The sequence below is a fragment of the Stenotrophomonas sp. YJH_SMC_6 genome (genome assembly GCF_059371335.1).
Map to the genome: position 1 here is coordinate 1 of NZ_JCAFUM010000016.1, position 57,030 is coordinate 57,030.

The 57,030-nt window shown below is 66.3% G+C and carries 49 protein-coding genes (1 of these 49 only partly in view); 21 read left to right on the plus strand and 28 right to left on the minus strand.

Annotation, left to right across the window (positions count from 1 at the left end; all coding sequences use genetic code 11):
- Positions 1-389: 389 nt before the first annotated feature.
- Together AC5P9N_RS17800 and moeB are read right to left on the minus strand one after the other, a co-directional pair.
- A complete protein-coding gene (locus AC5P9N_RS17800) occupies positions 390-2,222 on the minus strand; it encodes a monovalent cation:proton antiporter-2 (CPA2) family protein (protein WP_164212569.1) in 1,833 nt (610 codons plus the stop codon).
- Positions 2,223-2,474: 252 nt separating this feature from the next.
- Positions 2,475-3,611 (minus strand): molybdopterin-synthase adenylyltransferase MoeB, encoded by a 1,137-nt coding sequence (gene moeB / locus AC5P9N_RS17805; RefSeq protein ID WP_164212568.1) that lies wholly within the window; start codon positions 3,609-3,611, stop codon positions 2,475-2,477.
- A gap of 88 nt (positions 3,612-3,699) precedes the next feature.
- On the opposite strand from moeB, the gene AC5P9N_RS17810 reads away from it, so the two are divergent.
- From AC5P9N_RS17810 to AC5P9N_RS17820, 3 genes are all read left to right on the plus strand, one after another.
- Positions 3,700-4,515 (plus strand): helix-turn-helix domain-containing protein, encoded by an 816-nt coding sequence (locus AC5P9N_RS17810; protein ID WP_099484498.1) that lies wholly within the window; start codon positions 3,700-3,702, stop codon positions 4,513-4,515.
- Positions 4,516-4,589: 74 nt separating this feature from the next.
- A complete protein-coding gene (locus tag AC5P9N_RS17815) occupies positions 4,590-5,225 on the plus strand; it encodes a LysE family translocator (RefSeq protein ID WP_099484497.1) in 636 nt (211 codons plus the stop codon).
- Between the two features lie 94 nt (positions 5,226-5,319).
- The gene (locus AC5P9N_RS17820; RefSeq protein WP_049460623.1) at positions 5,320-6,069 is read left to right on the plus strand and encodes a hypothetical protein; all 750 of its coding nucleotides are present in this window, start codon (positions 5,320-5,322) and stop codon (positions 6,067-6,069) included.
- 135 nt (positions 6,070-6,204) lie between these two features.
- On the opposite strand, the gene der is transcribed toward AC5P9N_RS17820, so the two are convergent.
- The 7 genes from der to ndk form a co-directional block, all read right to left on the minus strand.
- Complete coding sequence (gene der / locus AC5P9N_RS17825) at positions 6,205-7,602, minus strand: ribosome biogenesis GTPase Der (RefSeq protein WP_495223872.1); 1,398 nt, start codon at positions 7,600-7,602, stop codon at positions 6,205-6,207.
- A gap of 17 nt (positions 7,603-7,619) precedes the next feature.
- Complete coding sequence (gene bamB / locus AC5P9N_RS17830; protein WP_005409300.1) at positions 7,620-8,828, minus strand: outer membrane protein assembly factor BamB; 1,209 nt, start codon at positions 8,826-8,828, stop codon at positions 7,620-7,622.
- Complete coding sequence (locus tag AC5P9N_RS17835; RefSeq protein ID WP_005409299.1) at positions 8,828-9,466, minus strand: YfgM family protein; 639 nt, start codon at positions 9,464-9,466, stop codon at positions 8,828-8,830. The genes bamB and AC5P9N_RS17835 overlap by 1 nt, the downstream gene beginning before the upstream one ends.
- Positions 9,467-9,531: 65 nt before the next feature.
- A complete protein-coding gene (locus tag AC5P9N_RS17840; RefSeq protein ID WP_099484495.1) occupies positions 9,532-10,404 on the minus strand; it encodes a RodZ domain-containing protein in 873 nt (290 codons plus the stop codon).
- Positions 10,405-10,422: 18 nt separating this feature from the next.
- Positions 10,423-11,208, minus strand: coding sequence for a tetratricopeptide repeat protein (locus AC5P9N_RS17845; RefSeq protein ID WP_005409297.1), 786 nt, complete (start codon positions 11,206-11,208; stop codon positions 10,423-10,425).
- Entirely contained in the window at positions 11,195-12,400 is a 1,206-nt protein-coding gene (gene rlmN, locus AC5P9N_RS17850) for a dual-specificity RNA methyltransferase RlmN (protein ID WP_099484494.1), read from the minus strand. Before rlmN ends, AC5P9N_RS17845 begins: the two co-directional genes overlap by 14 nt.
- Before the next feature lie 10 nt (positions 12,401-12,410).
- On the minus strand, positions 12,411-12,836 hold the full coding sequence (ndk, locus tag AC5P9N_RS17855) for a nucleoside-diphosphate kinase (protein WP_005409295.1): 426 nt from the start codon (positions 12,834-12,836) through the stop codon (positions 12,411-12,413).
- A gap of 313 nt (positions 12,837-13,149) precedes the next feature.
- Here ndk and AC5P9N_RS17860 point away from each other — a divergent pair, with 313 nt between their 5' ends.
- From AC5P9N_RS17860 to AC5P9N_RS17870, 3 genes are all read left to right on the plus strand, one after another.
- Positions 13,150-13,803, plus strand: a complete 654-nt coding sequence (locus tag AC5P9N_RS17860) for a TetR/AcrR family transcriptional regulator (RefSeq protein WP_005409294.1) — start codon at positions 13,150-13,152, stop codon at positions 13,801-13,803.
- A 39-nt stretch (positions 13,804-13,842) separates the two neighbouring features.
- Entirely contained in the window at positions 13,843-16,215 is a 2,373-nt protein-coding gene (locus AC5P9N_RS17865) for a 3-hydroxyacyl-CoA dehydrogenase/enoyl-CoA hydratase family protein (protein WP_012479946.1), read from the plus strand.
- Positions 16,216-16,314: 99 nt separating this feature from the next.
- Positions 16,315-17,523, plus strand: coding sequence for an acetyl-CoA C-acyltransferase (locus tag AC5P9N_RS17870; protein ID WP_005409292.1), 1,209 nt, complete (start codon positions 16,315-16,317; stop codon positions 17,521-17,523).
- Between the two features lie 478 nt (positions 17,524-18,001).
- Here the strand turns inward: AC5P9N_RS17870 and galU are convergent, their stop codons facing one another.
- The 8 genes from galU to cmk form a co-directional block, all read right to left on the minus strand.
- Positions 18,002-18,880 (minus strand): UTP--glucose-1-phosphate uridylyltransferase GalU, encoded by an 879-nt coding sequence (galU, locus tag AC5P9N_RS17875; RefSeq protein ID WP_005409291.1) that lies wholly within the window; start codon positions 18,878-18,880, stop codon positions 18,002-18,004.
- Positions 18,877-20,790, minus strand: coding sequence for a polysaccharide biosynthesis protein (locus tag AC5P9N_RS17880; protein ID WP_005413043.1), 1,914 nt, complete (start codon positions 20,788-20,790; stop codon positions 18,877-18,879). Before AC5P9N_RS17880 ends, galU begins: the two co-directional genes overlap by 4 nt.
- Before the next feature lie 3 nt (positions 20,791-20,793).
- Positions 20,794-21,783, minus strand: a complete 990-nt coding sequence (locus AC5P9N_RS17885) for an MraY family glycosyltransferase (RefSeq protein ID WP_049397758.1) — start codon at positions 21,781-21,783, stop codon at positions 20,794-20,796.
- 3 nt (positions 21,784-21,786) lie between these two features.
- Positions 21,787-22,965 (minus strand): lipopolysaccharide assembly protein LapB, encoded by a 1,179-nt coding sequence (gene lapB / locus AC5P9N_RS17890; protein WP_049397759.1) that lies wholly within the window; start codon positions 22,963-22,965, stop codon positions 21,787-21,789.
- A 6-nt stretch (positions 22,966-22,971) separates the two neighbouring features.
- Positions 22,972-23,256 (minus strand): lipopolysaccharide assembly protein LapA domain-containing protein, encoded by a 285-nt coding sequence (locus tag AC5P9N_RS17895; protein ID WP_005409287.1) that lies wholly within the window; start codon positions 23,254-23,256, stop codon positions 22,972-22,974.
- A 76-nt stretch (positions 23,257-23,332) separates the two neighbouring features.
- Positions 23,333-23,638 (minus strand): integration host factor subunit beta, encoded by a 306-nt coding sequence (locus AC5P9N_RS17900; protein ID WP_049397760.1) that lies wholly within the window; start codon positions 23,636-23,638, stop codon positions 23,333-23,335.
- A gap of 88 nt (positions 23,639-23,726) precedes the next feature.
- On the minus strand, positions 23,727-25,412 hold the full coding sequence (gene rpsA, locus AC5P9N_RS17905) for a 30S ribosomal protein S1 (protein ID WP_005409285.1): 1,686 nt from the start codon (positions 25,410-25,412) through the stop codon (positions 23,727-23,729).
- 198 nt (positions 25,413-25,610) lie between these two features.
- On the minus strand, positions 25,611-26,288 hold the full coding sequence (cmk, locus tag AC5P9N_RS17910) for a (d)CMP kinase (RefSeq protein WP_005409284.1): 678 nt from the start codon (positions 26,286-26,288) through the stop codon (positions 25,611-25,613).
- A 197-nt stretch (positions 26,289-26,485) separates the two neighbouring features.
- Here cmk and ykgO point away from each other — a divergent pair, with 197 nt between their 5' ends.
- The 7 genes from ykgO (at position 26,486) to AC5P9N_RS17945 (ending at position 32,149) form a co-directional block, all read left to right on the plus strand.
- On the plus strand, positions 26,486-26,611 hold the full coding sequence (ykgO, locus tag AC5P9N_RS17915) for a type B 50S ribosomal protein L36 (protein WP_005409283.1): 126 nt from the start codon (positions 26,486-26,488) through the stop codon (positions 26,609-26,611).
- A gap of 146 nt (positions 26,612-26,757) precedes the next feature.
- Positions 26,758-27,087, plus strand: a complete 330-nt coding sequence (locus tag AC5P9N_RS17920) for a hypothetical protein (RefSeq protein WP_099484493.1) — start codon at positions 26,758-26,760, stop codon at positions 27,085-27,087.
- Between the two features lie 39 nt (positions 27,088-27,126).
- Complete coding sequence (locus AC5P9N_RS17925) at positions 27,127-28,164, plus strand: agmatine deiminase family protein (protein ID WP_049448335.1); 1,038 nt, start codon at positions 27,127-27,129, stop codon at positions 28,162-28,164.
- Between the two features lie 161 nt (positions 28,165-28,325).
- On the plus strand, positions 28,326-29,213 hold the full coding sequence (locus AC5P9N_RS17930) for a carbon-nitrogen hydrolase (RefSeq protein WP_049397762.1): 888 nt from the start codon (positions 28,326-28,328) through the stop codon (positions 29,211-29,213).
- Between the two features lie 14 nt (positions 29,214-29,227).
- Positions 29,228-29,758, plus strand: coding sequence for a GNAT family N-acetyltransferase (locus AC5P9N_RS17935; protein ID WP_005409279.1), 531 nt, complete (start codon positions 29,228-29,230; stop codon positions 29,756-29,758).
- A 4-nt stretch (positions 29,759-29,762) separates the two neighbouring features.
- A complete protein-coding gene (locus AC5P9N_RS17940) occupies positions 29,763-30,983 on the plus strand; it encodes a TraB/GumN family protein (RefSeq protein ID WP_005409278.1) in 1,221 nt (406 codons plus the stop codon).
- 164 nt (positions 30,984-31,147) lie between these two features.
- Positions 31,148-32,149 (plus strand): hypothetical protein, encoded by a 1,002-nt coding sequence (locus tag AC5P9N_RS17945; RefSeq protein ID WP_043035156.1) that lies wholly within the window; start codon positions 31,148-31,150, stop codon positions 32,147-32,149.
- A 63-nt stretch (positions 32,150-32,212) separates the two neighbouring features.
- Here the strand turns inward: AC5P9N_RS17945 and AC5P9N_RS17950 are convergent, their stop codons facing one another.
- The 3 genes from AC5P9N_RS17950 to AC5P9N_RS17960 are packed head-to-tail and all read right to left on the minus strand — an operon-like array spanning position 32,213 to position 39,965.
- Positions 32,213-35,299: an efflux RND transporter permease subunit gene (locus AC5P9N_RS17950; protein WP_164212566.1), complete on the minus strand. Its 3,087-nt coding sequence runs from the start codon at positions 35,297-35,299 to the stop codon at positions 32,213-32,215.
- The gene (locus AC5P9N_RS17955; RefSeq protein WP_164094204.1) at positions 35,296-38,817 is read right to left on the minus strand and encodes an efflux RND transporter permease subunit; all 3,522 of its coding nucleotides are present in this window, start codon (positions 38,815-38,817) and stop codon (positions 35,296-35,298) included. The genes AC5P9N_RS17950 and AC5P9N_RS17955 overlap by 4 nt, the downstream gene beginning before the upstream one ends.
- Positions 38,814-39,965 carry an efflux RND transporter periplasmic adaptor subunit gene (locus tag AC5P9N_RS17960; RefSeq protein ID WP_005413036.1) on the minus strand — a complete coding sequence of 384 codons (1,152 nt, stop codon included), beginning with the start codon at positions 39,963-39,965 and terminating at the stop codon, positions 38,814-38,816. The genes AC5P9N_RS17955 and AC5P9N_RS17960 overlap by 4 nt, the downstream gene beginning before the upstream one ends.
- 205 nt (positions 39,966-40,170) lie before the next feature.
- On the opposite strand from AC5P9N_RS17960, the gene AC5P9N_RS17965 reads away from it, so the two are divergent.
- Together AC5P9N_RS17965 and AC5P9N_RS17970 are read left to right on the plus strand one after the other, a co-directional pair.
- A complete protein-coding gene (locus AC5P9N_RS17965; RefSeq protein WP_005413034.1) occupies positions 40,171-40,560 on the plus strand; it encodes a c-type cytochrome in 390 nt (129 codons plus the stop codon).
- Between the two features lie 9 nt (positions 40,561-40,569).
- A complete protein-coding gene (locus AC5P9N_RS17970; protein ID WP_012479939.1) occupies positions 40,570-41,031 on the plus strand; it encodes a c-type cytochrome in 462 nt (153 codons plus the stop codon).
- Between the two features lie 181 nt (positions 41,032-41,212).
- On the opposite strand, the gene AC5P9N_RS17975 is transcribed toward AC5P9N_RS17970, so the two are convergent.
- Together AC5P9N_RS17975 and AC5P9N_RS17980 are read right to left on the minus strand one after the other, a co-directional pair.
- Complete coding sequence (locus tag AC5P9N_RS17975; protein WP_005409272.1) at positions 41,213-43,096, minus strand: ATP-binding cassette domain-containing protein; 1,884 nt, start codon at positions 43,094-43,096, stop codon at positions 41,213-41,215.
- Between the two features lie 150 nt (positions 43,097-43,246).
- The gene (locus AC5P9N_RS17980; RefSeq protein WP_111189185.1) at positions 43,247-44,122 is read right to left on the minus strand and encodes a LysR family transcriptional regulator; all 876 of its coding nucleotides are present in this window, start codon (positions 44,120-44,122) and stop codon (positions 43,247-43,249) included.
- 102 nt (positions 44,123-44,224) lie between these two features.
- Between AC5P9N_RS17980 and AC5P9N_RS17985 the strand changes: the two genes are divergently transcribed.
- Together AC5P9N_RS17985 and dbpA are read left to right on the plus strand one after the other, a co-directional pair.
- Positions 44,225-45,304, plus strand: a complete 1,080-nt coding sequence (locus AC5P9N_RS17985; protein WP_012479937.1) for a YeiH family protein — start codon at positions 44,225-44,227, stop codon at positions 45,302-45,304.
- A 152-nt stretch (positions 45,305-45,456) separates the two neighbouring features.
- On the plus strand, positions 45,457-46,833 hold the full coding sequence (gene dbpA / locus AC5P9N_RS17990) for an ATP-dependent RNA helicase DbpA (RefSeq protein ID WP_012479936.1): 1,377 nt from the start codon (positions 45,457-45,459) through the stop codon (positions 46,831-46,833).
- 174 nt (positions 46,834-47,007) lie between these two features.
- On the opposite strand, the gene AC5P9N_RS17995 is transcribed toward dbpA, so the two are convergent.
- From AC5P9N_RS17995 to AC5P9N_RS18010, 4 genes are all read right to left on the minus strand, one after another.
- A complete protein-coding gene (locus AC5P9N_RS17995) occupies positions 47,008-47,544 on the minus strand; it encodes an adenine phosphoribosyltransferase (RefSeq protein WP_005409268.1) in 537 nt (178 codons plus the stop codon).
- Between the two features lie 672 nt (positions 47,545-48,216).
- Entirely contained in the window at positions 48,217-49,782 is a 1,566-nt protein-coding gene (locus AC5P9N_RS18000; protein ID WP_099484490.1) for a protein adenylyltransferase SelO, read from the minus strand.
- 32 nt (positions 49,783-49,814) lie between these two features.
- On the minus strand, positions 49,815-50,504 hold the full coding sequence (locus AC5P9N_RS18005; RefSeq protein WP_099484489.1) for a glutathione S-transferase family protein: 690 nt from the start codon (positions 50,502-50,504) through the stop codon (positions 49,815-49,817).
- Positions 50,505-50,687: 183 nt separating this feature from the next.
- Positions 50,688-50,897, minus strand: a complete 210-nt coding sequence (locus AC5P9N_RS18010) for a cold-shock protein (RefSeq protein ID WP_004153307.1) — start codon at positions 50,895-50,897, stop codon at positions 50,688-50,690.
- Positions 50,898-51,198: 301 nt separating this feature from the next.
- Between AC5P9N_RS18010 and AC5P9N_RS18015 the strand changes: the two genes are divergently transcribed.
- The gene (locus AC5P9N_RS18015) at positions 51,199-51,687 is read left to right on the plus strand and encodes a YaiI/YqxD family protein (protein WP_024958678.1); all 489 of its coding nucleotides are present in this window, start codon (positions 51,199-51,201) and stop codon (positions 51,685-51,687) included.
- Between the two features lie 6 nt (positions 51,688-51,693).
- Here the strand turns inward: AC5P9N_RS18015 and AC5P9N_RS18020 are convergent, their stop codons facing one another.
- Positions 51,694-52,572, minus strand: coding sequence for a pseudouridine synthase (locus tag AC5P9N_RS18020; protein WP_099484488.1), 879 nt, complete (start codon positions 52,570-52,572; stop codon positions 51,694-51,696).
- A 125-nt stretch (positions 52,573-52,697) separates the two neighbouring features.
- Between AC5P9N_RS18020 and AC5P9N_RS18025 the strand changes: the two genes are divergently transcribed.
- The 3 genes from AC5P9N_RS18025 to AC5P9N_RS18035 all read left to right on the plus strand — a co-directional run bounded on the left by AC5P9N_RS18025 (position 52,698) and on the right by AC5P9N_RS18035 (position 56,588).
- Complete coding sequence (locus AC5P9N_RS18025; protein WP_005409263.1) at positions 52,698-53,246, plus strand: YaeQ family protein; 549 nt, start codon at positions 52,698-52,700, stop codon at positions 53,244-53,246.
- A complete protein-coding gene (locus AC5P9N_RS18030) occupies positions 53,243-54,427 on the plus strand; it encodes a BaiN/RdsA family NAD(P)/FAD-dependent oxidoreductase (RefSeq protein ID WP_005409262.1) in 1,185 nt (394 codons plus the stop codon). The genes AC5P9N_RS18025 and AC5P9N_RS18030 overlap by 4 nt, the downstream gene beginning before the upstream one ends.
- 91 nt (positions 54,428-54,518) lie before the next feature.
- On the plus strand, positions 54,519-56,588 hold the full coding sequence (locus AC5P9N_RS18035; RefSeq protein ID WP_005413024.1) for an EAL domain-containing response regulator: 2,070 nt from the start codon (positions 54,519-54,521) through the stop codon (positions 56,586-56,588).
- Positions 56,589-56,694: 106 nt separating this feature from the next.
- On the opposite strand, the gene fabV is transcribed toward AC5P9N_RS18035, so the two are convergent.
- A protein-coding gene (gene fabV / locus AC5P9N_RS18040) for an enoyl-ACP reductase FabV (protein ID WP_005413023.1) crosses the window boundary here: on the minus strand, positions 56,695-57,030 show its 3' portion. 924 nt of this gene lie beyond the right edge of the window; the window shows 336 of its 1,260 coding nt (coding positions 925-1,260); the start codon falls outside the window, past its right edge; its stop codon occupies positions 56,695-56,697.

Here is a 57,030-nt window from a genome sequence, read left to right on the forward strand (position 1 = left end):
CGGCCGCTGGCCGGCAACCCCATGACGTCGGAACGTTTCCGTATCTGCCGGCCAGCGGCCGGCACTACCAACCACCGGCTTCGGCAATTCCCCACACGGTAGTGCCGGCCGCTGGCCGGCAACCCCATGACGTCGGAACGATTCCGTACCTGCCGGCCAGCGGCCGGCACGACCAACCACCGGCTTCGGCAATTCCCACACGGTAGTGCCGGCCGCTGGCCGGCAACCTCATGACGTCGGAACGTTTCCGTATCTGCCGGCCAGCGGCCGGCACTACCAACCACCGGCTTCGGCAATTCCCCACACGGGTAGTGCCGGCCGCTGGCCGGCAACCTCATGACGTCGGAACGATTCCGTATCTGCCGGCCAGCGGCCGGCACTACCGGGCTTTACTCTTCCTCTTCCGGCACGTCCTGCGGGTTCAACGTCTTGCTTGCCCGCTTCGGCGCGGTGAACGGCGTCGGCGTCGGTACGCCCTGGCCGGAGTTGCCAAACACCATCTTGGCGCCGGCATTCAGACCACCACCGGCAATCTCCAGCTCGAAACGCTCGGCATCGCGGCGACGGATCTGCTCGGCAATCTCCACCGCATCGTCTTCATCCGCGCCCAGCTCCACCAGGGCGGCCTGGCCAAACAGCACCGCCGACTCAAACGTCTCGCGAATCTGGAAATCGACACCGGCATGGATCAGCCGCAGCGAATGCTCGCGGTCGAACGAGCGCACCATCAGCTTGGCCTGGGGGAACTCGTGTGCCACCAGTTCAACGATGCGGTCGGCGGCCTCGGCCTTGTCCACGCAGACCGCAATCGCACGTGCAGTCGCCGCGCCCGAGGCATGCAGCACGTCCAGTCGCGTACCGTCGCCGTAGTAGATCTTGAAGCCAAAGCGCGCCGCGCTCTGGATCATCTCCACATCGTTGTCGATGATGGTCACGTCCACGTCGCGCGCCAGCAGCGACTGGCTGGCGACCTGGCCGAAGCGGCCGAAGCCGATCAGCAGCACACTGCCGGACAGGCCCTCGGCCTCGTCCACGCCGTCCATGTTCACCGTCGGCTTCGGCGCGATGCGCTTGTAGACCAGCACTACCAGCGGGGTCAGCGCCATCGACAGCACCACCACGGCGGTGAAGTTGGCATTGATTTCCAGATTGATCACGCCGGCCGATGCGGCGGCAGAGAACAGCACGAACGCGAACTCGCCGCCCTGCGCCATCAGCACGCCACGATCCAGCGCCTGCGCATGGTCGCTGCCCATGATGCGCGCGACTACGTAGATGCACAGCGCCTTGGCTGCCATCAGCGCCAGCACCAGGCCGAGGATCAGCTGCCAGTTGCCGGCCACCACGCCCAGGTCCAGCGCCATGCCGACGCTGAGGAAGAACAGGCCCAGCAGGATGCCGCGGAACGGTTCGATATCCGCTTCGATCTGGTGGCGGAAGGTCGATTCGCTCAGCAGCACGCCGGCCAGGAACGCACCCATCGCCATCGACAGGCCGGACAGCTGCATCAGCAGCGCCGCACCCAGCACCACCAGCAGCGCGGCGGCGGTCATCACCTCGCGCGCCTTCGACTCGGCCAGCACGCGGAACAGTGGGTTGAGCAGGAAGCGGCCGACCAGCACCAGGCCAACGATGGCGCTGACGCCGATCGCCACCGACAGCCAACGCGAACCCTCGCCATCGGCGCTGCCCGCGCTCGGGCCCATCCAGGCCACCAGCGCCAGCAACGGCACGATCAGCAGGTCTTCGAACAGCAGGATGGAGACGATCTTCTGCCCCGACGGCAGCGCGATGTCACCACGCTCGGCCAGCAACTGCATCACCACTGCGGTGGAGGTGAGCACGAAGCCGGTGGCGCCGATGAAGGCCACCTGCCACGGCAGGCCGAACAGCTTGGCGATGCTGGTCAGCACCAGCGCACAGGTGACGATCTGCAGCGTGCCCAGCCCGAAGATCTCCTTGCGCAGGCTCCACAGGTGCGAGGGCCGCATTTCCAGGCCGATCACGAACAGGAACATCACCACGCCGAGCTCGGCGGTATGCAGGATGGCCTGCGGGTCGGAGAACCAGCCCAGCCCGAACGGTCCGATCGCCAGGCCGGCGGCGAAGTAGCCCAGCACCGAGCCCAGGCCGGCCCGGCGGAACAAGGGCACCATCACCACCGCCGCGCCCAGCAGGGCGACGACCTTGACCAGCTCGCTGGTCGCTGCTTCTACCGCCATGCGGTGTTTTCCCCAAGATCCAGAATCGGGTTCAACAATAGAGCAATGCCGATGACGGCAATAGCACGCATGTTGCGCCGGATTGTCTTGGAGATGGAACGATACCGGGCGTGACCCCCAGCATCATCCCGAAACCATGTATAGGCCTCAAATGGGTGCTAACCGTGCACCCGCCTTCGGTAGGTGCCAACCTTGGTTGGCACGAAAACGCCGACCAAGGTCGGCATCCACCAAGGCATTCCCCGGCCAACCTCACCCACCCCGACAAAACGCGGCGTAATCGATATACCCCGGGAATGGCACACCCGGCGCGCACACCGGGCACTGCGGGTCCGGCCGGATGCCGGTCTCGCGGAAGCGCATGCCCAGCGCATCGAAGCGCAGCAGGCGGCCGACCAGTGGTTCACCGATGCCCAGCAGCAGCTTCAGCACCTCGGTGGCCTGCAGCACACCAGCCAGCCCGGGCAGCACGCCCAGCACACCGGCCTCGGAGCAGTTCGGCGCGAACTCCGGCGGCGGCGGCTCGGGGAACAGGCAGCGGTAGCACGGCGCCACGCCACGCTGGCGGCCGGCGTCAAACACGCTTACCTGGCCATCAAAGCGCTCGATGGCGGCATACACCAGCGGCGTGGCGTGCTTGATGCAGGCGTCGTTGAGCAGGTAGCGCAGCGAAAAGTTGTCCGAGCCGTCCAGCACCACGTCCACGCCGTCCAGCAGCGCATCCACGTTTTCGGAGGTGACCCGCTCGGGCACCGCCTCGACCTCGATCGACGGGTTCAGCGCCAGCAACCGCTCGCGCGCCGAATCGACCTTGAACTGGCCCACGCTGGCTTCGGTATGCACGATCTGCCGGTGCAGGTTGCTGCGTTCCACGCGATCGTGGTCGGCGAAGCGCAGGTGCCCCACCCCGGCGGCAGCCAGGTAGAACCCCGCCGGCGCGCCCAGCCCACCCGCGCCCAGCACCAGCACGCGCGACTGCTGCAGCCGGCGCTGGCCGGCCTCGCCCACCTGCGGCAGCAGCAGGTGGCGCGAATAGCGGTCGTAGAAGTCGCGGTCGGCGGCGCTGGCCAGCGGCTGCACCAGCGGCAGCGACTGCTCGCGCCAGGCCACGGTGCCGCCGGTCACGGAAGCGACGTTTGTGTAGCCGGCCTGCAGCAGGAACTGCGCGGCATCGGCCGAGCGCTTGCCGCTCTGGCAGATCAGCAGGATCTCCTGGTCGTGCCGCGGCAGGTGTGCGGCCAGGTCGGCCTGCAGCTCGCCCTTGGCCACGCCGCGCGCGCCCTCGGCCATCCCGCCGGCCCGTTCGTGCGCTTCGCGCACATCGATCAGCACCGCGCCATGGGCCAGGCGCTCGCGTGCCTGCGCGGGGGAAAGCTCTTGGATGCTCATGGCGGCATTATCGCGCAGAGACCCTCGGCGCGCCCTGCCCCGAACATGGCACCATGCGGGCGTTGCCCCTGCATCCCGGAACCGCTGCATGCGCTCTGCCACCGAATTCTGGCGTGACCCGCGCATGCCCTTCGTCGAAAGCCGACGGGCGTGCGACAGCCGCGCCTGCCATCGCCCGCACAGCCATGACACCTTCTCGATCGGCGCCGTCGACGCCGGCAGCAGCGTGTTCACCGGCGCCGCGAAAGGGCCGCGTCTGCTGCAGCCCGGCAGTCTGGTCGGCGTGCCCGCAGGCCGCGTGCACGCCTGCAACCCCCTGCCCGGCCAGGTCTGGAGCTACCAGATGCTGCATCTGGACCCGCGCTGGATGGCCGAGGTCCGCGCCGAGTATGACGACCTGCCCGAACCCGACTGGCAGCAGGAACCGATCCGGATTTCCAACCATCGCCCGCGCTACCAGCAGTACTGCCAGCTCAACGAGACGCTGTTCTCCGACGATCCGGTCAGCGTCAAGGAAGCGGCCCTGATCGCGTTCGTCGGCGATCTGGATGAACACGATGGTGTAGCCGTCGCCGGCCCGCTTGAAGATGCCGCGTTACAGCAGCGCTTGCAGCCGGTGATGGACGTTCTGCGCCAGCGGCTCGAACACACCCCGGCCCTGCAGGAGCTGGCATCGCTGGCAGGCATGAGCCGCTACCAGCTGATCCGCGCCTTCCGACGGGCCACGGGCCTGACCCCGCACGCCTGGCAGATCGACCAGCGCATCCAGGAGGCCCGCCGGCGGCTGTGCGAAGGGCAGGCACTGGCCGTGGTCGCGCATGCGCTGGGTTTTGCCGACCAGAGCCATTTCCAGCGGGTCTTCAAGGCCCACGCCGGTGCAACCCCGGGCCAATACCGGCGCTGAGCCTGCAATAACGTTCAATACCATCGCGCGGGGCATCCGCAGACTGGCGCCCCAGCCAGCCGCCGCCGGACCCGATGGAACAGTTCCTGGTCATCGCCACCGTACATTTTCTCGCCCTGCTCTCACCCGGCCCCGACTTCTTCCTCGTTGCACGCACCGCGATCACCTCGGGCTGGCGCACCGCCAGTGGTGCCTGCGCAGGCATCGCCGTCGGCAATGACTTCTTCATCGTGGCCGCTTTCACCGGAACGGCCATGCTGCGCCCAGGCAGCGCAGGGTTCATTGCGGTGCAGTTGGCGGGCTGCGGGTTCCTGCTGTACCTCGGCACGCTGTTCCTGCGCCATGCGGGTTCGACGACGTTGCAGGCACCTGAAGCTGCCGCCGGATCGCCAGCGGGTGGGGCCCAGGGATGGTGGAGGGCGGCAGCGCTGGGTGCCCTGTCTGCGCTGCTGAACCCGAAGAATGCGCTGTTCTACGCAACGCTGGCGGCAATGCTCAACGGTCCGCAGCCCAGCGCCGCAACGAAGTTCTTCTATGGCGCGTGGATGTTCGGCATCGTCCTGCTATGGGATCTGCTGGTTGCCGCGCTGGTTGGCCACCCGTGGGTGCTGGGTCGATTCGCGCGTGCCCTGCCCTGGCTGGAACGGGCCGCAGGGCTCCTGATGATTGCGCTGGCGCTATGGATCGCCGTGTCGCTGTGGCTGGGCTGATGCCGGTAATTCGCGCCTGTCGCAATAGCGTTCAATACGGCGCGTCCAGCGCAGCCCACATTCGGCACTTTCTGTAGTTTGGTGGCAGGTTTTCGTGCAGCAGTTCTTCATCGTCGCGGTGCTGTACGGCTTCGCCCTGCTCCTGCCTGCGTCGAATCACGCGAAGATCCTGCGCACCGCGATGGGCGCGGGCGGGCACGCCGCCATGGCCGCATCGTTCGGTATCGCCATCGGTACGGGCATCATCTGCGCCACGGCCTTCGTTGCGGCGGGCATGCTGGGAAACCGCGGCCTGTGGACGCTGGCGATGCAGTGCGCGGGCTGCCTGCTGCTGCTGCGCCTGGCGGGCATGTGCCTGCGCGACGCCGGGCTGACCTCCCTCTCTCCGCTTTCCCTGCAGATGCCCCGGGGCCTGAAGGCCCGCTCCCGTTGGCCGCACGCCGAGGCTGGATGCCTGTTGGCGCTCGCCAGCATCAACAACTGGACGCTGCAGTTCGCGGTTGCAGCCCTGGTCAGCGGCCTCGTTGCCGACATGGATACAAAGGCCGCTTACGTGGCCTGCCTGGGCGGCGTCGCGCTGTCGCTCGGCCTGCTGATGGCGTGGCTCGGCAGCCATCCGCGCTGGGCACAGGGGTGTTGCCGATCGCTTCCGTGGCTGGAGCATGCCGCGGGCCTGGTGATCGGCGCGGTGTCGGTGGCGTACCTGGCAGGGGTACTGGGTACCACCCTGGTCTGGGCAAGCCTCACGGGACAGGCGCAGCTACCCGAATCGATGATCGCCGCGCCCCGCAGCGCCCCATGCGCGTTGCCGCATTGCCGCGCTCGTCGCAACAGTTCGCCATGATTGAGGACTGTAGACGTAGGGGTAGTACCGGCCGCTGGCCGGCAACCTCGTGAACACGCCAGGCATCGGGTTGCCGGCCAGCGGCCGGCACTACCACAGACAAAAAAGGCGGCCCTGCGGCCGCCTTCCCGTGAATCACTTGCCCTTGACGTGCTTCATCAAGCGCCGCTTGGCCTTGACCTGCCGCTCGGTGAGGACGTTCTTCTTGCCCTCGTACGGGTTGGTGCCCTCGCGGAAGATGAAGCTCACCGGCGTACCGATCAGCTTGAAGCGCTTGCGGAAGAAGTTCTCCAGGTAGCGCTTGTACGACTCCTGCAGTTCCTTCAGGCGGGTGCCGTGCACGATGAAGGTCGGCGGGTTGGAACCGGCCGGGTGCACGTAGCGCAGCTTGGAGACGTGGCCGCGGATGGTCGGCGGCGGATTGGTCTCGTACGCCACTTCCAGCGCCTTGTTCACTTCGCTGGTGGTGAAGGTCTTGTTCGCCGATTCGTGCGCGCGGTGCACCGCACGGAACAGCTCGCGCAGGCCCGAGCCGTGCTTGGCCGAAATGCGCACCGATTCGGCCCAGGGCACGAAGCCCAGCTTCAGCGACAGCATGGTTTCAGCCTGTTCGCGCTGGTACTCGGTCAGGCCATCCCACTTGTTGATGGCGATCACCAGCGCGCGGCCGGCGTCGAGCACGGCACCGAGCACGGTGGCGTCCTGGTCGGTCACGCCTTCGGTGGCGTCCAGCATCAGCACGGCGACCTGGCACTGCTCGATCGACTGCATGGTCTTGACCACCGAGAACTTCTCGACGACCTCGTCCACGCGCGAACGGCGGTGCAGGCCGGCGGTGTCGATCAGCCGGTACTCACGTCCGTCGCGCTCCAGGTCCACCGCGATCGAGTCGCGGGTGGTGCCCGGCACGTCGGAGGCGATCATGCGCTCCTCACCGAGGATGCGGTTGACCAGGGTCGACTTGCCCACGTTCGGACGTCCGACGAAGGCGATGCGGATACGGTTCGGATCGTTGTCCAGTTCTTCGCCGCTGCCTTCTTCCGGCAGGCGCTGGATCACTTCGTCAAGCAGGTCGTCCAGGCCCTGGCGATGCGCGGCCGAGACGGTCAGCATCTCGCCGAAGCCGTAACGGGCGAACTCCGAACGGACGCTGTCCTCGTCGGTGCCGTCGATCTTGTTGATCAGCAGCAGCGTCGGGCGCGACAGCTTGCGCAGCCAGGCCAGGATCTCGTCGTCCAGCGCCGAGGTGCCCTCGCGGGCGTCGACGACGAACAGGATCAGATCGGCTTCGGCCGCCGCAGCCCGGGCCTGGCGCGTGGTGGCACCCGCCAGGCCTTCGTCTTCCCCGGCAATACCGCCGGTATCCACGACGAGGAAATGGTTGTCCTCGTCGAGGCGGCAGACGCCGTAGTTGCGGTCACGGGTGACGCCGGGCTGGTCATGGACCAGCGCGTCGCGGGTGCGCGTAAGCGCATTGAAAATAGTCGACTTGCCGACATTCGGCCGTCCAACCAGGGCGACCAAAGGCAGCATCGCGATTACTCCAATTTTTAATTTGCCAACCGGAAGGCGGTCAGCTTGCCATCCACGTTCTGCACCAGCAGCACCCCGTCGACGACGACCGGCTGGGCCAGCAGGGCGTCACCGCCGCTCTTCGCCCGTGCCGCCATCGCACCATCGGAGGTCTTCAACCAGTGCACGTATCCCTTGTAGTCGCCGACGACCACGTAATCACCGTGCAGCGCCGGGCCGGTCAGCGAACGACGCGCCAGCTCGGTCTGCGACCACATGGCAGCGCCGGTCGCCTTGTCCAAGCCGAACACGCCACCCTTGTTGTCGGTGACGAACACATTGCCCGACGACACTGCCACGCCACCTGCACCGCCATGGTCGCGCGCCCACAGCGGGCGACCGGTCGGGCCTTCGATGGCCATGGTCTGGTTCTTGAAGCTGCTCACGAAGAGGGTGTTGCCCTCCAGCACCGGGGCACCGTCGACATCGGCCATGCGGTCCAGCTCGGTACGGCCTTCGCCGTTGCCAAGGTTCTGTTCCCACAGGGTACGCCCATCCTGCATGGCCAGCGCGGCAACCGCGCCTTCGTCCTTGCCGATGAACAACACGCCCGGACCGGTGACCACCGGCGCGTTGCCGCGCACGGTCAGCGCCGGCAGTTCGCTCGGGTTGAACCACTTCTGCGTGCCGTTGCCGGCATCGAACGCGGTGACGCGGCCGTCGTTGCTGCGCACGAACACCAGGCCCTGGGCCACGGCCGGCGCGGCAATGACCTCACCCGGAACACGGGCGCGCCACTTCTCGCTGCCGTCATTGATGTCCAGGGCGATGACCTGGCCATCGAGCGTGCCGATCACGACCAGGTTCTCACCGACACCCGGGCCGCCGGACAGGCGCAGCTTCGGCTTCTTCTTTTCCTTCTGCGGCTCCCAGGTCCAGACCTTCTTGCCGGTCTGCAGGTCAATGGCGTGCACGCCACCGGTGATCGCCGCAGCGAACACGTGGCCATTGGCAACGGCCGGGCCCTGGCGCACGCCGATGCGGCGCTCGCCCTTGCCGAGGTTGACCGACCAGGCCTTGTTGACCTTGACGCTCGGCTCGAACTTGACCAGCTCAGCCGGCTCCTGGGCCTTCTTCGCTGCCGCGTCCTTGCCGGCGAACCAGCCCTTCATGGTGCTGCAGCCGGTCAGGGCCATGCCCATCAGGAGCACGGTGGCGACGCGGGTGATCATGACCTTCTGACTCATCAAACCGACTCCGCAGGGGCGGCGACCGTGCCGCCGGCGTCCATAACCTTGGTTTCCAGCAGGCGCCGCTGCGGCGCTGCCACGTCAAGCGACTTCAGCGCCTTCTCGTACTGTGCGCGGGCGTCATCGCGCTTGCCCTGCGCCATCAGCGCATCGCCATGGATTTCCAGGCTGCTGCTGTCGGTGGCGCTGCCCAGCAGCTTGATCGCCTCGTCGCTCTTGCCGGTGGCCACCAGCAGGCGGGCCACACGCTGGTCGACCACGCGCTGCAGGTCGCTTTCGACCTTCACGGCGCGCAGGGTGGCCAGCGCTTCTTCGTTCTTGCCGGCGTCGACCTGGGCCTTGGCCAGCTGCAGCGCCGCGAGGTCGCCATAGATGCTGGACGGGCCCGCTTCGAGCGCCTTCACTGCCTTGGCAGCGTCGTCGAGCTTGTTCTGCTGAAGACCGACCAGGGCCTTCTGGTATTCCACGTTGGCCGAGGCCAGCTTGCCGCCCTGATCCTTCTGGTACCACTGCCAGCCGGCAATGGCACCGATCGCGATGGCTACGCCACCGAGGATGCTGGCGCCATTCTTCCGCAGCCAGCTGCGGACGCGTTCACTTTGTTCGTGCTCGTCGAGCAGATCGTCGATCGCCATGCGTACTCTCGCCCCGCCCATCGGGAGGGACCATTGGGTTTAATCGAAGGTGGTGAAACCGCGCCTCAGTGCGAAACCGGGACTACGGAGCCTTCAGAGGATACCTGAAAGCGTGCCACGTTGGCTCGCTGGTAGGGGGTCAGATCGACGATAGCGCCGTTCTGCTGAACCTGGACCGCCGAGGCGTTGCCCAGGGTCACCCGGGTCACCTGGCCCGGCGTGAAGCTGCGGCTCTCGCCGGACTTGATCAGCGCCTTTTCGACCGTGGCGCCGTCCGGACCACCGATATCGACCCAGCTGTCGCCGCTGAACTGCATCTCCAGCGTATTGGCGGCTGCGGGCGCAGCGGGTGCCGAACGCGGCACCGGGGACAGCGAAGCGACATACGGGGTTGCGGCCGGCTTGCTGGCCGGGGCACTCGCGACTTCAGCCGGGGCTTCCGGCTCGACACCCGCAGCGGACGGAGCTACCGGCACAGCGGCCGGGATCGCGTCCAGCGAGGCCGTGTTCGGCGACGGCGTGGCGCTGCCATCGAAATGGCCGCGGGTGGCGAACCACACCGGCACGGCCAGCACGGCGGTGATGCCGACGTACAGCACGCGCCGGCCGAGATTCTCGGCAATGCGGCGCGCACGCGGGGTATGGGTATGGCTGACCAGGGTGGGCGGCACGACAGGACCCACCTGGGCCTGCTCCAGCAGCTGGCTCACATCGACGTCGAGCAGGCGCGCGTAGCTGCGCAACTGGCCGCGCACGAAGACTGGCGCGCCCAGCTTCTGCCACTGCTCTTCCTCCAGCGACCTGACCACCTGGACCGGCATGCGCAGGCGCGAGCCGACATCCTCAAGGGTCAGTCCGGCCGCTTCACGGGCCTGGCGCAGGCGGGTGCCGCAGCCGGCCGCAGTCTCGAGAGCGCTCACAGTCTGGTCATCAATCACAATGCATCAACCCTGGAGTTAGGAGCCCGCTTCCTGCGGAAATTCCTGTCGAATGCGCTGAAGATAGCGGTCAGATGCCGCCCGATCACCCAGCCGCGCTTCGATTTGAGACGCAAGTTGTAACACGGAACGCGTTGCGGGTGCAGCCGCAATCCTACGTTCGGCGAAGGCCCGGGCCTCCATGTAGCGGCCCTGGCGGAAGCTGAGCTGGGCCATGGCCTCCAGCGCGACCGGGTTTCCCGGCAGCGCCGACAGCGCCGCGCGCAGGTCGCGCTCGGCACGCTCGAACTGGCCTGCATCCAGCGCACAGCTGCCGGCATTGGACTGCGCTTCGGCGACGGCGGGATTGCCCGGCGCCCGCTGGGCACGATCGAACCACACCAGCGATTCGGCCGCCTGGCCCTGCTGGCACAGCCAGGCACCATAGTTGTTGAGCACGTCGCCACGTTGCGGCGCCAGCTCGGCGGCCTTGCGGAAGTTCTCGCCGGCCTGCTGGCTGCGGCCGCGACGCTCGTCGATGCCCGCAAGCAGGACCAGGCCGTCGGGGGCCGTCGGCACCAGCTTCTGGGCTTCGCGCGCCTTTCGCTCGGCAGCATCGAGATTGCCGCCCTGGATGTCGCGGCCGGCCAGGGTCAGCAACTCCTGCCAGCGCACCTGCTGCCGCACCCCTTCCGGATCACGGACGGAGTAGACCGGCGCCTCGCTCGGGCCAAGCTTGGCCTTGGGATGGGATTTGCAGCCGCCGACCGCGAGGGCCAGCGTGCCTGCGAGCAGAACCAGCCAGAGGCGGTCAGGCCGCGGCATCGCTCCCCTTCCCCGCCTGCAGCGTCTTGTTGAACTCCGCCTGGCGGCGGGTGCGGTCCATCACCTGGCCCTTGAGCTGGCCACAGGCGGCGTCGATGTCGTCGCCACGGGTACGGCGGACCATGGTCAGCACGTTGCTGTCGAGCAGGATCTTCTGGAAGGCGCGGATGTGCGCCTCTTCCGAACGCTCGTAGCGGGTACCCGGGAACGGGTTGAAGGGGATCAGGTTGACCTTGCCCGAATCCTTGGCCTGCACCGCGTTGTCGAACTGGCGCATCAGGCGGGCCAGCTCGCGGGCATGCTCGGGCTTGTCGTTGATGCCCTTCATCAGGGTGTATTCGAAGGTGACCGATTCGCGGCGCTTGTTGGCGCGCAGGTAGCGTGCGCACGAGGCCATCAGCTCGGCGATCGGGTACTTCTTGTTGAGCGGCACCAGGGTCTCGCGCAGCGCGTCGTTCGGCGCATGCAGCGACACCGCCAGCGACACGTCGCTTTCGGCAGACAGGCGGTCGATCTGCGGCACCAGGCCGGAGGTCGACAGGGTCACGCGCTTGTTGGCCAGGCCGTAGCCCAGGTCGTCGCGCATCACGCTCATGGCGCGCACGACGTTGTCGAAATTCATCAGCGGCTCGCCCATGCCCATCATCACCACGTTGGTGAGGCGGCGCATCTGGTGCGGGACGTTGCCCAGGTGGCGCGCGGCAACCCACACCTGGCCGATGATCTCGGCGGTGGTCAGGTTGCGGTTGAAGCCCTGGGTAGCAGTGGAGCAGAACGTGCAGTTCAGGCCGCAACCGACCTGCGAGGACACGCACAGCGTGCCGCGGGTCTTGTCCGGGATGTACACGGTCTCGATGGCGTTCTTGCCATCCACGCCCATCGACAGCAGCCACTTGTGGGTGCCGTCGGCGGAGGGCTTGTCGAACACGATGTTGGGAACCAGCACCTCGGCATGGGCCTGCAGCTTGGCGCGCAGGACCTTGCCGAGGTCGGTCATTTCATCGAAGTCGGTGACGTAGCGATGGTGGATCCACTTCATCACCTGATGGGCACGGAACTTCTTTTCGCCGAGAACCTCGACGAAGAACTTCTCCAGGCCCGCGCGATCGAGGTCGAGCAGGTTCTGCTTGCCAGCCGTGGGTGCCGACTTCGGCAGCGGCTGGATGGCGGGGGACTGTACGACCTCGTTCACGGCATTACTCTCAGCGCGAAACGACTTCGGTGGCGGCGAAGAAGTAGGCGATTTCAATCGCGGCATTCTCGACCGAGTCCGAGCCGTGGGCGGCGTTGGCATCGATGGATTCGGCGAAGTCGGCGCGGATGGTGCCCGGCGCGGCTTCCTTCGGGTTGGTGGCGCCCAGCAGGTCGCGGTGGGCCAGGACGGCGTTCTCGCCTTCCAGGGCCTGGATCATCACCGGGCCGGAGATCATGAACTCGACCAGCGCGTTGAAGAACGGACGCTCGCGGTGCACGGCGTAGAAGCCTTCGGCTTCACGACGCGACAGCTGCTTGTACTTGGCGGCCACGACCTTCAGGCCGGCCTTCTCGAAGCGGGCGTAGATTTCGCCGATGACGTTCTTGGCAACGGCGTCCGGCTTGATGATCGAAAGGGTGCGCTCCAGCGCCATGGGATGTCTCCAATGGAATCGGGCCGCTGATGGCCCGAAGGGTAACATGAAAAAAACCCGCGTCGGGACGCGGGCTTAGCCTGATAAACGTAGGCGAATTGTAAAAGATAAAGCGGCGGGGTGGTAGTGCCGGCCGCTGGCCGGCATTGGGCGCCATTCAACCTCGGGGCTGCCGGCCAGCGGCCGGCACTACCCCATTCACCCACCTGAGTGAAATCTGACCGGATCGGCCGATTTTGCTGCACTGCAAAATGCCATACGGTACCGTCTGGTCCTAGTATCAAACAATCGTTTGATTAAGGTCCGCCCACCGATGGCCAAGCCCGCCCACTTCTCGACCAAGGACCGGATCCTCGGCGCAGCCGAGGAGCTGTTCGCCCAGCACGGCTTCGCTGGCACCTCGCTGCGCCAGGTGACCAGCCAGGCCGACGTCAACATCGCCGCGGTCAACTACCACTTCGGCTCCAAGGAAAACCTGGTCAACGAGGTGTTCCGCCGCCGCATGGACGAGATGACCGGTGCCCGCCTGTCGCAGCTCGAGCGCGCCCGCGCCGAGCACCCGGGTGAACTGCGCCCGGTGCTGGCTGCCTTCGTCGAGCCGGCCCTGGCGCTGGCCCAGGACCGCCAGAACGGCGGCGCCTTCGTGCGCGTGATCGCCCGCGCCTACGCCGAGAAGAACGACAACCTGCGCAAGTTCCTGTCCGACCACTACGGCCACGTGCTGCGTGCGTTCGGCAAGGCCATCGGCGAGTGCGTGCCGGACCTGAGCAAGGAGGAGCTGTACTGGCGCCTCGACTTCCTGGCCGGCTCGCTGACCTATGCGATGGCCGACTTCGGGCTGATCAAGCGTCCCGCCGGTGTCACCGAAGCGGCGCATCGTGCCCATGCCGCCCACGAACTGATCCATTTCGCCGAAGCCGGGTTCCGCGCCGCCGCACGCGCCAGCGCCCTGCCCGCTTCCCTTTGATTCCACCCAGTAACTGCTGACCAACAAAGGCCCTACACCATGTCCAATTCCCTGCTAGTCCGCCGCGCCGCCGTGCTGGGTGCCGGCGTCATGGGTGCCCAGATCGCCGCCCATCTCACCAATGCTGGCGTCGACACCGTGCTGTTCGACCTGCCTGCCAAGGAAGGTCCGGCCGACGGCATCGTGCTGAAGGCGATCGCCAACCTGGGCAAGCTGAGCCCGGCGCCGCTGGCCAGCAAGTCGCTGGCCGAAGCCATCACTCCGGCCAACTACGAGTCCGGCCTGGAGCAGCTGAAGGACTGCGACCTGATCATCGAGGCCATCGCCGAGCGCATGGACTGGAAGCAGGACCTGTACAAGAAGATCGCCCCGTTCGTGGCCGACCACGCGGTGCTGGCCTCCAACACCTCGGGCCTGGGCATCAACAAGCTGGCCGACGTGCTGCCCGAGCAGCTGCGCCACCGCTTCTGCGGCGTGCACTTCTTCAACCCGCCGCGCTACATGCACCTGGCCGAGCTGATCCCGGCCACCACCACCGATGCCGCCGTGCTGGAAGGCCTGGAAGCATTCCTGGTCACCACCCTGGGCAAGGGCGTGGTGTACGCCAAGGACACCCCGAACTTCATCGGCAACCGCATCGGCGTGTTCTCGATCCTGTCCACCATCCACCACACCCAGCAGTTCGGCCTGGGCTTCGATGAAGTGGACGGCCTGACCGGCCCGCTGGTCGGTCGCCCGAAGTCGGCCACCTACCGCACCTCCGACGTGGTCGGCCTGGACACCATGGCCCACGTCATCAAGACCATGGGCGACACCCTGCCGAATGACCCGTGGCATGAATTCTTCAAGTCGCCGAAGTGGCTGGACGCGCTGATTTCCAAGGGCGCGTTGGGCCAGAAGACCGGCGCCGGCATCTTCCGCAAGGTCGGCAAGGACATCGTCGTGCTGGACCTGGAGAAGCAGGACTACCGCCCGGCCGACCGCACCGCCGCACCGGACGTGGTCGAGATCCTGAAGATCAAGAACCCGGCCGAGAAGTTCGCCAAGCTGCGCGAGAGCCAGCACCCGCAGGCGCAGTTCCTGTGGGCGACCTTCCGTGATCTGTTCCACTACAGCGCCTACCACTTGGCCGACATCGCCGAGACCGCGCGCGATGTCGACCTGGCCATCCGCTGGGGCTACGGCTGGTCGCTGGGCCCGTTCGAAACCTGGCAGGCCGCCGGCTGGAAGCAGGTCGCGCAGTGGATCGCCGATGACATCGTCGCCGGCAAGAGCATGAGCAATGCCCCGCTGCCGGATTGGGTCTTCGACGGCCGCGACGGCGTGCACGCCGCCGAGGGCAGCTACAGCCCGTCGCGCAACGCCAAGCTGCCGCGCTCGTCGCTGCCGGTGTACCAGCGCCAGCGTTTCCCGGATCCGCTGCTGGGCGAGAAGTTCGCGCCGGGCGAGACCGTGTTCGAGAACGACGGCCTGCGCATGTGGCACGACGGTGATGGCATCGCCGTGGTCAGCTTCAAGACCAAGATGAACACCGTGTCCGACCAGGTGCTGGACGGCCTGCAGGAATGCGTGAGCCGCGCCGAGAAGGACTTCCAGGGCCTGGTGATCTGGCAGCAGAAGGAACCCTTCTCCGCCGGTGCCGACCTGGCCGGTGCACTAGGCCTGCTGCAGGCCGGCAAGGTCGACCAGTTCGAGGAAATGGTCGCCAACTTCCAGCGCACCAGCCAGCGCATCAAGTACTCGCTGGTGCCGGTGGTGGCAGCGGTGCGTGGCCTGGCCCTGGGCGGCGGCTGCGAGTTCCAGATGCACAGCGCCAAGACCGTGGCCTTCCTGGAAAGCTACATCGGCCTGGTCGAGGCCGGTGTCGGCCTGCTGCCGGCCGGTGGCGGCCTGAAGGAACTGGCCGTGCGTGCCTCGCAGGCCGCGGGCCCGGGCGGTGACGTGTTCGCCGAACTGAAGAAGACCTTCGAGACCGTGGCGATGGCCAAGGTGTCCAACTCGGCGGTCAACGCCAAGGAACTGGGCCTGCTGCGCAGTACCGACAAGGTGGTGTTCAACAGCTACGAGGCCCTGCACATCGCCAAGGCCGAAGCCCGTGCACTGGCCGAAGCGGGCTACCGTCCGCCGCTGCCGGCACGCCGCATCCAGGTGGCCGGTGACGTGGGCATCGCCACCTTCAAGATGATGCTGGTCAACATGCTGGAAGGCCGTTTCATCAGCCCGTACGACTACGAGATCGCCGAACGCATCGCCACCGTGCTGTGCGGTGGCAAGGTCGACCGCGGCACCCTGGTGGACGAAGAGTGGCTGCTGACCCTGGAGCGCAAGCACTTCGTCGAACTGGCCCAGCAGGAAAAGACCCAGGCCCGCATCGCGCACATGCTGAAGACCGGCAAGCCGCTGCGTAACTGATTGATGGCGGGTGCCGACCCCTGGTTGGCACTCCTCTGCCTCTGGTGGGTGCCGACCGTTGGTCGGCACCCCGGCTAAAAAATTCGAGAGATCACTGCAATGACCAAGCAAATCCAGGACGCCTACATCGTCGCCGCCACCCGCACCCCGGTCGGCAAGGCGCCCAAGGGCATGTTCCGCAACACCCGCCCCGACGACATGCTTGCGCACGTGCTGCGCAGCGTCGTCGCCCAGGCCCCGGGCGTGGACGTCAACCGCATCGATGACGCGATCATCGGCTGCGCCATGCCGGAAGCCGAGCAGGGCATGAACGTGGCGCGCATCGGCGTGCTGCTGGCCGGCCTGCCCAACACCATCGCCGCACAGACCGTGAACCGCTTCTGCTCCTCCGGCCTGCAGGCCGTGGCGCAGGCCGCCGACGCGATCCGCCTGGGCAATGCCGACCTGATGCTGGCCGGCGGCACCGAGTCGATGTCGATGGTGCCGATGATGGGCAACAAGATCGCGATGGCGCCGAGCGTGTTCGACAACGACCACGTGGCCATCGCCTACGGCATGGGCATCACTGCCGAGAAGGTCGCCGAAGAGTGGAAGGTCTCGCGCGAAGACCAGGACGCCTTCGCCCTCGCCTCGCACCAGAAGGCCATGGCCGCGATCCAGAACGGCGAGTTCAAGGACGAGATCAGCCCGTACGAGATCGTCTCGCACCTGCCGGACCTGGCCGACGGCCAGCGCATCATCACCCGCAACAAGATCGCCGACACCGACGAAGGCCCGCGCCCGGATTCCTCGGCTGAAGGCCTGGCCAAGCTGCGCCCGGTGTTCCGCAACGGTCAGTTCGGCGGCACCGTCACCGCCGGCAACTCGTCGCAGATGAGCGACGGCGCCGGTGCCGTGCTGCTGGCCTCGGAACAGGCGATCAAGGACTACGGCCTGACCCCGCTGGCCCGTTTCGTCAGCTTCTCGGTGGCCGGCGTGCGCCCGGAAGTGATGGGCATCGGCCCGATCGCCGCGATCCCGAAGGCACTGAAGCAGGCCGGCCTGACCCAGGACCAGCTGGATTGGATCGAGCTCAACGAAGCGTTCGCCGCGCAGTCGCTGGCGGTGATCCGCGATTGCGGCCTGGACCCGAGCAAGGTCAACCCGCTGGGTGGCGCGATTGCCCTGGGCCACCCGCTGGGTGCGACCGGCGCGATCCGTACCGCCACCCTGCTGCACGGCCTGCGTCGTCGCCAGCAGAAGTACGGCATGGTGACGATGTGCATCGGCACTGGCATGGGCGCAGCGGGTATTTTCGAGGCGCTGTAAGGTTCAAAGCGTTGCCGGCTGATTGCTGGCGGTGGGGCCCGGGTGGATGAGACTGCCCGGGACACGCCGTAAACCCGTCCCTGGGGGCTTGGCAGCGGCATCCATGCCGCTGACAGTCCCGGTCAGCCTCACCCACCCGTGCCATCCATCATTCCGCGCGGCGGAGGGTTTAGCAAAAGCAAGGTCAAAAGCTGGAGTCAGAGCCCTTTGCTACGCAAAGGGATCTGACCCCAACAATCAAAAAAGGCAGCCATTGGCTGCCTTTTTTGCTTTTGCTCTTGCCCTTGATTCCGCCCTTCCCGTCCGCGCCCGCAGGAAACCTGACAGGCGGGACGGGTGGGCCGTTGCAGGACCGTTGGCGCCATGGATGGCGCCATCGAGCCCCCATGGATGGGTTTATGGCGTGTCCTGCAAAGGCCCACCCGTACCGCCCACCACGTATCAATCAAGGCGCCGCGAACGGAGCGCTTGATAAACCTTATTCCGCCAACATCGCCGTCAGCTTCTCCCGCGCCGGCCCTGCCAGCTTCGGGTTGTCCAGCGCGAAGCGGATCGTCGCTTCCACCAGCCCCAGGTGCGTACCGCAGTCGAAACGAGTGCCCTCGAAACGGTAGGCATCCACCTCTTCGGTCTTCAGCAGCTGCGCGATCGCATCGGTCAGCTGGATCTCGCCGCCGGCACCGCTGCCGGTCTGCTCCAGCAGCTCGAAGATCTTCGGGCTCAGCACGTAGCGGCCGACCACGGCCAGGTCGCTCGGCGCGTCCTCCGGCTTCGGCTTCTCCACGATCTGCGAAATACGGCCCTTGCGGCCATCGAAGGCCTCGGTCGCGACGATGCCGTAACTGGCGGTCTTGTCGTGCGGCACATCTTCAACGGCAATGACGCTGGCGCCGCTGGCTTCGTTGAGATCGGCCATCTGCTTCAGCGCACTGTCGCCGCGGTTCCAGATCAGGTCGTCCGGCAGCAGCACCGCGAACGGCTCGTCACCGATCACGGCCTTGGCACACAGCACCGCATGGCCCAGGCCCAGCGCCTCGGCCTGGGTCACGAAGATCGCGCGCACGCCATTGGGCAGCACGTGACGGATCAGCTCCAGCTGCTCCTGCTTGCCGGCGCGCTCGAGCTTCTGCTCCAGCTCGTAGGCCTTGTCGAAGTAGTCGGCGACCGCGTGCTTGTAGCGGTTGGTGATGAACACCAGCGTGTCACAGCCGGCCTCGATTGCTTCATCCACGGCGTACTGGATCAGCGGCCGGTCAATGATCGGCAGCATCTCCTTCGGCACGGTCTTGGTTGCTGGCAAAAAACGCGTCCCCAAACCCGCTACGGGGAAAACTGCTTTGCGAATTCGCTTGCTCATTGGTGCCTGTTGGCCTCGCGTGCGGGAAAGGGCACGACTTTAGCGGATGAAATGTAAGCATCCTGTTCGATTGGCGAGAACTCGGGCATCGTCGCGAACAGGACTTCCTTGATGGTTTCGGTGTCGTAGCTGCACACCGCCTCGCGCAGGCGCGGGACGTTGCCCAGCACCAGATCGCGCGAGAACATGCGCACGCCGGCCTCGAGGACCTTCGGATGCGCGGTTGCGCGGTAGTCCTCATCCGAATAGAACAGCGTCTCGTGCAGCTTCTCGCCCGGACGCAGGCCGGTATAGATGATCTGCACATCCTTGTACGGCTGCTTGCCCGCCAGACGGATCATCTGCTCGGCCAGCAGCCGGATCGGCACCGGCTCGCCCATGTCGAGCGTGTAGATCGCACCGTGCGAGGCCGAGGCCGCGGCCTGCAGGATCAACTGGCAGGCCTCGGGGATGGTCATGAAGTAGCGGGTGACTTCCGGATCGGTGACCGTGACCGGACCACCGCGCAGGATCTGCTCGCGGAACAGCGGCACCACGCTGCCGGCCGAGGCCAGCACGTTGCCGAAGCGCACGGTAACGAAACGGGTGTGCGTGGACTTCTGGTCCAGGCTCTGACAGATCATCTCGGCATAGCGCTTGCTGGCACCCAGCGCGTTGACCGGATCGACCGCCTTGTCGGTGGAGATGAACACGAAATGCTCGACGCGCGCTTCCAGGCAGGCGCGGGCCACGTTCTCGGTCGCCAGGATGTTGTTGCGCACAGCTTCGCGCAGCTGCCGTTCCAGCACCGGTACATGCTTGTACGCTGCGGCATGGAACGCGGTGTCGACCGGATGCAGCGACAGCGCATGGCGGATCACCGCAGGATCGCCACAGTCGCCCAGCACCGCTTCGATCTCGATATCGGGGAAGCTGCGACGCAGCTCACCCTCGATGGTCAGCAGCAGCAGTTCGCTGATCTCCAGCAGGATGATGCGGCCGGCACCGTGGCGCGCGCACTGGCGGCACAGCTCCGAGCCGATCGAGCCACCGGCACCGGTCACCATCACGGTGCGACCGCCCAACCAGCCACGGATCAGGTTCCAGTCCGGGGTGATCGGCTTGCGGCCGAGCAGATCCTCGATCGCCACTTCCTTCAGTTGGCCGGGCAGCGACTGCCCCTGCAGGATGTCGCTCAGCTTGGGCACGGTGCGGAACGGCACGCCGGTGCTTTCGCAGATGGCGACCACCCGCTGCATGCCTGCGGCATCCAGCGAGGGCATGGCGATCACCAGCAACTTGGCCGCAGTCTCGCGGACCACCGCCGGGGCATCATCGAGGCTGCCCAGGATCGGCAGGCCCTGCAGCTTGGCGCCGCGCAGGTGCGGTGCGTCGTCCAGCAGGCCGACCGGTTCGAAGTTGCCGGAGCGGCGCAGATCGCGGACCAGCGTCTCGGCGGCTTGCCCCGCACCGAGGATCAGCACGCGGCGCGCGCTCGAATCCGACTGCAGTGCCTGGTAATCCTTCCAGGCCCGGTACAGCAGGCGCGGGGCGCCCAGCAGCGCCGACAGCGCGAACGGATAGATCACCAGCACCGACATCGGCACGCCGTCGAAACGCTTCCACATCAGCACCAGCACGATGCCGACCAGGCCGATGAAGCTGGCCTTGAAGATGTTCAGCAGGTCGCTGACGCTAGCGAAACGCCACAGCCCGCGATACAGGCCCACGCGCCAGAACACCAGGCCCTGCAGCAGCAGCACCAGGGTGGTGTCGACATTCCAGAGCGGAAGCGAGGGCGCGTTGGGGAGGATCGAGTACCGCCCGGCGTGGAGCAGCTGCCAGCATGCCCAGACCATGAACAGGTCGTGGCAGACGATGGCCGAACGCGGCATCAGGCCGAGGATTCTGTCCCGCCAGGGTGAAGCCATAAGTCAGGTATTTCCTTGTCGGTGACGCAATCCATTGCGCAGGAGGATCCAGAGGACGCTCAGCGCGAGAAACCACGCGACCGCCAGGACAGCCTCCCACCTCGGCTGCAAATTGGAGCAGACATTAAGCACTGTAATACTGAACAGGCCCAAAGCAAAGTACATCCCTGTCACCTGGGCGTGGCTGGCTCCTGCCTGCACCGCCCGCTGGTAGACGTGCTGGGTATGGGGTTCCATCCAGCGTTGTCCGGAGATGATGCGCGCCGCCAGTGTGAAGCCCGCGTCCACGAGGAACGCCGAAGCCGGCACCAGCAGCAGGATCCAGTTGATATCGGTACGCACCGCAGCGATTGCCAGGACGACGGCGACTGCATAGCCCAGCGCGCCACTTCCGACATCACCCATGAAGATCCGGGCCCGCGGGAAATTGAACGGCAGGAAGCCCAGGCAGGCCAGGCCCAGCGCCACCGCGGCCAGCGAATACGGCCAGGGCAGCACCGGCGCCAGGCCCAGCGCAACAACAATGGCCTGGCTGGCGGCAATACCGTTGATGCCATCCATGAAGTTCCAGATGTTGATCAACGAGGCGGTGAATACCAGCACCAGCCCGGCCAGCAACCAGCTTCCACCATGCACCTTGACCAGGGCGGCCAGCAGCGCGGCGGCAATGAAGTGCACCAGCAGGCGGCGCATGGCCGGCAACGGCCGGTGGTCGTCCCACCAGCCGATGCCCGCCACCAGCACCAGGCCCAGGCTGGCCACCAGCAGGCTCGGTGTCGATTCAGGCCAGACCCACATCGCTGCACCGGCGGTGACCAGCAGGCTGATGACGATGGCGATGCCACCACCGCGCGGCGTTGCCACGCTATGGCTGCGACGCTCGCCGGGCTGGTCCAGCAGTTGCTGGCGCAGGGCATAACCCCGTGCCGCCCAGGTCAACCCCGCACTCAGCAGGGCCAGCCCCAGCAGCGCGCCCATCACGAGCCACGGCATGGATCAGAGCACCGCGTAGTTCAGCAGTGGCTTGACCGTGCCCCACTCCTTGCAGCTCGGGCACTGCCAGTGGTGGGTGCGTGCACCGAACCCGCAACGGGTGCAGCGGTAAGCGGGATTGCGCACCAGCAGCTGGTCGGTGATGTGCTTGAGGTCATGCAGGGTCGCCGTGGAATCGGCGCCCTCGGCCAGGGTCAGGTCGATCAGCGCCGATTCGCCACGCACCGACGGACGATCCTTGAGCTGGCGGCCAAGGTAGGCTCGGGCCGGAGCCACGCCCTCCTGCTCTTCCATCAGCCGGGTCAGGGCCAGCACCGGGGCGATGCCACGGTAGTGCTCGGTCATTTCCGACAGGAACGCACGTGCGCCTGCCAGATCGCCTACCTTGCGGTAGTTTTCCATCAACGCCGGCAGCAGCTCCGGCAGGTACTCCGGGTCGTTGCGCGCGGCGCGCTCGAATGCACGCACGGCGGCTTCAGCGTTGCCGGCATCGGTCTCAAGGCGACCTTCGATGATGCCGGCGCGCACCGACATCGCATCGGCCTGGTAGGCCCGGGCAATCGCTGCCCTCGCCTCTTCCAGCTTGCCGGCGCCGCGGAAGCGTTCGGCCAGTTCGCACTCGAACTGCCCGATCAGCTTGCCCATCGGCTCGCCGGTGACGTCTTCGAAGCGGGTGGCGTTGTCGATCGCCTTTTCCCAGTCGCGCTCGGCCTGGTAGATGCCGATCAGGTGCTTGAGCGCCTGCGGGGCACGCTGGTCCAGATGCGCCAGCTCGGTGAACACGGTCTCTGCACGGTCCAGCAGGCCGGACTTCATATAGTCCTCGCCCAGCGCCAGCAGGGCCTGCACGCGCTGCGCGTCGCTCAGGTCGTGGCGGTTGACCAGCCCCTGGTGCAGGCGGATGGCGCGGTCGACTTCACCGCGGCGGCGGAACAGGTGGCCTAGCGCGACCTGGGTCTCGAAGGTTTCCTTGTCCAGTTCGGCGATGTGCAGGAACAGTTCGATGGCCTTGTCCGGCTGCTCGTTGAGCAGGTAGTTCAGGCCACGGAAGTAGGTGCTGGACAGGCGGCTGACCTGGTTGTCACCGTGGCGCTGGCCACCGCGCCGGCCGATCACCCACCCGGCCAGTGCGGCCAGCGGAACGAACAGGAAAAACCAAAGCCACTCGGTGACGAAATCCATCTTCGATCAGCGTCCATCAAAAGATTGGGGGGAAACACCCGCGGCCGGCGTTGCCGCCACGGACTTGTTGGCACGGCGCAGCTGGCTGTAGAGCGGAATGACCACGCTCACCAGTACCAGGCCAGCACCGACCACGACACCCACCAGCAGTGCAGCGATCAGCGCCACGCCCACCGAGGTGTGCAATTGAGTGAAAAGCAGGTTGATCGACATCGCGGTCATGTTGACCGCACCAATGATCAGCCCAAGGATCAGGACCGCCAGCAGGACCAGCAGACGAAAGACCTTCATGCGACAGCTCCAGTGGCAGGAGTCCGTAGCTTATCCGACCCGCGGCTGGATTCGCACGCGGTGGCGCGACGGGGGCTCAGGCCGGATCGGCGTCCAGCGGCAGCACACTGCTGACCCGCTCGCGCAGTTCCTTGCCCGGCTTGAAATGGGGGACGTGCTTGCCCGGCAGGGCAACCGATTGGCCGGTCTTCGGGTTGCGACCCAGGCGCGGCGGACGATAGTGCAGCGAGAAGCTGCCAAAACCACGGATTTCGATGCGATCCCCGGCGGACAGCGATCCGCCCATCATCTCCAGCAACGACTTCACCGCCAGATCGACATCATCGGCCTTCAGGTGCGCCTGGCGGCGCGCAAGGATTTCGATCAGTTCGGATTTGGTCATTACCGGCTCACATCAGGGGCATCTCAGCCTGAAACGGCCCGGGCAGAAGCCCGGGCCGTCCAGGAAACAACAAACAGCGTAAGGCCGATTACTCGGACTTGTTGCCGTTCAGCTGTGCACGCAGCAGCGCGCCCAGCTGGGTGGTGCCGCTGGAAGCCGAAGAGGACTGGTATTCCTCCAGCACTTCGCGCATTTCCGCGTCGTCCTTGGCCTTGATCGACAGCTGCAGGGTGCGGCCCTTGCGGTCCATGCCCACGAACTTGGCTTCGATCTTGTCGCCGACCTTCAGGTGCTGGGTGGCGTCGTCAACGCGCTCGTTGGCGATGTCGCGAGCCGAAACGTAACCCTCGATGCCGTCAGCCAGCTCGATGATCGCGCCCTTGGCGTCGACTTCCTTCACCACGCCTTCGACCTTGGAGCCCTTCGGATTGGCAGCCATGTACTGGCCGAACGGATCCTGCTCCAGCTGCTTCACGCCCAGGGAGATGCGCTCGCGCTCCGGATCGACAGCCAGGACGACGGCGTCCAGGGTATCGCCCTTCTTGAAGTTGCGAACGACGTCTTCGCCGGTGGTGTTCCAGCTGATGTCGGACAGGTGGACCAGGCCGTCGATGCCGCCGTCCAGGCCGATGAAGATGCCGAAGTCGGTGATCGACTTGATCTGGCCCGACACCTTGTCACCCTTCTTGTGGGTGGCAGCGAAGGTTTCCCACGGATTGGCGGCAACCTGCTTCATGCCCAGCGAGATACGGCGACGCTCTTCATCGACGTCCAGCACCATCACTTCGACTTCATCACCAACCTGCACAACCTTGGACGGGTTGACGTTCTTGTTGGTCCAATCCATCTCGGAGACGTGCACCAGGCCTTCGACGCCCGGCTCGATCTCAACGAACGCACCGTAATCGGTGACGTTGGAGACCTTGCCGAAGACGCGGCTGTTGGCCGGGTAACGACGGCCGATGTTGTCCCACGGATCCTCGCCCAGCTGCTTCAGGCCCAGCGAAACGCGGTTGCGCTCGCGGTCGAACTTCAGCACGCGGACGTCCAGCTCGTCGCCGACGTTCACGACTTCCGACGGGTGACGCACGCGCTTCCACGCCATGTCGGTGATGTGCAGCAGGCCGTCGATGCCGCCCAGGTCCACGAACGCGCCGTAATCGGTCAGGTTCTTGACGACACCCTTCAGGATCGCGCCTTCCTGCAGCTTGTCCATCAGCTGCTCGCGCTCTTCCGAGTGCTCGCTTTCGACGACAGCGCGGCGCGAGACCACGACGTTGTTACGCTTGCGGTCCAGCTTGATGAGCTTGAACTCGAGTTCCTTGCCTTCCAGGTAGGCCGGATCGCGCACCGGGCGCACATCGACCAGGGAACCCGGCAGGAAGGCGCGGACATCCTTGATATCCACGGTGAAACCACCCTTGACCTTGCCGCTGATGCGGCCGGTGATGGTTTCGTTCTTTTCCAACGCTTCTTCCAGCTCGTCCCACACCATCGCGCGCTTGGCCTTCTCGCGCGACAGGACGGTTTCGCCGAAGCCGTTCTCGATCGAGTCGAGGGCGACCTTGACGATGTCGCCTTCGGCGACGTCGATTTCGCCAGCGTCGTTACGGAACTGTTCGATCGGCACGATGCCTTCGGACTTCAGGCCAGCGTTGATCACCACGACGTCGCCGCGGACTTCAACAACGGTACCGCTGACGATGGCGCCCGGCTTCAGCTTGGCCAGGTTGGCCTGGCTGGCTTCAAACAGTTCGGCAAATGATTCGGTCATTAGATTTACTCTGTTGGACACATGGGTCGGTGGCGTCCCCTTCAGGGGAATGGCGACCGCCCGCCTGTTGGTCGACCCCGGAAACGCAGGTCGTGTGTAGTAGGAAAACCGCCACGCATCATTGCGCGACGGAGCTGGTACAGCACTGCTTTGCGCGACCACCACCGATGCAGCTGGCAGTGCTCCCGCGCGAACGGATCAGGCAGCCGGAACCGGAAGCAGATCCATCACTCGGGCAACGACATCATCGATGCCGATGCCTGTGGTGTCGATGAGGACAGCATCGTCTGCCGGCTTCAGGGGCGCCACGGTACGCTGGGCATCACGGGCGTCGCGGGCCATGATCTCGCGCAGGAGGTCATCAAAGTTAACAGAAACCCCCTTGTCTTTCAACTGCTTATGCCGACGCTCGGCGCGCTCCTCGGCACTGGCGGTCAGGAAGACCTTGTAGGGGGCGTCCTTGAAGATCACCGTACCCATGTCGCGGCCATCGGCGACCAGGCCGGGCAGCTCCCTGAATGCGCGCTGGCGCTCCTTCAGGGCGGCCCGGACCTCAGGAATTGCGGCAATGGCCGAGGCCAGCGCGCCGGTGGTCTCCAGGCGCAGCTCGTCGGTGGCATCGGTGCCGTTGACCATGACCCGCATCGACTCGCCCTGTTCAACAAACTGAACATGGGTGTCGAAGGTGCAGCGCACCAGCGCCGAGGCGTCAGAGGTGTCGATGTCGGCCCAGCTCGCGGCCACGCCCACCGCGCGGTACAGCGCCCCCGAATCCAGGTAATGCCAGCCCATCCGGCGCGCGATGATGCGGCTGATGGTACCCTTGCCGGCCCCGGAAGGGCCGTCGATGGTCAGGACGGGAGCGAGTGGATTCATGGGGTTCCCAGAGCGTGTGAAGGGGTCATTCTAGCCCCTGCCAGACACCCCCAGCGGGATCTTTTGTGCAACCACTTGAAACCACGAGGAAAAGCCCGGTAGAATGGCGGGCTTGAACGAGCGTCAACTGCCGATTGTCTTTCGCATATCGCGGCCACGCTCCACCCGAACAACTACTGTTTACGCCGAGGTATGCCATGAAAGTCCTGTCCTCCCTGAAGTCGGCGAAGGCCCGTCACCGCGACTGCAAGGTCGTCCGTCGTCGCGGCAAGATCTTCGTCATCTGCAAGTCGAACCCGCGTTTCAAGGCGCGTCAGCGCTAAGCCCAACAGCCTTCACGGCTGCGGCTGGCCCTGCGCGGGGCCGACCCGATGCAAGAAACCGCCTTCGGGCGGTTTTTTGTTTATGCGGCTTTTTCCTGCTGATTTTGCTGTAATCGCCTTTCTTGACCACTGGGGAGTAGATCGAGATGAAGCGTTACCTGTCCACCCTGGCCGTGATGGCCACCCTGGCCGCCGCCACACCGGCGCTGGCCGATACCCTGCTTGTTGACCGCGCCCGCGAGAAGCCGGCTGGTGCCCTGCCCGTGCGCGGCCAGAGCATGCAGCAGGTACAGGCGCAGTTCGGCACGCCGAGCGAACAGCTGCAGCCGCGCGGCGGGCAGAAGCGGCAATGGCCGACCATCAACCGCTGGGTGTACCCGCAGTTCACCGTCTACTTCGAGAAGCAGAAGGTGATCGACGTGGTGGCCAACCAGGCGGACCCGAACGAAATCGGCCCGAAACCGCCGATCCGTTGATCCCTTTACCCGCCGTGGGCGGGCCTGTGTAGCGAGACCATGAACCAGACCCTTCGTTTTCCTGCCGAGTGGGAAGCCCAGAGCGGCGTCCTGATTGCCTGGCCCACCGCCGACACCGACTGGGCCGACCGCCTGGGCCAGGTGGAAGAGACCTACATCGCCCTGGTCGCGGCCATCACCCGCTTCCAGCCGGTGCTGATCTGCGTGGCCGACGACGATGTGGAGACCTATGCCGAAATGCGACTGCGCTCCAACCGCATCGACATGGACAAGGTCCACTTCACCACGGCCGCCTACGACGATACCTGGCTGCGCGACTCCGGCCCGATCACCCTGCGCCGTGCCGACGGCGGTTTCCAGCTGCTGGATTTCCGCTTCACCGGCTGGGGCGGCAAGTTCGACGCCACCCTGGATGACCAGCTGGTGGGCGTGCTGGACCAGGCCGGCGTGTTCAACGACGCGCCGGTGCGCAGCATCCCGTTCGCGCTGGAAGGCGGCGGCATCGAGACCGATGGCGAAGGCACCCTGCTGACCACCTGGAAGTGCCTGCACGAGCGCCATCCGGACCGCGACCGCGCCAGCCTGAGCGCCGACCTGGCCGACTGGCTGCAGCAGGACCGCGTGCTGTGGCTGGACCACGGCTACCTGGAAGGCGACGACACCGACGCGCACATCGACACCCTCGCCCGCTTCGCCTCGGCCGACAGCATCGTCTACCAGGCCTGTGACGACGAGAGCGACTCGCACTTCGCCGAACTGCAGGCGATGGGCAACGAGCTGGCCGCACTGCGCACCAAGGATGGGCAGCCGTACCGCCTGTTCCCGCTGCCGTGGGCACAGCCGGTGATCGACGAAGGCCGCCGCCTGGCTGCGTCATACGCCAACTACCTGATCGTCAATGGTGCGGTGCTGATGCCGGCCTATGGCGACCCGGCCGACGACCTGGCCCGCGATGTGCTGGCCCAGGCGCACCCGGGCCGCGAGATCGTGCAGGTGCCCTGCCGCTCGCTGATCTGGCAGAACGGCAGCCTGCACTGCATCACCATGCAGCTGCCGGAAGGGCTGTTGAAGGTCTGACGGTAGTGCCGGCCGCTGGCCGGCAACCCTGCACTGCCTGATGGATCCACGGGATTGCCGGCCCGCGGCCGGCACTACCGATCGCACCCATTCAGCGCGCGACACGCCGTCGCCGTCCATCCGCGCTAACATGCTGGTTTTCCCCCGCAGGAACGCCCCGCATGAACTCGCGCAGCCCCCTTACCGTCGCCCTGATCCAGGAGCGCAACCACGGTGATGCCGCCGCCAACCTGGCGGTGATCGAAGCACGCGTGGCCGAGGCGGCTGCGCAGGGTGCCAAGCTGGTGCTGCTGCAGGAACTGCATAACGGTCCGTACTTCTGCCAGCACGAATCGGTGGACGAATTCGACCTGGCCGAGCCGATTCCGGGCCCCAGCACCGAGCGCCTGGGCGCGCTGGCGAAGCAGCATGGCGTGGTGCTGGTCGGCTCGCTGTTCGAGCGCCGCGCCGCCGGCCTGTACCACAACACCGCCGTGGTGTTCGAGAAGGACGGCACGCTGCTCGGCAAGTACCGCAAGATGCATATTCCGGACGACCCGGGCTTCTACGAGAAGTTCTACTTCACCCCGGGCGACATCGGCTTCAAGCCGATCGATACCTCGGTGGGTCGCCTTGGCGTGCTGGTGTGCTGGGACCAGTGGTACCCGGAAGCGGCGCGCCTGATGGCGCTGGCCGGTGCCGAACTGCTGCTCTACCCGACCGCAATCGGCTGGGACCCGGACGACGTGCAGGACGAGAAGACCCGCCAGCGCGACGCCTGGGTGCTGAGCCACCGCGGCCACGCCGTGGCCAACGGCCTGCCGGTGCTGAGCTGCAACCGCGTCGGCCACGAGGCCTCGCCGCTGGGCGCCTCCGGCATCCAGTTCTGGGGCAACAGCCACGTGCTGGGCCCGCAGGGCGAGTTCCTGGCCGAAGCCGGCACCGATGCCACGGTTCTGCTGTGCGATGTCGACCTGCAGCGCAGCGAGCATGTGCGCCGCATCTGGCCGTTCCTGCGCGACCGCCGCATCGATGCCTACGGCGACCTGCTCAAGCGCTACATCGACTGAGCCGGAGTCCGCGCATGGCCGTCCTCATCCGTGATGCCGGTCCGGCCGACATCGCCGCGATCACCGCGATCTACGCGGTGGAAGTGACCGACTTCGTCAACACTTACGAGTACGACATCCCGGACGCGTCCGAGATGCTGCGCCGCATGCGCGACATCATCGACCGCGGCTTCCCCTACCTGGTCGCCGAGATTGACGGCCAGGTGGCCGGCTATGCCTACGCCAACACCTACCGCACCCGCGTTGCCTACCAGTGGACCGTGGAAAACTCGGTCTACGTCGATGCCGCGTTCCAGGGCAAGGGCGTTGGCACCGGCCTGCTGCAGGCGTTGATCGACGCCTGCGTGGCGCGTGGCTACCGGCAGATGGTGGCGGTCATCGGCGAACCGACCAATACCGCTTCAATCAAGCTGCACGAACGCTTCGGCTTCGAGCTGGTCGGCGTGTTCCGTGGCCTCGGCCGCAAGCATGGCCGCTGGCTGGATACCGTGCAGATGCAGCGCGCGCTCGGCGATGGCGCCGACACTGCACCTTCCAATGAATGAACCCATGACCGAAACCCTTCCCGAGACCGGCGACGACCTGTTCGCCGGCCAGCCGGTACGCGTTGTTGAACGCGACGGCGTGCGCTACACCCTGCTGGGCACCGCCCATGTCTCACGCGCCAGCGTCGAGGCGGTGGAGAAAGCCATCGACAGCGGTCGCTTCGACGCCGTGGCCGTTGAACTGGACCCGCAGCGCCTGCAGGCGCTGAGCGACCCGGACACGCTGGCCAAGCTCGACCTGGTCGAGGTGATCCGCAAGGGCCGCGTCGCCCTGTTCGCCGCCAACCTGGCCCTGTCCGCCTACCAGCGCCGCCTGGCCGAACAGCTCGACATCGAGCCGGGCGCGGAACTGAAGCGCGCGGTGGAACTGGCGCGCGAACGCGACCTGCCGGTGCACCTGATCGACCGCGAGGTCGGCCTGACCTTCCGCCGCGCCTCGCAGCGGCTGGGCTTCTTCGGCAAGCTGAAGCTGGTTGCCGGTCTCGGCGCCGGCCTGTTCTCGTCCGAGGAAGTGGGCGAGAACGAGATCGAGAAGCTCAAGCAGGGCGACATGCTGGAATCGAGCTTCGGCGAGTTCGCCAGCGAGAGCCCGGCACTGTACGAGACCATCATCGGCGAGCGCGACCGCTACATGGCCACGCGCCTGCGCGAAGAACACAACCCGCAGCAGCGTGAAGTGCTGGCGGTTGTCGGTGCGGGTCACCTGGCAGGCCTGGCGCGTTACCTGGAAACCGACACCGAGGCACCGGCACCGCTGCGCGCCGAGCTGGAGGCGGTGCCGAAGAAGCGCAACATTCCGTGGTTCACGCTGGGCATCCTGGCCATCGTGGCGACCGGCATCGGCGTGGGCTTCTACCGCGGTGGTCTGGGCGTGGGCACCGAACTGCTGGCGACCTGGGCGATGTATACCGGCGGCCTGGCGGGCCTGGGCTGCCTGCTGGCAGGCGGTCACCCGCTGAGCATCCTCACCGCGATCGCGGTGGCCCCCTTCAAGCCGTTCCGCCTGAGCATCCCGACCGGTGCGTTCTCGGCGCTGGTGGAAGCACGCCTGCGCAAGCCGGCGTACGAGGACTTCCTCAAGCTGCGCGACGACGCGCAGAGCCTGAAGGGCTGGTATCGCAACCGCGTCACGCGCGTGGTGCTCACCTTCATGCTGACCAACATCGGCAGCATGCTCGGCCTGTGGCTGACCACGTTCAAGGTGTGGGGCAAGGTGGCGGGTTGATTGTTCCGTGTAGCGTCGAGCCAAGCTCGACTGCGCTCTGGTAGGTGCCAACCTTGGTTGGCACATCATTCCCAAGCAAAAAAGCCACGCATTGCGTGGCTTTTTTTGTGCCACGCTTCCGGCAAGTATGATCAATGAAACTTTTCTGAGCCTGGAGGGCCAGTATGGGAAAAGGTATCAAGATGGCTTCAGCCGTGGACGATCGGAGGAACCGACATACGCTCGAATCACTGCAGAATCGAGCCGAAAATGGTCAAACAATCCCTCCACTGTTCTGTGATGGTGTTGGATGCTCTGCGTCCGTCCGTTTCGTCAAACTTGGACTTCGAAATGGACCGCCGGGAAAAGAGCCGGTAGAGCGGGCTGCATACATAGGCCTCACATCAGCCAGAGATTCAGATCACGCGACAAGCTGCAGCTACAACGCAACCGGAAAGCTCAAGCTGATCATCGCCAATCAATCTGATCCTGACTTCTTGTCAAGCCTTGACGAAGGAAAGCACGAGCTTCGCTTACAGCTGCTACACAACGCACTTGGCAATTCTGATCGATCTGTGAAGGCTGGTTACCAGACTGGATCGAAAACTAAAGATGAACACATAAGAACAGACTACATCAGAACTGGTGGAAAGCTCGACGGCTATCTCCGAACTACGATGGACATTCTCAAGCTGCGCGAACGCTGCGAGGAGGATGCCGAGCTGAGCGCGACGCTGCTCCTGCGCTTTGGCAATCGCAAAATTCCTTGGCGCCGTTTCTACTTTGAACAAGATCGGTATGAGGACGCTTGGAAAATGCTGCGTAAGGCCGAGCCTTCGGCCCACCCGTTTGCGATAGCCGGCGTTGTGGATCGAATCTGGCTTCCAAACACCGGTTCGAATCAACGGAATACGTTTCTCAATCTGATTCCGGAACGGCACAAGGTTGGAACTGACGGGATACAGCTGACGTATGGAGCCAGTATCGGTCACACTGACCAAGAATGGCTCCAGCAGTATCCGCATGGCACCCATGTCATTGCGTTTGGCCTTTGGAGGGCATCAGACCCCCAACAAAACTCGGTAAGGCGTCTAGACCCTCACGCGCGCGTAAAGGGTTTCCTCAACCATCAGATCACGCTGTTTCCAAAGTTCAAATCACAGGTGATCAAGGTCGAAATGAGCTGAAAGAAAGGGGGAGGCCGCCCCACTACGACCGGCCTCCCCCACACCACAACACGTTGATGTGCATTACAGCCGGGCAGCGCCCGGCTCTACCATTTCCACTCCACGCGCGCGGCGGATCAACCGCGTCACGGCATTGCGCAGGTCATCCAGCACCGCATAGATGGTCGGCAGGAACAGCAGGCTGACCACCGTGGAGAACGCCAGGCCGCCGGCAATCGCGCGCGCCATCGGCGCGTACTCCGGGCCGTTGCCGAACATCTGCGTGTTGGTCAGCGAGATCGGCACCATCGCCAGGATCGCCGTGCCCATCGTCATCATGATCGGGCGCAATCGCTCGCGTGAGCCCTCCACCAGCGCCTGCGTGCGTCCCATGCCGCCGCGCCGCAGATTGTTGATGTGCTCGATCATCACGATGCCGTTGTTCACCACCACGCCCATCAGCACCAGGATGCCGATGAAGGACATGATCCCGAACGAGGTGCCGGTGATCCAGAACAGCCAGAACACACCGAAGATCGAGAACAGCACGCCGCTCATGATCGCCGCCGGGAACAGCAGCGACTCGAACACCGCCGCCATCACCACGTAGATCATCACCAGCGCGATCAGCAGGTTGAACACCATCTGCTGCATCGCTTCGTCGTCGTTGCCGTAGTCGCCGCCATCGAAGGTGAAGCCATAGCCGGCCGGGAAATTCATCGGCTTGAGCACCGATTCCATCGCCTTGCGGCCATCGGGCGCGGTGACCTTCTCGGCCAGGTTGGCCTTGATGGTCAGTGTGGTCTGGCGGTTGGTGCGACCGATCTGGGTTGCCGATGAACCGACGTCAACGGTGACCAGGCTCAGCAGTGGTACGCTGCGACCGTCGCCGGTGCGCACGCTGAAGCCGGCCAGGTCTTCCGGGCTGCTCTGCTCGGCGCCAGCGAAGCGCACCCATACCGGTACTTCATTGTCGCCGCGGCGGAACTCGCGCATCGGCGCACCGCGCAGGGCCAGGCCGACGAAGCTGGCGACCTGCTCGGCATTGAAGCCGAATGCGGCGGCACGCTCGCGGTCGACGCGCACCTTCAGCTCGCCGCCCTTCTCGCCGTTGTCGATGCGCACGTCGCGCAGCTCGGCACGCTGGGCCAGCAGCGGCACCACTTCCTGGCCGATCTCCTGCAGCATCGAACTGGAGTCGCCCACCAGCTGCACCTGCACGCCCTGGTTGCCGCCACCGCCGCCATCACCGCCCTGGTTGCCAACGAAGTAGTCGGTGCGGGCCGACTTCGGCAGGCCCTTGCGCAGCTCTTCCTGCAGCGCCTTGATGTCCTTGGCGTACTTCTCGTCCAGGGTGACCACGGTCGAGCTGCCTTCCTGCTCGCTGTACCAGGAGTACACCTGCTTGACGTGCAGGCGCTCGCGGTTGGCGTCGATCCAGTTCTCCACGCGCGCCACTTCCTCGGACATCTGCCGATAGGTGTAAGCGCCCTTCCACATGTAGCCGATGAAGATGTCCTTGCCGCCATCCCCTCCGAACATGTCGACCTTGGTCAGCTTCATCGGCACCAGGCTGACCAGCACCACCAGCACGATGCCGAGCAGGCTCCAGCCGCGATGGTGCAGCGACCAGTCCAGCAGCCTGGCGTAGCGGCGTTGGAGCCGCGCGATCAGGCCGGTCTGCGAGTGCACCAGCTTGGGCGTGGTCATGCGCGCGGACAGCATCGGGATCAGGCTGACCGCGACCAGCCAGGAGGCCAGCAGCGAGACCGAGATGGTGATCGCGATCTGCGCCATGAAGATGCTGATGTTGTTGGTCTCGCCAAACAGGTTCGGCACGAACACGATGCAGTGGCACAAGGTGCCAGCGCTGAGCGCGATGGCCACGTTGCGGGTGCCGATGATCGAGGCCAGGCGCGGCTGTCCCGGCATGCGCTCGCGCTCCTGGTAGATGCTCTCCACCACCACCACGGCGTTGTCGACCAGCATGCCCACCGCCAACAGCAGGCCCATCATGGTCAGGATGTTCAGCGTCACCCCGACGAAGTACATGAAACCCAGGGTGATGGTGAAGCAGATCGGAATGGCCAGGGTCACCATCAGCGTGGACGGCCAATGGCGCAGGAAGAAGAACAGCACCGTGATCGACAGGATCAGGCCGACCGCACCGGCCTCGGCCAGTTCCAGCAGCGAGGAGGTCACCGCCTTGCCCTGGTTGTCGATCACCTTGATCTGCACGTCGTGCATCGACGCTTCGGCACGGATCGCTTCAACCTCGGCCAGCGCCGCGCGCGACACCTCCACCAGGTTGGCACTGCGCTCCTTGAAGATATCCAGCCCGACCGCCGGGTTGCCGTCCAGGCGGCGCCCGTAGTTCATCCGCGCCGGCTTCAGGCGCACGTCGGCGATGTCGCCCAGGCGCAGGCCCTTGGCGTTGATCACCAGGTCGCGCATTTCCTGCAGGTCGGTGATCTCGCCCACCGGCTGCACGCGCACGCGCTGGCCGTTGTCGTCGATCTGCCCGGCCGAGATCGAGAAGTTCAGCGTGCGCAGGCGGTCACTCAGCTCGTTGATGCTCAGCCCATGCGCGTTGAGCCGGTTCGGATCAATAGCGATCTCCACCTCGTTCGGCGGCGCGCCGGTGATGTCGACGCGGGCCACGCCGGGGATACGCTCGATGCGCCGCTTGAACTCGCGGTCGAGCATGTCGTAAGCGGTGGTCAGGTCGGTGGTGCTGGCCAGGCGCACCTTCAGCACCGGCTGGTCGCTGCTGGACCACTTGAACACGTTGTAGCGCTGCAGGTCGTCGGGCAGATCGCTGCGGATTGCATCGATGCGTTCGCGTGCATCGGAGGCGGCGATGGCGATGTCGCGGTCCCAGTCGCTGAACTCGATGAAGATCAGCGCCGCCTCGGAGGTGGCCGACGAGCGCATGCGCTTGATGCCGGTCATCGTCGCCAGCGATTCCTCCACCGGGCGGATGATGGTCCGCTCCACTTCCTCCGGGGTTGAACCGGTGTACGGAATCTGCACGAACAGGAAGGGCGCGGAAATGTCCGGCAACGCTTCCAGCGGCAACCGGAACGAGGCGATCAGGCCGATCACCACCAGTGACACGAAGCACATGATGGTGGTGACCGGGCGGCGGATGGAGAACTCGGCAACACTCATGCCGGCTCCTCCGCACCCGCCGCGCTGCCTGCCGCGCCCGACTCGATCTCGCCGGCGTGCTTGCGGCCACGCTCGCGGTAGTAGGCGTCACCACGGCGGTCCATCAGGTCGTAGACCACCGGGATCACCAGCAGGGTCAGCAGGGTCGACACCAGCAGGCCACCGATCACGGTGATCGCCATCGGCGCGCGTACTTCGGCGCCCTCGCCCATCGCCACCGCCAGCGGCAGGAAGCCGAACAGCGTGCACAGCGTGGTCATGATGATCGGCCGCAGGCGCGAGCGTGCACCTTCCACAAGGGCCTCGTGCTTGGCCACGCCGGCCTCGCGCAGCTGGTTGACCTTGTCGATCAGGATGATCGCGTTCTTGGTGACCAGGCCGACCAGCAGGATCAGGCCGATGAACACCACCACCGAGATGGGCTTGCCGGTCAGCATCAGTGCCAGGATCGCGCCGACCAGCGCCAGCGGGATGGTGAACAGGATCACGAACGGATGCAGCAGCGATTCGAACTGCGAGGCCATCACCAGGTAGACCAGGAAGATCGCCAGGCCGAAGGCGAAGATCAGCGACTTCGCCGCCTGCGCCAGTTCCTCGCCCTGGCCACCGATGTGCAGGCCGACACCCGCGCCCAGCGGCTGTTCGGCCACCATCTGCTGCACTTCGCGCATGGCCGCGCCGAGGTCGATGTCGCGCAGGTTGGCCGAGACCACCGCAACGCGGGTCTGGTCGGCGCGATGGATCTCGCTGGGGCCAGTGGTGGCAACCACGTCGGCCACCGCATCCAGCGTGACCGGCCGGGAGCTGCCCGGATTGACGATCAACCGGCGGATGCTCTCCACGCTGGCGCGGTCGCCTTCCTGGGCACGCACCAGCACGTCGATCTTGCGGTCGCGGAAGCTGTAGCGGGTGGCCACGTCGCCACGCACCTTCTTCACCACCACGTCGGCGATCTGGCGGGTGGTCAGGCCCAGCGCACCGGCACGTTCCTGGTCGAAGCGGATCTGGATTTCCGGGAAGCCCTCTTCCACCGTGGACTTCACGTCGGCGTAGTGCGCATTGCCACGCAGCATCGCCGCCAGGCGCTGGCCAGCCACTTCCAACGTCGCCATGTCCTGCCCGCGCAGCTCGATTTCCAGCGGCGTGGAGAAGCTGAACAACGCCGGCCGCGCGAAGTCGACCTGTCCCCCCGGATGCTGGCCCATGCTGTCACGCAGGCGCTCGGTGATCTCGGCTTCAGTGCGTGCATTGCCACCGCCTTCCATCACCACGGTCAGCTTGCCGATGTTCTCGCCGCTCTCGGTCGGGCTGGCATCCAGGCGGGTGCCGCTGCCACTGACACCGTACAGCGAGGCCACGCCCTCGCCGTTGCCGTGGGCCAGCTGCAGCTCACGCACCAGCGCATCGGTCTGCTTGAGCGGTGTGCCGGCCGGCAGCTTCACCGTCATCTCGAAACGGTCCTGCGCCAGCTGCGGGATCAGGTCGGCACCGAGCATCGGCACCAGCGCCATGGTCGCCACGAAGATGATCGTGGCCACGCCGAGCACCTTGCCCGGATGGGCCAGCGCGCTCGGCAACAGGCGCAGATAGCCGCGCTCGGCACCGGCGTAGGGCTTCATTGCCAGGTCGCTGGCCTTGCGCATCACCGGGCCGACCACGGCCACGACGCCCCGCCACGCACGTACGACCAGCCAGGCCAGCGCATAGAAGCTCAAGCGCGCGGTTGCGACGGCACCACGACGGCCCAGCGCCACCGGCTTCTGCCAGCGGTTCTGCGGCTGCCACGGTTCGTTCGGCGCCTCTTCCGGGAATGCCAGCGGCGGCCGGCCCTTCAGCGAGCTCAGCATCGGAATCAGCGTCATCGATACCAGCAGCGAGATCGCGATGGCGATCGCCACGGTCAATGCCTGGTCGCGGAACAGCTGGCCGGCGATGCCATCGACGAACACCAGCGGCAGGAACACCGCGATGGTGGTCAGGGTCGAGGCGACCACCGCCATGCTCACTTCGCGGGTACCGACGATCGCTGCCTGCAGGATGCCCAGGCCACGCTCGCGGGCCTTGGCAATGCTCTCCAGCACCACGATCGAGTCGTCCACCACCAGGCCGGTGGCCAATGCCAGGCCGCCCAGCGACATCACGTTCAAGCTGAGGCCGAGCTGGCCCATGAAGAAGAACGTGGCGATGATCGAGACCGGCAAGGACAGGCTGATCACGAACGTGCTCCAGCCATCACGCAGGAACAGGAAGATGATCAGGATCGCCAGCAGGCCACCGATCACCGCATCCTTCTTGACGTCGGCGATGGCGTGCTCGATGAAGCGCGACTGGTCCTCGATGGTGGTCATCTCGACGTCGGACGGGAACGTGCCCTTGATCTGCTCCAGGCGCTTGCGCAGCGCTTCGGCGGTGGACACGGTGTTGGCGTCGCCTTCCTTGTAGATGGCCAGTTCAACCGATTCCTTGCCGCCCAGGCGGATCACCGCTTCGCGTTCCTTGTAACCCTGGCGAACGGTGGCCACGTCCTTCAGGCGTACCGGAACACCGTTGGCGACCACGCTGGAGCCAGCACCGGACGATGCGCTCTGCGCCGCCGAGGCCGCTGCGATGGCCGCGGCCGAACCGGTCGACGCGGCGATGTTGAACATCTGCTGCAATGCCGAGTCGGCTGCACTTCCGTTCGAACCCTGGGTGGTGACCAGCAGGTTGCGGATCTCCTCCAGGTCGGCGAACTGGTTGACGGTACGCACCAGGAAGCGCTGCGACCCCTCCTCCAGGCGACCGCCGGAGATGTTGATGTTCTCGTCCTTCAGGCGCTTGATGACGGTGTCGATCGGCAGGTTCAGCTGGGCCAGCTTCTGCTGGTCGATGTCGACCTGGATCTCGTCTTCCAGGCCACCGCCGACCTTGACCGCTGCCACGCCGGCAACCGGCTCCAGCTTCTTCTTCAGGTCTTCATCGGCATAGCGGCGCAGGCCGGTCAGCTCGCGGACCGCATCGGCATCGCTGGTCGGCGCCACCTTGTTCGACAGCACCAGGCGCATGATCGGCTCGGTGGACGGATTGAAGCGCAGCAGCACCGGGGCCTTGGCCTCCAGTGGCAGGTTCAGCGCTTCCATCTTGTCACGCACCTCCAGGCTGGCCTGGTCCATGTTGGTGCCCCAGGCGAACTCCAGCACCACGTCGCTCTGGCCGGTGCGCGAGACCGACTTCAGCTTGCGCAGGTTCTTGACCACGCCGACGGCCTCTTCGACCGGCTGGGTGATCAGGGTTTCGATTTCGGTCGGCGCCGAACCGGTGTACTCGGTGCGCACGGTCAGCGTCGGGTAGCTCAGGTCGGGCAACAGGTTGACCTTGAGGTTGCCCAGCGCGATCAGGCCGAACAGCAGCAGGGTGACCGTGCACATGGCGATGGTCACGCGGCGGCGGGTGGCGAATTCCACCAGGCCGCCGCGCATGCCGGCGGCGGCGCCATCGCTCGCCGGCGAGGCACCGTGGTCGTGGCCCGGGGCGGTCATTGCTTGCTCCCGGCCTTGTCTGCCGGCTTGGCGGCCGCTGCGACCGTCTTCGCCTTTGCCTTCGGATCGGCGATCACCTGCACCGCGGTACCGTCGCGCAGCGCGACCTTGCCGGCGGTGACCACCTGATCACCGGCCGCCAGTCCATCACGGATCTCCACCCACGGGCCCTCGGCGTAACCCAGCTTGACCGGAACGCGTGCGACCTTGCCTTCGCGCACCCGGAACACCGCCGGCTCACCGTCGTCGAGCAGCGCCAGGCGCGGCACCACGAGCGCATCGGCACGCTGGTCATAATCGATGCGGATGCGCCCGAACATGCCGGGCTGCAGCGCGTGCGCGGCGCCATCGAAGGCGCTGACCACGCGAAACGTGCCGCTGCCCGAATCCACCACCGGCGCGATGCGATCGACGGTGCCGGTGAAGCTCTGGCCCGGCAGCGCATCGGCGGCCAACGTCACCGGCTGGCCGGCACGCAGCGTGGCCAGCTCGCGTTCGGGCACGTTGAGGGTGGCTTCCAGGCGCGAGTTGTCGACGATGCGGAAGATCGGCGTGTTGATCTGCACGAAGTTGCCGGTCTTGATCGAGCGCGATGCGATCACGCCGGAAATCGGCGCCACGACGGTGGTGTAGGACAGCTCCAGCGTCGCCAGACGGTACTGCGCACGGACGTTTTCCAGATCAAAGCGCAGCTGGTCGACATCGGCAGCACTGACCATCTGCTGGCCAACCAGTTTCTGTGCACGCTGGTAGTTGTTTTCCAGCTTGCGCATCTGCGCTTCGCTCTGGGCTACGGCCAAGCGTGCGCGGTCCGGGTCCAGGCGCACCAGCGGCTGGCCGGCGGTGACCCGCTGGCCTTCCTCGACCAGCACCGCCAGCGCCACACCGGAGGTCTTGGCCACCACCTGCGACTCGGCGCGTGGTTCCAGCGCGGCGGTGCCTGTGTAACTGGCCGCGACCGCGCGATGGCTGGCCACGGCCACTTCGACCGGGACCGCATCGACCTTCTTCTCCTCCTTGGTCTCGGCGGCCTTGGCTTCGGAATTGGGCCCTGCGGCGCAACCGCCCAGCAACAGGGAGGTGGAGATCAGCAGTGCGGCAGCGCAGATTCCGCTGCGACGGCCGGACGGGAAGGTTGGGTGCGACATCGTCAGGTCCCTGGAGGATGCGTGGACAGGTGTGGTAGCAAAGTAATGCACCACTTCACGGCAACACCATATCCCAAAGGTCATGGTGTCTTCACGCCGCTGGTCGGCCCGACCCCATTTCAGCTAGATGAAACCTGAGGCTATACTCGGGGCGTTCCGTACCCCACGCCGGAACGACCAGACCCGAATCCCCGGAAACGACACCATGCGCCCGCAGCCGCTCGCCGCTTGTCTCGCTCTGGCCGTCCTCCTGCCCCTTGGGGCCGCCGCACAGCCCGCTCCTGCTCCTGCCACACCCGCTCCGGCCCCGGCTCCTGCCGCCGCGCCGGCGCCTGCCGCGCCCACCGGCAACTTCGACAATGGCCGCGTGCTGGCCTACACCTGCCAGGGGTGCCACGGCATCACCGGCTACAAGAACGCCTACCCCAGCTACCGGGTGCCGAAGATCGGCGGCCAGACCCAGCAGTACCTGGCCCAGGCCCTGACCGAGTACCGCCAGGGCAAGCGCCGGCATCCGACGATGCAGGCGCAGTCGATGAGTTTCAGCGAACAGGAGATCGCCGATCTCTCTGTTTACCTGTCCACCGTCAAGTAAGGCCCGCCCATGTCGAAAGCCGCGCATCCGCTGCGTCACGCCATCGCCCTGTCCGTTGCCCTGCTGCTGGCGGCCTGTTCACAGTCGCAGGTGGAAAACAGCGAGACATCCGCCGCCGACCCGGGCCATGCCAGTGGCGAACACGGCTCTTCTTCTTCGGCTGGCCTGCCTGCAGGTCGCGAGGCCGCCGGTGAAGCCCGCGCCAAGGTGAAGGGCAAGGCCACCAACCAGAGCTGCATCGACTGCCACGGGGCCGATGGCAATGCGCCGATCGATCCGACCTATCCGAAGCTGGGTGGGCAGTACGGTGACTACCTGGCGCATGCGCTGCAGGCCTACCGCGCCGGTGACCGCCAGCACATGTTGATGACGCCACAGGCGAAGGACCTGAGTGATCAGGACATCGCCGATCTGGCGGCGTATTTCGGCAGCCGGCCGAGCCAGCTGCGGGATCTGCACGGGGTCAAATGACCGCAGGCCCCGGTGGGTGCGGATCGTTGATTGGTGGGTGCGGACCGTTGGTCCGTACGGAGGTGTAACCGGCTTCGGTGGGTGCGGACCTTGGTCCGCACTGATGCCACCATCCACGCATGGCGTGGATCTACTGATTCTCGACTCGATCAACCGGCGCACTGCTGGCGCCGACCGATACTCAGCCTTCCAGCTCTTCCCAGCGCGCGTAAGCGGCATCCAGCTCGGCCTGCACCTTCGCCAGCTGCTGCGTGTGCGCGGTCACTTCGGCGCTGCTGCGGGTGTAGAACGACGGGTCGTTCATCGCCGAGGTCAGGCCTTCGACATCGCCTTCCAGCTTCTCGATGGTCTTCGGCAGCTGCTCCAGTTCGCGCGCTTCCTTGTAGGCCAGCTTGCGCTTGGGTGCGGCCGGAGCTGCGGTAGCCGGGGTGGCCGGCGCAGCGGCCGCCGGCTTGGCCGCAGGGGCCGCGGCAGGCGCTGCGATGCTGGCCGCATAACGCTGCCAGTCGCTGTAGCCCCCGACGTACTCGCCGATCACGCCGTCGCCTTCCATCACCAGCGTGGAGGTCACCACGTTGTCGATGAAGTCACGGTCGTGGCTGACCAGCAGCAGGGTGCCGGTGTATTCGCCCAGCAGCTCTTCCAGCAGCTCCAGCGTTTCCACGTCAAGGTCGTTGGTCGGTTCGTCCATCACCAGCAGGTTGGACGGCTGCGCGAACAGCTTGGCCAGCAGCAGGCGGTTGCGCTCGCCACCGGACAGGCGGGTAATCGGCGCACGCGCACGTTCCGGGGTGAACATGAAGTCCTGCAGATAGGCATGCACATGCTTGCGCTTGCCGTTGAACTCGAGGAAATCGCGGCCTTCGGCGACGTTCTCGATCGCGCTCCAGTCTTCGCGCAGCACCGCGCGGTACTGGTCGAAATACGCGATCTGCAGGTTGGTGCCGGCGTTGACTTCGCCCTTGGCCGGCTGCAGTTCGCCCAGCAGCAGCTTGAGCAGCGTGGTCTTGCCGCTGCCGTTGGGACCGATCAGACCGATGCGGTCGCCGCGCATGATGGTGGTGGTGAAATCGCGGACCATGGTGCGCTCGCCGAAGGCGAACGAAATGTCCTTGACGTCGATGACCTTCTTGCCGGAACTGACGCCCTGTGCGGCTTCCATCTTGACGTTGCCGCTGAGGTCGCGACGCTGCGAACGCTCCACGCGCATCGCCTTCAGGCGGCGCACGCGGCCTTCGTCGCGGGTGCGACGGGCCTTGATGCCCTGCCGGATCCAGACTTCTTCCTGCGCCAGCAGCTTGTCGAAGCGGGCGTTCTCCTGCGCCTGCGCGTTGAGGCGCTCTTCGCGGCGGCGCTCGTAGTTGGCCCAGTCGCCTGGCCAGCTGGTGACCTGGCCGCGGTCGATCTCGACGATGCGGGTGGCCAGGGCACGCAGGAAGCGACGGTCATGGGTGACGAACACCACGCTGCCGCTCCAGCCCTTCAGGAACGCTTCGAGCCAGTCGATGGCCTCGATGTCCAGGTGGTTGGTCGGTTCGTCCAGCAGCAGCACATCGGGGCTGGACACCAGCGCGCGGGCGAGCAGCACGCGGCGCTTCATGCCGCCGGACAGGCGGCCGAACTCGGCCTCGCCATCCAGGTCGAGCTTGGTCAGGGTTTCGCTGACGCGCTGGTCCAGGCCCCAGCCGTTGGCGGCATCGATCTTGGCCTGCACGTTGCCGAGGGCTTCGCCATCGAAGACTTCGGCATGGCTGAGGTGGTGGAATTCGGCCAGCCACTGGCCCAGCTCGCCAAGGCCGTCGGCGACGACGTCGAACACCGAGCCGGCCGCGCCGTGCGGCACTTCCTGCTCCAGGCGGGTGACGCGCACGCCCTGCTGCACGCGGACTTCGCCGTCATCGGGCTTGTGGTCGCCGGACAGCAGCTTGAGCAGGGTGGATTTGCCGGCGCCGTTGCGGCCGATCAGGGCGATGCGTTCGCCCGGCTCGATCGACAGTTCGGCCTTTTCCAGCAACAACGGGCCGCCGACGCTGAAGTCGACGTTCTGCAGAGTAATCAGAGGCATCCGGATATTGTACGGGTTGGGGGCGTCGGCCGGGTTGCACCCGCCACCCGCAGTAGTGCCGGCCGCTGGCCGGCAACTTCAACGGCAACGTGAAAAGCTGGTTTCCTGTGGGATGGCGGGATGGTTGGAATCGACTGGGGATCTGATGGCTTATTCCACGTCCCCCAGCAGCGCCTGCAACCCCGGCAGCCACTGCTTGCCGGGATGCCGTACCAGCCACAGGGTGCGCCGCAACGGAGGCAGCGGCGTCTCGAGCACGCGCAGGCGGCCCAGGGCCAATGGCTCTTCCAGCGCGTGACGCGAAAGACAGGCCAGGCCGAGGCCGGCGATGGCGGCCTGCTTGATTGCTTCGGTGTTGCCCAGTTGCAGGGTCTGGGCGAAGCCACGCAGGTGCGGCAGCAGCGCCTGTTCGACAGCTTCGCGGGTGCCGGAGCCTGGCTCGCGCAGCAGCCAGCGTGCGCGGCGCAGTTCGTCCAGCGACCAGCTGGCGGGGGCATCGGCGGCAGCCACGATCACCAGCGAGTCCTGCTGCCACGCGGTCACCTGCAGGCCGCGCTCGTGGCACGGGCCTTCGATCAGGCCGGCGTCCACGTCCAGGCGCTGCACGGCAGCGACCACGCCGGCACTGTTGTCGATGCGCAGGTCGACCTCGGCCTGCGGCGCCTGGCGCAGCAGTTCGGCGATGCGTGGCGGCAGCAGGTAATTGCCGATGGTGGTACTGGCGGCCAGCACCAGCCGCAGCGGTGCCCCCTGCGATGGGTCGCCGCCGGCGGCCAGCTGACGCTCCAGGTCGGCGGCGTTGACCAGCAAGGTGCGCGCCGGCTCCAGCAGTGCGCGGCCATGCCCGTTCAGCGCCAGACGGCGGCCGATGCGGTCGAACAGCGGGGTGCCGAAGTGTGCCTCCAGCTCCTGCAGGGCCGCGCTGCTGGCCGACTGCGAGAGCGCAATGGCCTGGCCGGCAGCGGTGGTGCTGCCATGGTCGGCGATGGCGACGAAAACCTGCAGCTGGCGCAAGGTCAGGCGCATGGCACTTACCTTCTTGATGGGTAGGTTTCACCCATATTATTCGTTTTACAGGTCAGCGACAGACGCGCACGCTTGCCCCATCACTCAAGCCCTGCCCCTGCCATGAATGCCCCTGCCCTCTCCCCCTGGTCCCTGCCCGCCTTGCGCCAACGCTGGCAGCCGCGTCTGCCCGGCCTCGTGCTGGTAGGCCTGATCGCCGCGGCGTCGCTGTATCTGGCCGAGCTTCCGTGGCTCCAGGCGCACGGCTTGAGCGCGCTGACCGTGGCGATCGTCGCCGGCATCGTGGTCGGCAACACCTTCTACCCGCGGCTGGCACCGGGCAGCGCGGCCGGTGTCGGCTTTTCCAAGCACTGGCTGCTGCGCGCCGGCATCGTGCTGTACGGGTTGCGCCTGACCTTCCAGGACATCGGCCATGTCGGCGTCACTGGCGTGCTGATGGACGTGCTGGTGGTTGCCAGTACCTTCGGCCTCGCCTGCTGGCTGGGCGTGCGCGTGTTCAAGATGGAGCGCGAGGCAGCCATGCTGATCGGCGCTGGCAGCGCGATCTGCGGTGCGGCAGCGGTGATGGCCGCCGAGCCGGTGGTGCGTGGCCGCGCTGCGCATGTCACCGTCGCGGTCTCGACGGTGGTGGTGTTCGGCACGCTGGCGATGTTCCTGTACCCGGCGCTGTATGCGCTGGTGCAGTCGCACGGCTGGCTGGCGATGGACGCGCGGCAGTACGGCCTGTTCACCGGTGCGACGGTGCATGAAGTGGCACAGGTGGTGGCGGCCGGCCGTGCGGTCAACGAAGCGGCAGCTGACACGGCGGTGATCACCAAGATGGTGCGGGTGATGCTGCTGGCGCCGTTCCTGATCGCGCTGTCACTGTGGCTGGCGCGTGGCGGCAAGGCCAGCGCCGATGGCAGCAAGGCGCGCATCGTGGTGCCGTGGTTCGCGTTCGGTTTCGTGGCCGTGGCCGGTTTCAACTCGCTGCATCTGCTGCCGGCCGGCCTGCAGGCCGGGCTGGTGCAGCTGGACACGGTGCTGTTGGCGATGGCGATGGCCGCGCTGGGCCTGACCACCCACGTCTCGGCGCTGCGCCAGGCAGGCCTGAAGCCGCTGCTGCTGGCACTGATTCTGTTCGCCTGGCTGCTGTTCGGCGGCCTGGCAATCCACCAGGGTGTGCTGGCGGTGCTGGGCTGATCAGGAGCGTGCCGACCAGGGGCGGCACATACCAGTAGATCCACGCCGTGCGTGGATGACGACTCCGACGGGGTCAGAGCCCTTTCCTGCGGAAAGGGATCCGTCCCCACCCCATTAGGCGGGACCGGCCGTGCAGGCAGGTACAATGCGCCATGACTGACTTCTCGACCCTGCCGCTGAGCCCGGCCCTGCAGCCCGGCCTGGATGCCCTCGGCTATACCACCCTCACCCCCGTGCAGGCGCAGAGCCTGCCGGCCATCCTGAATGGCCGCGATGTAATCGCACAGGCACCCACCGGCAGCGGCAAGACCGCCGCCTTCGGCCTGGGCCTGCTGCAGTCCATCGACCCCAGCCTGATCCGCGTGCAGGCGCTGGTGCTGTGCCCGACCCGCGAACTGGCCGACCAGGTCGGCAAGCAGATCCGCAAGCTGGCCACCGGCATCCCCAACCTGAAGCTGTTGCTGCTGGTCGGCGGCGTGCCGCTGGGCCCGCAGCTGGCCTCGCTGGAAGGCCATGACCCACACGTTGTGGTCGGCACGCCCGGCCGCGTGCAGGAGCTGGCACGCAAGCGCGCGCTGAATCTTGGCGCGGTGCGCACGCTGGTGCTGGACGAGGCCGACCGCATGCTCGACATGGGCTTCGAGGAGCCGATCCGCGAGATCGCCGGCCGCACCCACAAGGACCGCCAGAGCCTGCTGTTCTCGGCCACCTTCCCCGACAGCATCCGCGCCATGGCGCGTGACCTGCTGCGCGATGCGGTGGAAGTGACCGTGGAAGGCGCCGACCAGGCACCGGCCATCCGCCACCTGTTCTGCGAGGTGGAACCGGCGCATCGCCAGAAGGCGCTGGCCGGCCTGCTGCTGAAGTACACGCCGGAATCGGCGGTGGTGTTCTGCAACACCCGCAAAGACGTGGACGAAGTAGCCAACTCTCTGCAGCAGTTCGGCTTCTCCGCGCTTGCCCTGCATGGCGACATGGAACAGCGCGACCGCGAGGAAGTGCTGTTGCTGCTGGCCAACCGCAGCTGCAACGTGCTGGTGGCCAGCGACGTGGCCGCACGTGGCCTGGACGTGGAAGATCTGGCGGCAGTGATCAATTACGAGCTTCCGACCGACGTGGAAAGCTACCAGCACCGCGTCGGCCGTACCGGCCGTGCCGGTGCCAGTGGCCTGGCGATCAGCCTGGTGGCCGGCCGCGAGAAGACCCGCGCCGAAGCCATCGAAGCGCAGATGGGGCAGCCGCTGGACTGGCAGAAGACGCCGCTGGCAACCTCGCGCCCGGCCGAACTGCCGCAGGCCGCGATGCGCACGCTGCGGATCGACGGTGGCAAGACCGACAAGCTGCGCCCAGGCGACATCCTCGGTGCGCTGACCGGTGATGCCGGCCTGTCGAGCAAGTTCATCGGCAAGATCGCGATCTTCCCGACCCGCTCCTACGTGGCGATCGCGCGCGAGCAGGCCAACAAGGCCGTGGCGAAACTGGAAGCCGGCAAGATCAAGGGCCGTCGTTTCCGCGTGCGGATGATGTGATTGAAGCAGCGTTGCCAACCACGGTTGGCAATGATCTGACCTGGTAGTGGCCAACCTTGGTTGGCCCATCCGTGGCGTCAATCGCGAAAAGCGCTGCCAACCAAGGTTGGCAACTACCGGTTCCCGGCCATTCGCTCTGGTAGATGCCAACCTTGGTTGGCACCTGCCCTTCGATCAGAACACGAGTTCGGTGTGCAGCGGCAGATCCGATTCCCAGCGGGCGCGACCACCCAGGCCGTCCAGTTCGACCAGTACGCCGGCACCGACCACGTCAACGCCCAGGCGGCGCACCAGCGACAGCGCAGCGACCAGCGTGCCGCCGGTGGCCAGCACGTCGTCGATGATCGCCACGCGGGCCCCGGCCGGCAGGGCGTCGGCGTGCACTTCGATGCAGTCACTGCGGTATTCCAGCGTGTATTCCTCGCGCAGCACCTGTCCCGGCAGCTTGCCCGGCTTGCGCACCGGCACGAAGCCCACGCCCAGTTCCAGCGCCATCGCGGCGCCGAGGATGAAGCCACGCGATTCGATACCGATCACCGCGTCCAGCTTCTGGTCGCGCCAACGGTCGGCCATCGCGGTGATGGCACCGCGGAAGTCCTCGCTATGGGCGAGCAGCGGCATGATGTCCTTGAAGAGGATGCCGGGCTTGGGGAAGTCGGCGATGTCGCGCAGGCGGGAGGCCCACTGCGGAGCGACGAGGGCGTCGGTCATGTCACGTTGGCTATCTGATGGCGGCATAGGGTACCTGTTCCGGGCGCCGGCTGCCTGTTGGGGGTGTTCGGCCGGGCTGCGCCCGGCACCTGCAGAGGCTTCAAGCAACGGCAACGGCAACGGCAGAAGCGGGTTTCCTGTGGGATGGCGGGGTGGGTCCGGTGGCGGGGGCCGCTGCAAGTACGTCCATGTAAGCTCGGTCGCCGCATCCATGCGGCTCACGCCCCCGCAACCGGACCCACCCCGCCTTCGACAGTTTCCTGCGACCTGTCGTAGATCCACGCCATGCGTGGATGAATCTTCATCGAAATCGAATATTTCGAGAATTGAACAAAAAGCATCCACGCATGGCGTGGATCGACCGTGTCGACCAAGGTCGACACCTACCCACAGCAACGGGAATCTGTCGGAGGCGGGGCGGTGTCGGAGTGCGGGGTGTCAGCCGCATGGGCCCGAGGCATGCCTCGGGCGGGTTGGGCAGGACGCCCAACCCCGGTCTTGCCGTGTGCGCAGGAAAGCGCACACGAGCAAGCGGCTGCCAAGCCTACACGGACGTACTTGCGGCGTCCCCGCACTCCGACACCGCCCCGCCAAACCACGGAATCCAGCTTTTGCTCTGGCTGTTGACCTGGCCTCTGCGGGTGCAGGGCGCAGCCCTGCCGAAACCCACCCTCAGGAACTGCAGGACAACATCGAGCAGCCGGCGCGGTTGTCGGCCCACGCCGGCCGCTTGCCGGCATAGTGCTCCAGGCCGGCGCGCTCGGTATACGGATCGCGCAGCACATCCTGTAACGCATGAACACCGCCGAGGTCGCCCTGTTCGGCGCGATCGATGGCCTCCTGCGCCAGCCAGTTGCGCAGCACGTACAGCGGATTGGCCGCGGCCATCTTCGCCGTGCGCTCGCTGGCCGACAGCGGATCCACGCGCAGCCGCGCCGCGTAATCCTGCAGCCACTGCTGCAACGGTGCCTGCACCGACTGCTGGCGTGCCTCGTCGTAGTACACCGCGTCCAGCACACCCACATCGGGCGACGCTGGATCAACGCGCATCAGCGCGCGCCAGGCCAGGGTCATGTCCATTGCGCCGTCCTGCATCAACTGCTGCCAGCGCAGGTAGAACTGCAGGTCTTCATCATCCGCCGCAGCCAGGCCGAGTTTCGCTGCGGCATCGCGACGGGTGCAGGCGACGAAGGTGGACTGGTACGCGGCCAATCCTGCCTGCAACGGTTCGACATCGGCGAACAACGGTGACAACGCCTGTGCCAATCGGCTCAGGTTCCAGTACGCCACCTGCGGCTGTGTACCGAAGCGGTAGCGACGCCCCTGGGCATCGGTGGTGTTCGGTGTCCAGTCCGGGTCGAAGTCCTCGACCCAGCCATAAGGACCGTAGTCGAGCGTGAGGCCGAGCACGGACAGGTTGTCGGTGTTCATCACGCCATGCACGAAACCGACGCGCATCCAGTGCGCGATCATCTCGGCAGTGCGCACCGCGATCTGCGCGAACCAGTCGCCGTACAGCGCCTCACCCTGCCCTTCGAGCTCCGGAAAGTCGCGGGCGATGCACGCGTCGACCAGCTGCCGCAACAAGGCAGTTTCGCCGCGTGACGCTGGCAGTTCGAATGAACCAAAGCGCAGGAACGAGGGCGATACCCGGCACACGATGGCGCCGGGCTCGGCACGCGGGTGGCCGTCGTAGAACATGTCGCGTACCACGTCTTCGCCGGTGCCGACCAGCGACAGCGCGCGCGTGGTCGGTACGCTCAGGTGATGCATCGCTTCGCTGCACAGGAATTCACGGATGGATGAGCGCAGCACTGCGCGGCCATCAGCACCCCGCGAATACGGCGTGGGACCGGCACCCTTCAGCTGCAGTTCCCAATGACGGCCATCCGGTGCGACCAGTTCACCCAGCGAGATCGCGCGGCCGTCGCCGAGCTGGCCCGCCCAGTGGCCGAACTGATGGCCACCGTAATTGGCCGCCCACGGCTGCATGCCGGCGTACAGCGCATTGCCGCCGAACACCCGCGCGAAGCCTTCGCTTTCGACTTCAGCGGTATCGAAGCCGAGCATCGCGGCGACGTCCGGCGCCCAAGCCAGCAGCGTAGGCGCCGCCACTGGAGTCGGCATCACCGGCGACCAGGCCGCGCCCAGCACTTCGCGGCGGCGCGGGCCGGATTCGGGGTCGCCCGGCAGGGTGTGCAGCAGGCGGTTGTCGAAACGGGGGCTGTCGGTATCCATGGTGCTGAAGATGGGGACGACCGCCGCCCGCCTCAATTGCCGCTGAGCGCCTGCAGATGACCGCCGTGGGCCTCGGCACGCTGGTAGGCCGGGCGCTCGCCGATACGCTTGAGGAAGCCACGCAGCGCCGGCTTGTCGTCGAGGCCACCGCCGCGCGCGGCGGCCGCCTGGATCGGGAAGCTCATCTGGATGTCGGCCGCACTGAAGCGTTCGCCGGCGAACCATGGGCTTTCAGACAGGCGGCGCTCCATCCAGTCCAGGTGCAGTTGTCGCTGCGGGCCGATGAAGCCACGCTCGGCCTTGTCGGCCATGCTGCGCGCAATCGGGCGGGCGAAGAACGGCATCGGCGCGTTGCGGATGCGGCCCATCACCAGGGTCAGCAGCAGCGGCGGCATCGCCGAGCCTTCGGCGTAGTGCAGCCAGTAGCGGTAGGCGATGCGCTCGGCGCCATCGGCCGGCATCGGTGACGGCGACAGCTGGCGTTGGGTGTCATAGCGATCCGCGAGGTAGTCGAGGATGGCACCGGACTCGGCCAGTATCAGCTCGCCATCCTGCAGCACCGGCGACTTGCCCAGCGGATGCACGTTACGCAGTTCGGGCGGTGCCAGCAGCGTCTTCGGATCGCGGGGATAACGGCGCAGTTCGTAGTCCAGCCCCAGCTCCTCCAGCATCCACAGCACACGCAGGGAACGGGAGTTTTCCAGGTGGTGGACGATGCGCATGGGGATGATCCTTGGGGAGGCCTGCATCGTACCGCGCCAGCTGCATGCCCTTTGTAGAGTCGAGCGTGCTCGACTGCTTTCCAGAGACAGTCGAGCACGCTCGACTCTACAAAGCAGCAGGCAATAAAAAACGCCGGAAGCTTTCGCTTCCGGCGTTCTGGCTACCAAACGGTAGCAGACGGATTAGACCGCCTGCACCTGGTCAGCCTGCATACCCTTCTGGCCCTGGACGGCGATGAAGGTAACCTTCTGGCCTTCCTGCAGGGTCTTGAAGCCGGTGCCCTGGATGGCACGGAAGTGCACAAACAGGTCCGGGCCGCTTTCCGGGGTGATGAAGCCGAAGCCCTTGGCGTCGTTGAACCACTTGACGGTGCCGGTCTGACGATCAGACATTTGACTAACTCCTGAAACACATGTTGAAAAAATCGCAGCCACCGGGTATCGGGGCCGAGACTGAGTTGCAGGCGTTGGTAAAGCGGATCGATGAGCGGATCGTGAGATCAACTGCACCAGGCCACGATTCACGGTGACCCTAGCAAACACAGTGGGACGAACGATACGCGTGTTTTCTGCAAAAAGCGATAGCCCGGACGTTCATCGGCTGGCCCCGCCCGCTAGACGTGACAAGGGCTGGCAGCCGATCGAGGCTAACCCCGAGTCCCCATTCAGGATTTTCCTACCCTACACTGGGTAAATGACTGAAGCTGAAACCCAAGCTGAACCCGCGCTCCCCCGCATCTGGGTGGACGCGGACGCCTGCCCCACCGTCATCCGCGACATCCTGTTCCGTGCCGCTGAACGCGTTGGCATCGAACTGACCCTGGTTGCCAACCAGTGGATCCGCACCCCGCCCTCACGCTGGCTGCGTTCGATCCAGGTGCCCCAGGGCCTGGACGTGGCCGACAGCGCCATCGTCGAACGGGTCGCTGCCGGAGACCTGGTCGTCACCCAGGACATCCCGCTGGCCGCGCTGGTGCTGGAGAAGAAGGCTGTGGCGCTGAACCCGCGCGGCCAGCTGTACACGCCGAACAACATGGCCGAGCGGCTGTCGATGCGCAATTTCATGGAAGAACTGCGCGGCGCCGGGGTCCAGACCGGCGGCCCGCCGCCGCTGGGCCAGCGCGACCGGCAGCTGTTCGCCGCCGAGCTGGACCGCTGGCTGGCGCGGCGCCCGGCCCGCTGACCCGCGCTAGCCGCCCTGCCCCCTTCGGCACAGGCGGCGCTGGCTGCTGAACCGCCGCGGTTCCCCGGTCAGCGGATCATCGAAGGCCAGCACCTGTGCCAGCAGCTGCAGTGCTGGCTCGGCGCTGCCCTCCGGCCGCGACTGCAGCTGCGGGTAAAGGTCGTCGCCCTCGATCGGTGCGCCCAGCGCGGCCATATGCACGCGCAGCTGATGCTTGCGACCGGTTTCCGGCTTCAGCCGGTAGCGCCAGACCGGCCCTTCGGCCTCGATCGGCTCGATCAGGCTGCGCGCATTGGGCTCGCCCGGCACTTCGGCCATGCGGAAGAACGGCTCCCCCGGCACCAGACGACTGTCCCGCAGCAACGGAAACGCCAGCCCGGGCAGCGCCGGTGCCAACGCCTCATAGGTCTTCTCGATGCGCCGCTCGCGGAACAGCCGCTGATAGGCATCGCGCGTGGCTGCCTGGGTCGAGAACAGCACCAGGCCGGCGGTCAGCCGGTCCAGGCGGTGCAACGGCGCCAGTTCGGTGTTGCCGGTGCGTGCGACCAGGCGCGACAGCAGGGTTTCGCGCACATACCCACCGGCCGGCGTTACCGGCAGGAAGTGCGGCTTGTCGGCCACCAGCAGGTGCGCATCCAGATGCAGGATGGTCTCGGCGAAGGGAATCACCGGCTCGTCGGCAACCTCGCGGAAGTACTGGATTTCCAGCCCCACCTGCCAGGGCATGTCCGGCGCCAGTGCCCTGCCCTGCGCATCCTGCACACGGCCTCGGGCGAAGCGGTCCTGCCATTGCGCGCGACCGATGCGCGGGAAACGCGCGCACAGGCCATCGAGCAGGCTGGGCCAGTGGCCGGGGGGCAGCTGCAGGTGGCTGGGCAGGGTCATGGCGTCCATTCCGGCCACGGGAAAGAGCGCCAAGAGTGCCACCGTTGACACTGCGCAGACAGCCCGGCAACGGACACCCTTGGAGCAAACCTCTATCATTGACGTCTTTAGTCCACGGATCCCCCATGGCTCTTACCGCCACCATCCGCAAGGCCGAACTGCAGATCAGCGACATGGATCGCGGCTACTACGCGACCCACAACCTGACCCTGGCCCAGCACCCGTCCGAGACCGACGAACGATTGATGGTGCGCCTGCTCGCCTTCGCGCTGAACGCCGGCGACCGCCTGGAATTCGGCCGCGGCCTGAGTACCGACGATGAGCCGGACCTGTGGGAACACGACTACACCGGCGACATCCTGCAATGGATCGACCTGGGCCATCCCGACGAATCCCGCATCCGCAAGGCCAGCAACCGCAGCCGGCAGGTGCAGGTGGTGAATTACGGCGGCAACGCCTCGGAGATCTGGTGGGGCAAGCAGGGCAAGGGCCTGGCGCGCTTCGACAACCTGTCGGTGGTTGACCTCGATGGTGCCTTCGTCGAACTGTGGGGACAGCAGATCCAACGCGCGATGCGCTGGAGCGTGCTGATCCAGGACGGTGAAGTGCAGCTGCTCAACGATCAAATGCAGCTCGACGTGGTCCCGAACTGGCGCAAGCGCGCCAAGGCATGAGCACGATCCGTTGCGACGTGGTGGTCATCGGCGCCGGCGCGGCCGGGCTGATGACCGCGATCACGGCTGGCCAGCGCGGCCGCCAGGTGCAGGTGATCGACCATGCCAACAAGGTCGGCAAGAAGATCCTGATGTCCGGCGGTGGCCGCTGCAACTTCACCAACACCGGCACCACCCCGGCCAACTTCCTGTCGGCCAACCCGCACTTCTGCAAATCGGCGCTGGCGCGCTACACGCCCTGGCACTTCATCGAGCTGGTCAGCAAGCACGGCATCGCCTATCACGAAAAGGAGCTGGGCCAGCTGTTCTGCGACATCTCGTCCAAGCAGATCGTGAAGATGCTTGTGGACGAATGCCAGGCGGCCGGTGCCCAGATCCGCACCGAATGCAGCGTGCAGCGCATCGAGCACGGCAGCGACGGGTTCCGCGTGCACACCACGCAGGGCCTGTTCCACTGCGCCTCGCTGGTGGTTGCCACCGGCGGCCTGTCGATTCCGAGCATGGGCGCCACCGGCTTTGGCTACGAGATTGCTCGCCAGTTCGGCCATCAGGTGCTGCCGACCCGCGCCGGGCTGGTGCCGCTGACACTCAGCGGCAAGCACCAGGAACGGCTGGCTGATCTGAGTGGTGTCGCCCTGCCGATCGAGGCGCGCTGCAACGGCAAGAGCTTCCAGAACTTCATGCTGCTGACCCATCGCGGCGTGAGCGGCCCGGCGATCCTGCAGATCTCCTCGTTCTGGCAACCCGGCGATGCGCTGGAGCTGGACCTGCTGCCCGGCCAGGATGCCGGCGAGTGGCTGCGCCAGATGAAGCGCGAGCGCCCGGCCGCCGAGCTGCGCACGGTGCTGGCCGAGGTACTGCCGAAGCGGCTGGCGCAGCGCCTGTGCGAGCACTGGCTGCCCGACCGGCCCGTGCGCCAGCTGGACGAGCCGGTGCTGCGCCAGGCCGCGCAGCTGCTGGGCGCGTTCCCGCTGGTGGCCAGCGGCACCGAGGGCTATCGCACCGCCGAAGTCACCCTGGGCGGCGTGGATACAGCTGAGGTGTCGTCCTCGACGATGGAATCCAAGCGCGTACCCGGCCTGCATTTCGTCGGCGAGGTGCTGGATGTGACCGGCTGGCTGGGCGGCTACAACTTCCAGTGGGCTTGGGCCAGCGGCCACGCGGCCGGTGGCGTGGTGTGAACCAGATCGCCGTTCGATGCGTGCAAGGGGCGCGCGCATGGACGGTTCGCCGCGCATCGTGTATCTAGATTCGCAGATTGGGGAGCAGTGCATGCAGAACGCGAACGACATCACCATCCGCCTGCTGATCGTCGATGACAGCGGCGAGAATGCCGAAGCCATCGTCAGCACGCTGCGCAACAGCGGCATCGCGGTGCGCCCTTGGCGTCCACAGGATGCGGCCGAGCTGTCCCAGGTGCTGTCCAGCCAGGCCATCGACCTGGTGCTGGCGTCGCCCTCCCAAGGGATCCCGCTGCCGCTGGTGGCCCAGCATATTGCCGCCAGCGGCAAGGACATTCCGCTGGTGCTGCTGGCCGATCGCATCGACGAGGACGAGCTGGTGCAGGCCAGCAGCCACGGCATCCGTGCCCTCGCCCTGCGCCAGCGCTCCGAGCATCTGTTGGCCGTGGTCCGCGACCAATGGGTGGACCTGCAGGCCCGTCGCGGCCTGCGCCGCATCGAGGCGCAGATGCGCGAGACCGAGCGCCGCTGCGATGCGCTGATCGCATCTTCGCGCGATCCCATCGCCTACGTGCACGAAGGCATGCACATCCGCGCCAACGATGCCTACCTGGAAATGTTCGGCTACGAGCAGTTCGACGACATCGAAGGCATTTCGCTGCTGGACATGGTCGCCGCGCAGCATGTGGAAGGCTTCAAGCAGCTGCTGAAGGGCCTGAGCCGTGGCGAGGCGCCGCCGCCGCAGTACCAGCTCGATGCCCGCCACGAGGATGGCAGTACGTTCGCGGCAACCATGGAATTCACCGCCGCCACCTACGAAGGCGAATCCTGCCTGCAGGTGGTGCTTCGCCGCCGCATGGAGTTCGATCCGGAGCTGGCCCGCGAGGTCGAGGACCTGCGCCAGCGCGATCAGGTCACGGGCCTGCTCAACCGCCCGACCTTCATGCTGCAGCTGGAAAGCGCAGTGGCACAGGCCGGCCGCAGCGAAGGCCAGTTCGGCCTGCTGCTGATCGAGCCGGACCACTACGCGCGCCTGCTACCGGACATCGGCCTGGCCTCGGCCGACGCGCTGATCGGCGCCCTTGCCGGCCTGCTGGCCGAGGTCGTTGGCGAGGACGCGCAGCTGGCCCGCTTCGGCGAACACAATTTCGCCGTGCTGCAGGCCGGGCCCTACGCGCAGACCGTGGCACTGGCCGAGCGCATCCGCGAAGCCTACGCCGCACACGTCTTCAGCATCGGCGCGCGCTCGGCGACGGTGACGGTCAGCATCGGCGGCGTGCAGGTGGGCGAGAAGATCGCCAGCATCGGCCAGGTGCTCGCACGCGCCAGCGAGTGCACGCATGCCGCCGCCGAACTGGGCAATACCTGCCGCATCTTCGACCCGGCTGCGGCCGACCGCGTCGAGGAAGAACGCGTGCTGCGCTGGGTCACCCGTATCCGTGAAGCACTGGCCGGCGACGGCTTCCAGCTGCACTACCAGCCGGTGCTGAACCTGCAGGGCGAGCCGCTGGAGCTGTACGAGGCCTACCTGCGCCTGGAGCACAACGGCGAACTGCTGAGCCCGACCGCGTTCCTGGGCATCGCCGAGGAGTACGGCCTGCTGGCGGAGATCAACCGCTGGGTGGTTTCGCAGGCCATCGCCGTACTGGGTCAGCGCGCACGCCAGGGCCACGCCACCCAGGTACTGGTGAAGGTGACGCCGGAATCGTTCGACGACCCAGAGATGATCGCCACCCTGCGGCGCGAGCTGCAGGCGCAGGGCGTGCCCGGCGAACGGCTGTGGCTGCATGCGCCGGAAGCGAAGGTGTTCACCCACCTGCGCAGTGCGCAGCAGTTCCTTGCCGAAGTGGCGCCACTGGGCTGCCGCATCGGGCTGGAGCAGTTCGGTTCGGGATTGGACTCGTTCCAGCTGCTCGCCCACTTCCAGCCGCAGTTCCTCAAGCTGGACCGCGGTTTCACCAGCGATCTGGCGGCCACCCGCGAGAACATCGACCGCATCAGCCAGATCACCGCACGTGCGCAGGAGGCCGGCATCCGCACCATCGCCGAGTTCGTCAGCGACGCCAATTCGATGACCCTGCTGTTCAGTGCCGGCGTGGATTACGTGCAGGGCGACTTCGTCGGCCCGGCGCTGCCGGAGATGGGGTTCGAGTTCGGGTGACCGCGGTAGTGCCGGCCGCTGGCCGGCGTCCTTGGTCCCCAGGGTTGCCGGCCAGCGGCCGGCCCCACCAAAAGAAAAGGCCGGCTTTCGCCGGCCTTTTCATTGATCAGGTCATGTCGACCAGATTGTCGATCTTCACGTCCGGATTGACGTCGGCCTCGTAGTCGACACCCTCCACGCCAAAACCGAACAGGCGCAGGAAGTCGGCCTTGTAGCCGGCCAGGTCGCTGATCTCGTACAGGTTCTCATTGGTGACCTGCGGCCACAGCGCGACCACCTTGCCCTGCACGTCTGCCGCCATTTCCTTGTAGTCGGCACGCAGGCGGCCTTCCTCGTCGACCAGCGCGACGGTATGGCCATCGCCATCGACCAGATCGTGGCGCAGGCGATCGATCGCCACGCCGTCGGCCTTGCCGCCGTAGAGGATGTCGTACAGCACGTC

Excerpts from the sequence above, each read along its gene's own strand:
- AC5P9N_RS17800 (WP_164212569.1), bottom strand. The coding sequence starts at position 2,222 with ATGGCGGTAGAAGCAGCGACCAGCGAGCTGGTCAAGGTCGTCGCCCTG.
- moeB (WP_164212568.1), bottom strand. The coding sequence starts at position 3,611 with ATGAGCATCCAAGAGCTTTCCCCCGCGCAGGCACGCGAGCGCCTGGCC.
- AC5P9N_RS17810 (WP_099484498.1), top strand. The coding sequence starts at position 3,700 with ATGCGCTCTGCCACCGAATTCTGGCGTGACCCGCGCATGCCCTTCGTC.
- AC5P9N_RS17815 (WP_099484497.1), top strand. The coding sequence starts at position 4,590 with ATGGAACAGTTCCTGGTCATCGCCACCGTACATTTTCTCGCCCTGCTC.
- der (WP_495223872.1), bottom strand. The coding sequence starts at position 7,602 with ATGCTGCCTTTGGTCGCCCTGGTTGGACGGCCGAATGTCGGCAAGTCG.
- bamB (WP_005409300.1), bottom strand. The coding sequence starts at position 8,828 with ATGAGTCAGAAGGTCATGATCACCCGCGTCGCCACCGTGCTCCTGATG.
- AC5P9N_RS17835 (WP_005409299.1), bottom strand. The coding sequence starts at position 9,466 with ATGGCGATCGACGATCTGCTCGACGAGCACGAACAAAGTGAACGCGTC.
- AC5P9N_RS17845 (WP_005409297.1), bottom strand. The coding sequence starts at position 11,208 with ATGCCGCGGCCTGACCGCCTCTGGCTGGTTCTGCTCGCAGGCACGCTG.
- ndk (WP_005409295.1), bottom strand. The coding sequence starts at position 12,836 with ATGGCGCTGGAGCGCACCCTTTCGATCATCAAGCCGGACGCCGTTGCC.
- AC5P9N_RS17860 (WP_005409294.1), top strand. The coding sequence starts at position 13,150 with ATGGCCAAGCCCGCCCACTTCTCGACCAAGGACCGGATCCTCGGCGCA.
- AC5P9N_RS17865 (WP_012479946.1), top strand. The coding sequence starts at position 13,843 with ATGTCCAATTCCCTGCTAGTCCGCCGCGCCGCCGTGCTGGGTGCCGGC.
- AC5P9N_RS17870 (WP_005409292.1), top strand. The coding sequence starts at position 16,315 with ATGACCAAGCAAATCCAGGACGCCTACATCGTCGCCGCCACCCGCACC.
- galU (WP_005409291.1), bottom strand. The coding sequence starts at position 18,880 with ATGAGCAAGCGAATTCGCAAAGCAGTTTTCCCCGTAGCGGGTTTGGGG.
- AC5P9N_RS17880 (WP_005413043.1), bottom strand. The coding sequence starts at position 20,790 with ATGGCTTCACCCTGGCGGGACAGAATCCTCGGCCTGATGCCGCGTTCG.
- AC5P9N_RS17885 (WP_049397758.1), bottom strand. The coding sequence starts at position 21,783 with ATGCCGTGGCTCGTGATGGGCGCGCTGCTGGGGCTGGCCCTGCTGAGT.
- lapB (WP_049397759.1), bottom strand. The coding sequence starts at position 22,965 with ATGGATTTCGTCACCGAGTGGCTTTGGTTTTTCCTGTTCGTTCCGCTG.
- AC5P9N_RS17895 (WP_005409287.1), bottom strand. The coding sequence starts at position 23,256 with ATGAAGGTCTTTCGTCTGCTGGTCCTGCTGGCGGTCCTGATCCTTGGG.
- AC5P9N_RS17900 (WP_049397760.1), bottom strand. The coding sequence starts at position 23,638 with ATGACCAAATCCGAACTGATCGAAATCCTTGCGCGCCGCCAGGCGCAC.
- rpsA (WP_005409285.1), bottom strand. The coding sequence starts at position 25,412 with ATGACCGAATCATTTGCCGAACTGTTTGAAGCCAGCCAGGCCAACCTG.
- cmk (WP_005409284.1), bottom strand. The coding sequence starts at position 26,288 with ATGAATCCACTCGCTCCCGTCCTGACCATCGACGGCCCTTCCGGGGCC.
- ykgO (WP_005409283.1), top strand. The coding sequence starts at position 26,486 with ATGAAAGTCCTGTCCTCCCTGAAGTCGGCGAAGGCCCGTCACCGCGAC.
- AC5P9N_RS17920 (WP_099484493.1), top strand. The coding sequence starts at position 26,758 with ATGAAGCGTTACCTGTCCACCCTGGCCGTGATGGCCACCCTGGCCGCC.
- AC5P9N_RS17925 (WP_049448335.1), top strand. The coding sequence starts at position 27,127 with ATGAACCAGACCCTTCGTTTTCCTGCCGAGTGGGAAGCCCAGAGCGGC.
- AC5P9N_RS17930 (WP_049397762.1), top strand. The coding sequence starts at position 28,326 with ATGAACTCGCGCAGCCCCCTTACCGTCGCCCTGATCCAGGAGCGCAAC.
- AC5P9N_RS17935 (WP_005409279.1), top strand. The coding sequence starts at position 29,228 with ATGGCCGTCCTCATCCGTGATGCCGGTCCGGCCGACATCGCCGCGATC.
- AC5P9N_RS17940 (WP_005409278.1), top strand. The coding sequence starts at position 29,763 with ATGACCGAAACCCTTCCCGAGACCGGCGACGACCTGTTCGCCGGCCAG.
- AC5P9N_RS17945 (WP_043035156.1), top strand. The coding sequence starts at position 31,148 with ATGGGAAAAGGTATCAAGATGGCTTCAGCCGTGGACGATCGGAGGAAC.
- AC5P9N_RS17950 (WP_164212566.1), bottom strand. The coding sequence starts at position 35,299 with ATGAGTGTTGCCGAGTTCTCCATCCGCCGCCCGGTCACCACCATCATG.
- AC5P9N_RS17955 (WP_164094204.1), bottom strand. The coding sequence starts at position 38,817 with ATGACCGCCCCGGGCCACGACCACGGTGCCTCGCCGGCGAGCGATGGC.
- AC5P9N_RS17960 (WP_005413036.1), bottom strand. The coding sequence starts at position 39,965 with ATGTCGCACCCAACCTTCCCGTCCGGCCGTCGCAGCGGAATCTGCGCT.
- AC5P9N_RS17965 (WP_005413034.1), top strand. The coding sequence starts at position 40,171 with ATGCGCCCGCAGCCGCTCGCCGCTTGTCTCGCTCTGGCCGTCCTCCTG.
- AC5P9N_RS17970 (WP_012479939.1), top strand. The coding sequence starts at position 40,570 with ATGTCGAAAGCCGCGCATCCGCTGCGTCACGCCATCGCCCTGTCCGTT.
- AC5P9N_RS17975 (WP_005409272.1), bottom strand. The coding sequence starts at position 43,096 with ATGCCTCTGATTACTCTGCAGAACGTCGACTTCAGCGTCGGCGGCCCG.
- AC5P9N_RS17980 (WP_111189185.1), bottom strand. The coding sequence starts at position 44,122 with ATGCGCCTGACCTTGCGCCAGCTGCAGGTTTTCGTCGCCATCGCCGAC.
- AC5P9N_RS17985 (WP_012479937.1), top strand. The coding sequence starts at position 44,225 with ATGAATGCCCCTGCCCTCTCCCCCTGGTCCCTGCCCGCCTTGCGCCAA.
- dbpA (WP_012479936.1), top strand. The coding sequence starts at position 45,457 with ATGACTGACTTCTCGACCCTGCCGCTGAGCCCGGCCCTGCAGCCCGGC.
- AC5P9N_RS17995 (WP_005409268.1), bottom strand. The coding sequence starts at position 47,544 with ATGACCGACGCCCTCGTCGCTCCGCAGTGGGCCTCCCGCCTGCGCGAC.
- AC5P9N_RS18000 (WP_099484490.1), bottom strand. The coding sequence starts at position 49,782 with ATGGATACCGACAGCCCCCGTTTCGACAACCGCCTGCTGCACACCCTG.
- AC5P9N_RS18005 (WP_099484489.1), bottom strand. The coding sequence starts at position 50,504 with ATGCGCATCGTCCACCACCTGGAAAACTCCCGTTCCCTGCGTGTGCTG.
- AC5P9N_RS18010 (WP_004153307.1), bottom strand. The coding sequence starts at position 50,897 with ATGTCTGATCGTCAGACCGGCACCGTCAAGTGGTTCAACGACGCCAAG.
- AC5P9N_RS18015 (WP_024958678.1), top strand. The coding sequence starts at position 51,199 with ATGACTGAAGCTGAAACCCAAGCTGAACCCGCGCTCCCCCGCATCTGG.
- AC5P9N_RS18020 (WP_099484488.1), bottom strand. The coding sequence starts at position 52,572 with ATGACCCTGCCCAGCCACCTGCAGCTGCCCCCCGGCCACTGGCCCAGC.
- AC5P9N_RS18025 (WP_005409263.1), top strand. The coding sequence starts at position 52,698 with ATGGCTCTTACCGCCACCATCCGCAAGGCCGAACTGCAGATCAGCGAC.
- AC5P9N_RS18030 (WP_005409262.1), top strand. The coding sequence starts at position 53,243 with ATGAGCACGATCCGTTGCGACGTGGTGGTCATCGGCGCCGGCGCGGCC.
- AC5P9N_RS18035 (WP_005413024.1), top strand. The coding sequence starts at position 54,519 with ATGCAGAACGCGAACGACATCACCATCCGCCTGCTGATCGTCGATGAC.